Source organism: Xanthomonas sp. LF02-5, assembly GCF_034105325.1.
Lineage (GTDB): Bacteria > Pseudomonadota > Gammaproteobacteria > Xanthomonadales > Xanthomonadaceae > Xanthomonas_A > Xanthomonas_A sontii.
In genome coordinates this window covers 1-56,193 of the sequence record NZ_JAXGGF010000011.1, presented here as the reverse complement: position 1 = coordinate 56,193, position 56,193 = coordinate 1, and the positions used below count along the sequence as shown (strand labels likewise).

The following is a 56,193-nucleotide window of genomic DNA, read 5'->3' as shown; positions in this document are numbered from 1 at the left end:
CCCACAGGCAGCGGACTACTTTCGCCAGGTGCTGGCCCTGCCCGAGGCACAGCGCCGGGCGCGCAGCACGTGGGCCGCCTATTCGCTGGGACGCAGCCTGGCGCTGGCCGCCGACGGCGCGCTGGCCGGCGATGCCGTGGCGCAGCGGCAGGCGTACCGGCAGCAGGCGCGGCAGGCCTTCCAGCAGACCCGCGCGTTGCGCCTGGCCGGATTCGACGATCCGCTGGAGCTGGGCATCGCCAGCCTCGGCGAGGAGGCGCGTCTGCTGCTCGCCGGCGGCGACTGGAACGGCGCGATCGGCCTGTACGCGGTGCAGGCGGCACAGGGCTCGGACACTGGCCTGAGTTCGCTCAAGCAGGTGGCCGCCGATCTCGCCCGCCGCAGCGATGCCGAACTGGCGCCGCTGCTGCGACAGCAGGCGGTGCGGCGGCTGTTGATCGCCCGGCTGCTCAGCGACAGCCACGCCTTCGATGCCGACTCCGGCAGCGTGCTGACCTCGACGCGCTTCCTGAGCCTGTTGCAGGACGCCGCGGGCGATCCGATGGAAGACGCCGACCGCCTGGCCGCGCTGGCCTATCGCCAGGGCGATTACCCCGGCACCGCGCGCCTGCTCGCGCATGCCGGCGACAGCGGCCTGGCGTGGTGGCTGCGCGCCAAGATGGCACTGCGCGACGGCGACGCCGCGCGTGCCGCACAGGCCTACGCGCAGGCATCCCGGCGCTTTCCGCCGAACGAGGACTGGGGCACGCGCCGCAATGGCGACTGGAGCAACGAGACGCTCAAACCGCAGTGCCGCATCGAGGGCGAAGCGGCGATCCTGGCACTGCAACGCGGCAGCTACGTGGAGGCGTTCGCACAGCTGTACCGCAGCGGCGACCCCTACTGGGAAGACGCCGCCGCGGTCGCCGAGCGCGTCCTCACCGTGCCGGAACTGCAGGACTACGTGGATCGCCACGTTCCCGCCACGCCGCCGTCCACCGCGAACGCGGCGCCGGCGTATTGGGAACGGACGCCGGCCCTGAAACTGCGCGAACTGCTGGCACGCCGGCTGATGCGCGACGGCCGTTACGACGCGGCGCTGCCCTACTTCGCCCAGCCCGAATTGCGCGAGGCGGCGCGCCGCTATCGGGATGCGCGGCAGCAAGGCGCATCGGCCTGGACCGGCATCGGCCGCGCCGAGGGCAATTACCGGGCCGCCCTGATCGCGCGCCGCCAGGGCATGGAACTGCTGGGCTACGAACTGGGGCCGGACAACCGGGTCTACGCAGGCAACTATGCCGAAGCCACGGCGCATGCGCAGCTGCGCCCCGGCGGCCTGATCGCCGCCGCCGAAGCGCAGCGCTGGAACGCCACCGCCGCGCAGCCTTACCACCGCTACCACTACCGCTGGATCGCCGCCGCCCTGGCCGATCGCGCCGCCGACGACCTGCCCGCACGCAGCCAGGCCTACGCCGCCGTGCTGTGCCAGGCGACCGACTGGCTGATCACCCTCGACCCCGCACAGGCCCGTCGGTCCTACCAGCGCTATGTCGCGCACGGCGCGCTCAATCCGGTGCCCGGCAAGGCCTATGTGTTCGGCGTGGGCGCCTGCGAGACGCCGGATTTCGAGGGCGCGCGGCGGCGCCTGTGGATCGAGCGCAGCCAGGCCGTACGCCAGTTCGTGCACAGGCAACGGCTCGCCCTGGGCGCGGCCGGCCTGGCGCTGCTGGCCGCGGCAGCCTGGCTGGTGCGCCGGCGCATGCAGCGCAAGGCACGGACAGTCGCAGCGCAAATGCCGCAGGACTGAGCCCGCGGCGCGGGTCGGCCGCGATCCGCGCACGAGCGCATTGCTTGCCACCACCGGCGAAACCGTCAGGCCTGCACTGCGCCGCTCCGACCAATCCCCAATCCCGACTCCCCAACCCCGAAGGTAGGGATCGCCGCCCCCGCTCGTCTCTTCAACAGGACTTTCCTGTTTACCGCTGGAATCGCGTCGATGCACGCGGCGCCGGCCGCTCTGTCGTCCTGGACGACCGTTCTCCCGATGCAGCACCACACCACGCGCGACAAGAACGTCACCGCTCGCGGCATGCGCCGCGTGGCGTTCACGTGCCTGCGTCAGTCCCGCAGACACGCGGCCTGGAGACTGCGCTCAGTTCCAGCAGTAACAAGCCAGGCAGGCGATCGTCAGCGCAACCAGGCCGCACAGGCGCACGCTGCGGCGGCGGCTCAGCAGCGCGTGCACGCCCTGCAACAGCACCAGCACCGCCAGCACGCACAGGCCGACCAGCCGCCCGTTGCCGCTGTCCTGGAAATTGGCGGAGGACAACTGCGGATCGGCACCGTCTACCCATGCGTACGGGCGACCGGACACGGCGTACAGCAGCAGCATGCCCAACGCATAACCGCTCCAGGACAGCAACTGCGCGGCGATCGCCACGGCCTTGCGCGCAGCTGCCATCGCGCGGCCTCACTCGCACACGAACAAGGTGCCGGCGGCCGGATCGGCGCTGCCCGGACGCAGCGGCTTCGCTTCGCACCGCGCGACGTCGCCGACACGCCGCGAGACCTGCACCCTGCCGTCAGGCCCGTATCCACACACCAGATAGAGGCCATGCGGATCGGGCGCATCGAAGCGCCAGGCCGACACGCCTGCATCGCCGGGGCGGCGCGCGTCCTCGTTGCTCGGCACCAGTGCAGCCATCTCGCGCGGCGGCCCGGAATAGACGCCGCTGGAGAACAGCCGCAGCGGCGGCGCGGCGGCGAGATCGACGCGGGCACCGACCGGCACGTCGGGGCTCTGCAACTGTGCCTCGGCAATGCGCAGGCGCCCGGGGCACTGCAGCGTCTCCCTGGCCGCGGCGGGCGCAGCGGACACGGCGATGAGCAGCGGCAGCGCGCAGCGCGCCGTGGCGGACATTCCCTTCGACACCATCACACGCTCCCTGTCGGCTGCAGGATCGAGACCGGCAAAGACCTCGGCCTTCGCCTCGCACGCCCGGCGGCACAGCCAACCACTGCTGCAGGCCACATCGCCAGGCCGCGCATACGGTGCCTCCGACATCGCCAAAGGTCAACGCGACGACACGACGCGCAGCGGGCGTCATCGCGTGCGTTGGCGCCATTCCCTGCATTCCCCCGCCCCATCCATCCGCAGAAGAGAACCCGATGCAAAGCACGACCCACGACTACAGCCGGTACAGCCCGAGATGGCAGTTCCGCTTCAACTTCTACGACACCCACGGCGAACCCAAGTCGGCGACCTTCAAGGAAGCGATGAAAGCGCTGCCATTCAAGGAGAAGCTGCGTCTCAACGCTGCGACGCCCACGACGACTGCTACTACGGCGAGCAGCGACGCGTCATGGCCACGGCCACATATCGCTGGTGAGGCGGCGTGTGCGCGATGGCGAGAGGCGTCATCGCGCACACGCTTCGCGCAGGTCGTTCCCCACGCCATCGCGCAATGACGGCATATTCTCCGCGATTGCGGAAAGGTGCACGCACTGCACAACGCAAAAGGGCCGCAGAAAGCGGCCCTTTTGCATTACATCGAAATGGAGGCCTGGGTCGGAATTGAACCGGCGTACGCGGATTTGCAGTCCGCTGCATAACCACTCTGCCACCAGGCCGGTGGACTGACGTCTCGCCGCAACGCCTGTGGCGTCCGACAAAAACAAAGCCCCGCTGCCGGGGCCCTTGCGGCAGGAACCGGACGATGCCTTGCGGCTCTCGTCCAACGCATTGATTCAAAAGATGTTTTTGAATCATCCCGGCGCACAACGGACTGCATTGTGTACCAAGCTCCCCGGCTTGGCAACCCTGGGTTGCGCGCGCGCAGACGTTGCCGGGATCCGAATGCGCGCCTCGCGTGTGCAGATGGCGCCGCGTCGCGACTGGAATGCCGACCACAGCGCCACGCCAGCGGCGGTAGACAAGCGCCGCATCGCGCGGATCCGCGCACGATGGGCATGCTGCCGCGCTCTAGCATGGCGCCACACCCACACGAGACATCGCCATGAACCGATGGACACGCTGGAGCGGGACTGCGCTGTGCCTGGCCGCGAGCGCCACCGCCGCCGCGCAGACCTGCGCACTGCAGACGCAGACGGTGGACCTGCCGTTGGCCTCCAGGGCCACGCCCAAGTTCGCCTACCAGGTGCGGGTGCAACTGGGTAGCGATGCCGACGGCCGCAGCAAGGGCAGCCAGGTGCTGGAGGTGGATACCGGCTCCACCGGCGTGGTAGTGCCGCTGAGCGACGCGTTGCGCAGCGCCTGGGACGCGTCCAGCACGCCGGGTCACATCTTCTACTCGAGCGACAGCAAGTATCACCCCGGCAAGTACGTGGACGTGCCGATGCAACTCGGTGTCTCGCCCGACGGCAAACGCGCCGCCGCGCGGGTGGACCGCATCACCGTGCTGGCCGCGCAGTGCACCTGCGATGTCGCCAGCGTGGCCCAACAACCCAAGCCGCTGACACAGGTGCCCGCCACCTGCGCCGGTTACGACGGCAGCCCTGCGCTGAGCAGCAGCACGCAGGTGCTGCGCAACTGCAGCACCATCTCGCCGACCTTCGGCATGATGGGCGTGGGCTACGACCGCGGCGTCGATGCCGCGCGCAATCCGTTCCTCAACCTGGCGCAGATGCGCGCGCAGCGCATGAGCCCCGGCTACATCGTCAGTGCCAAGGGCATCACCCTGGGCGTCAGCCAGGCGGCGCTGAAGGGATTCGCACTGGTACCGCTGCAGCGCGGCGCCGCCACCGCCAATGCGCCGGGCGACTGGCAGGCGCCCAGTGCCTGCACCAACTTTCCCGGCAGCGGCAGCGACTACCGCGTCTGCGGCAAGTTGCTGCCCGATACCGGCGTGTCCTACATGATGCTCAACCCGGTGGTGCCGCCGGCCACGCCCGCGAGCCTGCAACAGACCGTGGAGATGTCAGGCCATCCGACGCGCGTGGTGCCGGATGCCACCCAACTGCGGCTCGACGTCGTCGACGCGAAGGGGCAATCGGTGTTCGGTTACAACTTTGCGGTCGGCGACGGCAAGGCGGCGACCCCGGACAGCGTGCAGTGGCGCGGGCCGCTGAAGACGCCGCCGGCCCACATCAACAGCGGCCGCCATTTGCTTGCCGCCGGCGACTACGCCTACGACGCGGCCTGCGGGCATGCCGGCTTCCGTGCGGCCATTCCAGGGCCCTGAAGCGGCACAAGAGCGCAGGGGCGCATCTATCGCGTCACGGTCGTGTCTGTATGACGCGCTCGCCGCTGGCGCGCGCCGCGGGCAGCGCACGGCGGCGAGTACATGCCGATGCAGCGCCCGCAGCATCCTCAACGCGGCCACGGTGCCTGCGTGTTGATCCAGCCGGGATTGCGCATGGCGAACGGCGCGTCCTTGTTCAACGCGGAGCAGCCGACAACCTGCATGCGCACCGCACCCCAAGGCGGGCGTGGCAGGCCAAGGCAGCGAGCTGGATCGCTTCCGGCAACAGCGGGTGGCACGGCCATCCGGCAACGCGATGCGATGGCCAACTGACGCATGCAGTTCGCCATCGCGTTGCTGGCGACCGCATGAAGCGAAACGGCCCTGCGCGACGGCTCGACGCGCATGCAGGCATCTGCCAGTGCAGCGCATCCGCCCAAAACGAAAACAGGACCCGAAGGTCCTGTTTTCATGATCTGGAGCGGGAAACGAGACTCGAACTCGCGACCTCAACCTTGGCAAGGTTGCGCTCTACCAACTGAGCTATTCCCGCTTGAGGCCGCGAATTCTACCGGGACCACGCAGCCTGTCAACCGTTGCCTTCGATTTTTTTCGCGTTCTTTTCCGCCACCGCCGCGCGCTCGTCGTCGCGCAGGCTCGGCCAGGCCGCATGCAGGTACTGGATACCCGACAACAGGGTCAGGATCGCGGCGATCGCCAGGGTCCAGTCGCCGACGTGGAAGACGAACAGGCCCATCCACACGCTCTCCGGCGGCGAGCCGTCGGGCATCACCGAGTACAGCAGGCACAGCAGCGCCACCATCTGCGCGGTGGTCTTGATCTTGCCGATCATCGCCACCCGCACCTTGGCGCGCTGGCCGATCTCGGCCATCCATTCGCGCAGCGCCGACACCGCGATCTCGCGGCCGACGATCACCGCCGCCCAGAACGCCATCCACGGCGTCGGATGGCCCTGCACGATCAGGAACAGCGCCACCGCCACCATCAGCTTGTCGGCCACCGGATCCAGGAACGCACCGAACGCGGAGTACTGGTGGTAGCGCCGCGCCACCCAGCCGTCCAGCCAGTCGGTGAACGCGGCCAGGCCGAAGATCGCCGCCGAGGCGAAGTTGGTCCAGGTGTACGGCAGATAGAACACCAGCACCAGCACGGGGATCATCACGATCCGCAGCAGCGTGAGCCAGGTGGGGATGGTCAACTTCATTGCGCTGCTCTACTCGCCTGCCGGATCGGGCACCGGCAGTCCGTGCAGGTTAGCGTAGATTCGTGCGGCCAGTGCGTCATTGATGCCTTCCACCCGCGCGATCTCGGCCTCGCCGGCGGCCTTGAGCCCGGCCAGCCCGCCGAAATGCTTGAGCAGGCTGGCGCGGCGGCGCGGGCCGATGCCGGGGATATCCTCCAGCTTGCTGGTCATGCGCGCCTTCTGGCGGCGCCCGCGGTGGCCGGTGATGGCGAAGCGGTGCGCCTCGTCGCGCACCTGCTGGATGAACTGCAGCGCCGGCGACGCGGCACCCGGGCGCAGTTCGCGCCCGTCCGGCATCACCAGGGTCTCGTGGCCGGCGCGGCGCTCGGCGCCCTTGGCCACGCCGATCAACAACACCCCGTCCACGCCCAGGTCGGCCAGCGCACCGGTGGCCTGCGCCAGCTGTCCGGCGCCGCCGTCGATCAGCAACACGTCCGGCAGCACCGCATCGCCCTTGCCCTCGCCTTCGGCGGCGCGGCGGAAGCGGCGCTCGATCGCCTGGCGCATCGCCGCGTAGTCGTCGCCCGGCTCGATGCCGCTGATGTTGTAGCGCCGGTACTGGCTGCGCACCGGGCCGCTGGCGTCGAACACCACGCACGAGGCCACCGTGGCCTCGCCCATGGTGTGGCTGATGTCGAAGCACTCCACCCGCTTGACCGGCTCGGCCAGGCCGAGCATCTCGCGCAGCGCCTCGCTGCGCGCGTGCTGGGCGTTGCGGCTGGTCAGTTCGGTGACCAGGGTGGCCTGGGCGTTGCGGCTGGCCAGCTCCAGGTAGCCGGCGCGCTCGCCGCGCACGTTCCACTTCAGTTGCACCTTGCGTTCGGCGGCCGAACTCAGCGCCGCCTCGATCAGCTCGGCGTCGGGAATCTCGCGGTCCAGCAGCACCTCGCGCGGCGGCGCGTGCTCGACGTAGTACTGCGACACGAACGCACCCAGCACCTCGGCGGCACTGTCCTCGCCGTTGGTCTTGGGGAAGAACGCGCGGGTGCCGAGATTGCGCCCGTCGCGGAACGCCAGCAGCAGCACGCAGGCGTTGGCGCCCTGGGTGGCGCAGGCCAGCACGTCGAGGTCGGCGGCGCGGCCGTCCACGTATTGCCGGCTCTGCATGCTGCGCAGCGAGCCCAGCAGATCGCGCAGGCGCGCGGCGCGTTCGAACTCCAGACGTTCGCTGGCGGCCTGCATCGCCTGCACCAATTCCTCACCGAGCTGATCGCTGCGCCCTTCCAGGAACAGCGTGGAGCGGCGCACCGCCTCGGCGTACTCGTCGGCCGCCACCAACGCCACGCATGGCGCGCTGCAACGGCCGATCTGGTACTGCAGGCACGGCCGCGAACGATTGCGGAACACGCTGTCCTCGCAGCTGCGCAGCTTGAACAGCTTATGCATCAGGTTCAGCGTCTCGCGCACCGCGGTGACGCCGGGATACGGCCCGAAATAGCGCCCGGGCACCGCGCGCGGGCCACGGTGCAGGGTGATCCGCGGCCACTCCTCGCGGGTCAGCAGCACGTAGGGATAGCTCTTGTCGTCGCGCAGCGACACGTTGTAGCGCGGCGACAGCGACTTGATCAGCTGGTTTTCCAGCAGCAGCGCCTCGCCCTCGCTGCGGGTGACGGTGACGTCCATGCGCGCCACCTGCGCCAGCATGGCCATGGTCCGCGCGTTCTTCGGCGAGCCGCTGAAGTAGCTGGACACGCGCTTGCGCAGCGCGCCGGCCTTGCCGACGTAGAGCAAGGTGTCGTCGGCGGCGTACATGCGGTAGACGCCGGGCGCGGTACTGAGGTTGGCGGCAAAGGCCTTGCCGTCGAACGCGGGCAATGCGGGGGTACTCATTCGCCGATCGCGAGGTCGCGCAGTTCGCCGCTGGCGATGTCGTAGCGCAGCACCGCATGCGCATCGGTCTCGGCGATCCACACCGTGCCGGCGCTGACCGCCAACCCGCCCGGGCCATGCAGGCGCCGCGGCAAGGCCGCGGTGGACAGTTCGCCGCCGCCCAGACGCAGGCTGCGCAGACTGCCGTTGCCGCTGTCGGCGATCCACAGCAGCGGCGCGTCCGGGCTCAGCGCGATCGCCTGCGGGAACTGCAGGCGGGCACGGCTGCGCGGCCCGTCCTCGTTGCCGAAATCCCACGGCCCCTGGCCGCCGAGCAGGGTCTGCACCAGGTCGCCGCGCAACTGCATCGAGCGCACCGCCGAGCCCAGCGCATCGCACACGTACAGCACCTGCTGCACCGCGGCCAGGCTGCACGGCTGCGCGAACGCGGCCAGGTGGCCGCTGCCGTCGCGCAGCTCCAGCGCGCCTGCACCGGCGCGCCAGCGCAGGCTGCGGCTGCCCAGGTCGTAGCTCCAGATGCGGTTGTCGCCGGCCATCGCCAGGTGCACCTGGTTGTCGGCGATCACCACGTCCTGCGGATGGTTCAGCGGCGCCAGCAGCGGTTGCTCGACCGGGCCTTCGACCGGCTCGCCGGCGCGACCGTTGCCGCACAGCGTGTCGACCTGGCCGGTGAGCAGGTTGATCCGGCGCAGCGCATGGTTGCCGGTATCGGCCACGTACAGCACGCCGCGCTCCAGCGCCAGCCCGCGCGGGCGGTGGAACGCCGCCTCGCCGATCGCGCCGTCGATGAAGTCCGCGGTGCCGATGCCGAACTGGCGCAGCACGCGGCCGCTGGTGCTGCATTCGAGGATGCGGTGATGGCCGCTGTCGGCGACGTACAGGCGATCCTCGGCCACCGCCAGGCCGGTCGGGAAGCGCAGCGGCAGGCGCGGCTCCGGCTGGGTCTCGCGCGCGTCGCGCAGGTCCTCGTCCAGCGGCAGCGGCTGCCCGGCGCAGAGCGCGTGCAGCGCCTTGTCCAGTTCCGCGCCGCCGATTCCGACCAGGCGCTCGCGCTCCACGCCGCCGGCGTCGATCAGCACCAGGGTCGGCCAGGCCTGGACGCCGAAGCGCTGCCAGGCGGCCCAATCGGCATCGAGCAGGACCGGCGCGGACACGCCCTGGCTGCGCAGCAGCTTCAGCGCCCGCTGCGGCTCGCGCTCGCTGTCGAAGCGCGGCACTTGCACCACGATCACCTGCAGGCGTCCGGGATTGCGCGCCTGCCACTGGCCGAGTTCGGCCAGACGCTGCGCGCACCACACCGAGGCGGCATTGACGAAGGCCAGCACCAGCGCCCGCCCCTGCAGATCTCGCAGGCGGATCGGCTCGGCGTTGAGCCAGGCGCCGGACGCGGGGAGTTCCAGGGCGGCGATGGAATTCATCGGCCGATTATGCCGGAGCCGAGGTCGACGGACAGTCGCGCCACGCTGCCGGCGGCGGCTTCGTCTACCAGTTGCCAGACCTGCTCGAACTGGGCGCTGCCGCCGGTGTACGGATCCGGGATCTCGCGATGGCCGTGCACCCCGGCCCACGGCAGCCACAGCGCCACGCGCTCGTGCGCCGCCGCCGGGGCGCGCTGGCGCACGTCGCGCAGGTTGGCCGCGTCGGCGCACAGGATCCAGTCGAACTCGGCAAAGTCGCGGTCGCGCAGTTGCCGGGCGCGCAGGCCGGCGATGTCCACGTCATGGGCGGCGGCGCAGGCGACCGCGCGCCGGTCCGGCGGCTCGCCGCGATGCCAGTCGCCGGTGCCGGCCGAGTCGACCTCCACCACACTCGCCAGCGGCGAGCGCTGCAGGTGGTGGCGCAGCGCGCCCTCGGCCATCGGCGAACGGCAGATGTTGCCCAGGCACACCAGCAGCAGCTTCATGCCTGCCCCTGCAGGTAGGCCTCGGCGCGCGCCAGATCCTCGGGCGTGTCCACGCCCGGCGGGAACGGCGCCGGCGACAACGCCACCGCGATGCGGAACCCGGCTTCCAGCACCCGCAACTGCTCCAGCGACTCGATCCGCTCCAGCGTGCCCGGCGGCATCGCCGCGAACCGGCGCAGGAAGCCGGCGCGATAGGCGTAGATGCCGATATGCCGCAGCCACGGGCCGGGCAGCGGCAACTGCGTCTGCGAGGCGGCGAAGGCGTCGCGGTGCCAGGGGATCGGTGCGCGGCTGAAGTACAGCGCATCGCCGGCGGCGCTGCGCACCAGTTTGACCACGTTGGGATCGAACAGGTGCTCGGCCGCGTCCACCGGCGTGCCCAGGGTCGCCATCTCGGCGCCGCTGTCGGCCAGGGTCCGGGCCACCGCGACGATGCCGGCCACCGGCGCGAACGGCTCGTCGCCCTGCAGATTGACCACCAGGGTCGCATCGTCCCAACCGGCGATGTCGGCGCACTCAGCCAGGCGGTCGGTGCCGGAGGCGTGGTCGGCAGAGGTATTGGCCACATGCACGCCGTCCAGGTCGGCCACGGCGGCGGCGATGCGGGCATCGTCGGCGGCCACCCACACCTGGGTGGCACCGGCGGCGAGGGCACGCTGCGCCACGTGGCGGACCAGCGGCTCGCCGCCGAGCGCACGCAAGGGCTTGCCCGGCAGCCGCGAGGCGGCGTAGCGGGCCGGGATGGCGACGACGAACGGCGGCACGGCGGCGCTCATGCGCGGGTGGCGCCGGCAGCGGCGCGCGTGCGCCGGGGATATCGCGAGAAGACCGTCATCGAAAGCTCTCCGCATGGTTGGCCGAAACGGCCTGGTGGACGCCGGGCAGCGGCCCGGTGGCCGCCGCACGCCGCAACGGCACTGAGGGTCATTGTATCGACCACGCCGGGATCGCCGGTGTGCAGGTGGTGGCGCCGGCCAGCGACCGCACGCGCGCCTTGCCCAGCGGCGCGGAAAGCGTCGGCTCGCTGCGGCTTGCGCTCACGTCGCGCGCGCGGCACGCGCGCCGTATTGGCGCCCATCTGTGGCGAGGAAGCGCGAGGAGGTGGTTCGCCCCTCCCCCCGTAGCGATGACACGGCGTCGTGCGCGCAGCACCAGTGCCCTGGGGGCTGAAGATGGCGGACGCACCGCTGGGGCCGCAGCTTGGATGCGACCAATGGCCAGGCTACGCCACGCGCGCCGATGGCGCTCCTGCAGGCCAACCGCGGCGCGGCATACTCGGGAATTGGTGACCCGCCTAGTCGCCGGTCCCGCCCGCGCGGCCGCGCAGCTTGTCCAGCCGATCCAGCAGGCCGATCCAGAACGCCGCCGGCAGCTCGGCGACCAGCGGCACGCTGAAGCACCAGTCGTTGACGAAGGCGGCGCACTTGACCGCGTCCTTCTCGGTCATCAGCACCGGCAGTTCGCTGCCGAAGGCCAGGTCCGCGGCGCGGTACTGGTGGTGGTCGGGAAAGGCATGCGGGACCACGCCGATGCCCTGCGCGCGCAGCATGTCGAAGAAGCGCTGCGGATGGGCGATGCCGGCCACGGCATGCACGCGCTGGCCGGCGAAACTGCGCAGCGGCCGCGCACGGCCGCCGCGCAGCGGTTGCGCGCTGTCGATGCGCAAGCGCATCGCCCATTCGCCGAAGCCGGCTTCGAGCGCACCGCTGTCGCTGGCCTGGCCCAGATTGATGACCCGGAAATCGCATTCGTTGCCGCGCGCCACCGGCTCGCGCAGCGGCCCGGCCGGCAGCAGGCGGCCGTTGCCGTAGCGGCGCTGGCCGTCCACCACCTCGATCTCGATGTCGCGCTGCAGCCGGTAATGCTGCAGGCCGTCGTCGCAGACCACGATGTCGCAGCCGGCCTGCAGCAGCGCGCGCGCCGCGGCCACGCGGTCGCGGTCCACCCGCACCGGCACGCCGGTCTTGCGCGCGATCAGCACCGGCTCGTCGCCGCCCTGCTCGGCCGAGGTGCCCGGCTCGATCCAGCGCGGCTCCTGCGGCTGGCTGCGGCCGTAACCGCGGCTGGCCACGCCCGGGCTCCAGCCGGCGTCGCGCAGGCGCTGCACCAGGGCGATGGTCAACGGCGTCTTGCCGGTGCCGCCGGCGGTGAGGTTGCCGACCACCACCACCGGCGCGGCGATGCTGTGGCGCTTGCGCCAGCCGCGCCGGTACAGCGCGCGGCGCAACGCGATCGCCGCCGCGTACAGCGGGGTCAGCACGCGCGCGTGCAGCGGCGGCGAACCCGTGCCGTACCAATAGGCGGGGGTGTGCGGCCCGCGCTCGCTCATCCGAACTGCCTTTCGCGGAACTGCATGCTGTGCAGGTGCGCATACACCCCGCCCAGCGCCAGCAGCTCGCGGTGGGTGCCGCGCTCGACGATGCGGCCGTGGTCCATCACCAGCACCTGGTCGGCGTGTTCGATGGTCGACAGGCGGTGGGCGATGACCAGCGTGGTGCGGTCGGGCATCAGCCGGTGCAAGGCGTCCTGCACCAGCCGCTCGGATTCGTTGTCCAGCGCGGCGGTGGCTTCGTCGAGGATCAGGATCGGCGCGTCCTTGAGCATGGCGCGGGCGATCGCCAGGCGCTGGCGCTGACCGCCGGACAGGCGTCCGCCCTTGGCCCCGACCTGCGCCTGCACGCCCTCGGGAAGGTGCTCGACGAACTCCATCGCGTTGGCATCGGCGATCGCCTGCTGCAATTGCGCCGGACCGGCCTCGCGCATCTCGCCGTAGGCGACGTTCTCGGCGATGCTGCCGTCGAACAGCATCACCTGCTGGCCGACCAGGGCGATCTGCCGGCGCAGATCCTCCAGGCGGTATTCCTGCAGCGGATGGCCGTCGAGCAGGATCTGCCCGGACTGCGGGTCGTAGAAGCGCGGGATCAGCTTGACCAGGCTCGACTTGCCGCTGCCGGAGCGGCCGACGATGGCGGTGACGGTGCCGGGCTCGGCGACGAAGCTGACCTCGGCCAGCGCCGGCCGCGCCTGCCCCGGATAGGCGGCGGTCACCTCGCGGAACTCGATCCGGCCCTGCGCGCGCTCGATGCGGCGGGTACCGCTGTCCTGTTCCTCCGGCGCATCCAGCACCACGAACAGCCGCTGCGCCGAGGCGACGCCCCGCTGCAGCATGTTCTGCACGTTGGTGAGGTTCTTCAGCGCCGGGATGATCGCCATCATCGCGGTCATCAGCGAGACGAACTCGCCAGCGGTCAGGCGTCCGGCCAGCGCCTCGTGGCCGGCGATCAGCAGCAGCGCGGCCAGGCCGATCGCGCCCAGCAACTGCACCGCGGCCGAGGAGATGCCGCGGGTGGATTCGACCTTCATCGCCAGATGCAGGTTGGTGTCGGCCAGGTGCTGGTAGCGTTCCATCTCGCTGGCGCGCGCGCCGTAGACCTTGACCTCCTGGTTGCCGGACAGGGCCTGCTCGGCGGACTGCATCAGCTCGGCGTTGCTCTCCTGGATGCGATGGCTGACCCGCCGGTAGCGCTTGGCCACGCGGTCCATCACCCAGGCCAGCGGCGGCGCCACCAGCAGGATGGTGACTGTCACGGTCCAGCTGTACCACAGCATCACCGCCAGCGCGCCGACGATCTGCAGGGTCTGCTGCACCATCACCTTCATCGCGTCGACCGCGGCCTGCGCCACCTGCTCGCTGTCCGAACCCAGCCGCACCAGCATCGACGCCACCGGCTCGGCATCGAAGCGGCTGCCCGGCAGGCGCAGGTACTTGTCCAGCACGTTGACCCGGAAATCGCGGGAAATGCTCCGCGCCGCGCGCCCCATCGACATGTCGGTGACGTAGCCGGCGATACCGCGCAGCACGAACAGGCCGACGATCTGCAACGGCAGCCACATCGCCACCTCGCGGTTGCGGGCGATGAAGGTCTCGTCGGTGATCGGCTTCATCAGCGCCAGGAAGCCCGAGCCGGCCAGCGCCTCCAGCAGCGCGCCGACGGCGGCGATCAGCAGCAGACCGCGGTAGCCGCCGGCATAGGACAACAGGCGGCGATAGGTCCGCCAGGGGGAATCCTGGACGGGCACGTCGGTGGGTACATTCACTTGGAGCTTCCGTCCCTGTTGACTTCGGGGGCAGTGGCGATGGCGATGCGGCGGAATCCGAGCTGGCCCAGCGCGTCCTGCGCGGTGACCACCGCCTGGTACGGCGTGCGCGCGTCGGCGCGCAGCAGCACCGGCTGTTCGCGGTCGTCGCCGGCGACCTGGGCGATGCTGCGCTTGACCGACTCCACGTCGGTGCGCAGCACTTCCTGGTCGTTGATGAAGTAATGCCCGTCGGCGTTGATCAGCACGCTCAGCGCGCGCGCCGGCGGCGGCGCGTTGCGGTCGCTGGCGTTGGGCAACTGCAATTGCAGCGTCGAACGCGCATCGAAGGTGGTGGTCACGACGAAGAAGATGATCAGCACCAGGATGACGTCGATCAACGGCACCAGGTCGATGTGCGGCTCGTCCTGGCCACGGTCGTCGCGGATCCGCACCGGCTCAGCCCTTGGCCGACGCGGCGTTCGACGCGGCGCCGCGTGCCGGCGCAACCGCACGGCCATGGCCGTCGAGCGCATCGGTCAGCGCGGTGGCTTCCTGCTCCATCTCGATCACGTAGCCGGCGATGCGGCCCTTGAAATGGCGATGGAAGATCAGCGCCGGCACCGCGATGATCATGCCGGTGGCGGTGCACACCAGCGCCTTGCCGATGCCGCCGGCGAGCTGGTTCACGTCGCCCAGGCCATGGTCGAGGATGCCGAGGAACATCTGGATCATGCCGACCACGGTGCCGAGCAGGCCGAGCAGCGGCCCGGCCGAGGCGATGGTGCCCAACGCGTTCAGGTAACGCTCCATGCGGTGCACGACGTGCCGGCCGGTGTCCTCGATGCGCTCGCGCACGATCTCGCGCGGACGGTTGCGCACGTCCAGGCCGGCCGCGAGCAGCGCGCCCAGCGGCGAATTGCGCCGCAGCGATTCGATATGGGTGGGGTCGAGCTTGCCGCGCGTGGCCCAGTTGCGCACTTCCTGTCCCAGTCCCGGCGGCAACACCTCGCTACGGCGCAGGCTCCAGAACCGCTCCAGGACGATCGCCAGCGCGACCACGCCCAACAGCAGCAATGGCACCATCGGCCAGCCACCGGCCTTGACCAGTTCCCACACGTCGCAACCCTCCGGCACGCTCGGCCGTTCGTTCACTGGCCGATAGGATAGCAGCCGCCCGCGCCCGCTCCGCCGCATCCCACAGCCGCGCCCGCCAGGGCCGCCGCTCACGCAATTGCAGGCCCGTGCGCCCCAGCCACACGCGCAGCGCACCGCCCTGTGGCGTGCCGGCGACCTCGGCGCCGGCCGCCTGCCAGCGCGCCACCACGCCCGGATGCGGATGACCGAAGCGGTTGCCGTAGGCCGCCGACACCAGCACCAAGCGTGCGCCGGTGGCGGCGACGAAGGCCGGCTGCGAGGAATGCGCGCTGCCATGGTGCGGCGCCACCACCACCTCGGCGCGCAGCGCCTGCGGCGCCTCGCGCAGCAGCGTGCGCTCGACCACGTCGCCAATGTCGCCGGCCAGCAGCAACGCGCCATGCGCGGTCTCCACGCGCAGCACGCAACTGGACTCGTTGCGCAAATAGGGAAAGTGCGGCGCCGGATGCAGGAACCGGAACCGCACGCCATCCCATTCCCAGGCATCGCCGGTCACGCAGGGGCGGTCCAGCGGCACCGGCGCGTCGGCCGGGGCCTGGACCAGGCCGATCGGCAGCGCCGCGCGCACCGCGCCCAGGCCGCCGGCGTGGTCGTTGTCGCCATGACTGATCACCGCGCGATCCAGCCGCGCCACGCCGAGCGCATGCAGCGCCGGCACCACCACCCGCTCGCCGGCGTCGTAGCCGTCCTCCACCGCCGGCCCGGTGTCGTACAGCAACTGGTGATGTGCGGTGCGCACCAGCAACGACAGCCCCTGCCCCACGTCGAACATCACCAGATCGACCTCGCCCGGTCGCGGTCGCTCCAGCGGCGGCCACAGCAAGGGCAACCACAGCATCGCCGCCAGCGGTTTGCCCGGCACCGCGCGCGGCAGCAGCAGCCAGAACGCGCCCAGCAGGGCCAGCGGCAGCGCCCAGTCGCGCGCCTCCGGCAACCAGCGCAGGGCGAAGCGGCTCTCGCCCAGGGCGACGAACAACGGCCAGGTCAGGTCGAAGCAGGCCGCGGCCAGGCGCCACAGCCAGGCACCGGCGCCGGCATGCAACGCCTCCAGCGCGGTACCGAGCAAGGCCAGCGGGACCACCACCAGGCTCCACCACGGGATCGCCAGCAGGTTGGCCAGCGGCCCGACCAGGGAGGCCTGCCCGAACAGCATCGTGCTCACCGGCAGCAGGCCGACCGTGGCCACGCCCTGCGCGGTCAGGAAGCTGCGCAGCGTCTCGCGCCAGCCGCGGCCGGCGTCGGGCATGCACCAGGCCAGCCAGGCGACGCCGAGGAAGCTCAGCCAGAAGCCGGCCGAGAGCACTGCCAGCGGGTCGCAGAGCAGCATGGCGATCGCCGCCAGCGCCAATGCGTCGACCACCCGCACCGGCCGCCGCCACAGCCGTGCCGCCACCACCACCGCGATCATCAGCGCGGTGCGCACGGTCGGCAGGGCCATGCCCGACACCAGGGTGTAGCCGCCGGCGCCGAGCAGCGCCAGCGCCGCCGCGGCCTGGCGGCGCGGCCAGTAGCGGCCCAGCTGCGGCCACAGCCGCCACAGGCCGCCGCCGAGCAGTGCGAAGGCGCCGGCGACCAGGCCGACATGGAAGCCGGAAATGGCGATGAGATGGGTCAGGCCGGCGGCACGCAGGATGCGCCAGTCGCGATCGTCCAGGCGCCGCGTGTCGCCCAGCGCCAGTGCCTGCACGTAGCGCGCCGAGGCCTGCGGCACGGCCGCGGCGATGCGTGCGGACATATCCGCACGCCACGCGTCGATGCCCTGCCCCGGCGTCAGTTGCGCTGCCGCATGCGGCGCCACCACGTAGCCGCTGGCGCTGATCCGCTGCGCCAGCGCATAGGCCTCGGCATCGAAGCCGCCCGGATTGCTCAAGCCGCGCGGCGCGCGCAGGCGCACCTGCAACTGCCAACGCGCGCCGGCGCGCAGGACGCTGCGCGGCCCGGCCTGGTGCGTGCCGAAGTCGTCGTACCACGCCAATTGCAGCAGGCGCCCGCGCAACGGCGCCGGCTGCGCCGCGTCGCTGTCCACCCGGAACAGGAAGCGGGTGCGGCGGGTCTCCGCCTGCGGCAGTTCCACCACCTGGCCGCGGACGTCGACCACGCGTTTTTCCCAGTCGGCCGGCAACTGCCGCGCCAGCACCATGCCGGCGATCAGCGCCAGCCAGCCGGCGCCGATCGCGAACGCGCCCAGCCAGCGCCAGCGCGGCGCCGCCACGTACAGCGACGCCCCGGCGAGCAGGATCGCCACGGCCAGCGGCCAGGGCAGCAGGCGCGGCAGCCACAGCGCGGCCAGCACGCCGGCGGCGAGGCTGGCCGCGACCGCAGCGCCGAACGGCGCCGGTGCCGGCCAGCGGGCAGCGCGAGTCGCGACGGGGCCCTGGCACGGCACGGCGTCTGCCGACGGTTGCATGTGCTTGCCCTCCTTGGCATCGATGGATCGGAAGCAGCGAGACGAAGCGGCGCGACGTGCGCATCGCGCGACACCGTCTTTATCGCGATGCCAGCGTCGCATCCCGCCTGGACGCGAGCCATCGGTCCATGCCGCGACACCGCGTCAGAATTCGCCTAACGCGCGAGCGCGCGCCGCGTCACAGTCCCGACGCAGTTCTTCGCAGCTTCATCGCCCCGCGCCTAAGGTGCGATACCCCACGTCGTAAGGAGTTCGCGCATGCGCAAGGGTATCGCATTGATCGTCGGAGTCACTGGCATCTCCGGCTACAACCTCGCCAACGTGCTGGTCGCCGAGGGCTGGACCGTCTATGGGCTGGCACGCCGTCCGATGCCGCAGGAAGGCGTGATTCCGATGGCGGCCGATCTGCTCGACCGCGACGCCACCATCGCGGCGCTGCGCGGGCTGCCGATCACCCACGTGTTCTTCTGCACCTGGACGCGGCGCGACACCGAGAAGGAGAACGTCGCCGCCAACGGCGCGATGTTGCGGCACCTGTGCGAGGGCCTGGACGGCGCGACGCTGCAGCACATGGCGCTGGTCACCGGCACCAAGCATTACCTGGGCTCGTTCGAGCACTACGGCAGCGGCAAGGCGGAGACGCCGTTCCGCGAGAGCGAACCGCGGCAGCCGGGCGAGAATTTCTACTACACGCTGGAAGACCTGCTGTTCGACGCCGCCGCGCGCCATGGCTTCGGCTGGAGCGTGCACCGCTCGCACACCATGATCGGCCAGGCCAACGGCAGCAATGCGATGAACATGGGCGTGACCCTGGCGGTGTACGCGACGCTGTGCAAGCACACCGGGCAGCCCTTCGTGTTCCCCGGTTCGCGCGCGCAGTGGGACAGCCTCACCGACCTCACTGACGCCGGCCTGCTCGGCCGCCAACTGGCCTGGGCCGCGACCAATCCGGCCGCACGCAACCAGGCCTTCAACACGGTCAACGGCGACGTGTTCCGCTGGCGCTGGATGTGGGGCGAGATCGCCGCGTTCTTCGGCCTGGAGCCTGCCCCTTATCCGGAGGCGCCGATGCCGCTGCAGCCGCGCCTGCAGGACACTGCGCCTGCGCTGTGGCGCGAGATCGCCGAGCAGCATGGGCTGGTGCAGGCGGATGTGAACCAACTGGCGTCGTGGTGGCATACCGATGCCGATCTGGGCCGCGAGATCGAGTGCGTCAACGACATGACCAAGAGCCGCGATCTCGGCTTTCTCGGCTACTACGACAGCCGCGCTTCGTTCCTGGAGCTGTTCACGCGGCTGCGCGCGCAGCGGGTGATTCCCTGAGGGACGCGGCTGGGTGAAGAGTCGCCGATGCAATGGGAAAGCGGCAATCCGGAAGGTTGCCGCCTATGGGGCACGCGGTGCGCTCCAGGACGGCCGCCGTGGTAGGGACATACACTGCACTGCCGCGGCGACGTGTTTGCTGGGCATGCTGTACGAAGTTTTTCGGCGCCGACAGCAACCAACGCCGGCGACTTGCCCGGCTTCGTTCGTCGCGGCTGAAGCCGCTTCTACGGCGCGCTTGCGCTAGAAGTGCTTTCGCCTGTCCGAGGATCTCCGGCGTCGGCAAATGCACTGAAGCCACTGCGCCTCGCTGCCTCGTTCGTCGCGCCTGACGTCGCTCCACCGCGCGGCGAAGCGGCGATGTGCATTGTGGGAGGGACTTCAGTCCCGACGCGCACCGCATCAGTGAGCAGGACACTGCTTTTGTCGTGACCGCGGGCGCTGCACAGCAAGCGAGGCTGTCACGCCCGACCCCGCACGCAGCAGGATTCAGTGGCGCGCCTTCAGGCCGCGATTACGTCCCCACACCGTGATACGCCAGCACATCGCGTCCGCCACCACGCTCGCTCAAACGTCCGCAGGCGCCAATTCGCGCAGCTTGCCCTGGTGCAGTTCCAGCACGCGATCCAGCTTGCGCGCCAGGCTGCGGTCGTGGGTGACCAGGGCCAGGCTGGTGCCCTGCGCGCGGTTGAGTTCGAGCATCAGCGCGAACACGTTGGCCGCGGTCTTGTCGTCGAGGTTGCCGGTCGGCTCGTCGCCGAGCACGCAGGCCGGGCGATTGACCAGCGCACGCGCCACCGCGGCGCGCTGGCGCTCGCCGCCGGACAGTTCGCCCGGCTTGTGCTCTAGGCGATGGCCCAGGCCCACCGATTCCAGCAGCGCGCGGGCGCGGGCATCGGCGTCCTGGATCGGCGCGCCGCCCAGCAGCACCGGCATCATCACATTCTCCAGCGCAGTGAACTCTGGCAGCAGGTGATGGAACTGGTAGACGAAGCCCAGCGAACGGTTGCGCAACTGCCCGCGCGCCGCGTCGGTCAGCGCCGACATGCGCTGCCCGGCCACGTAGACCTCACCGGAGGTCGGCACGTCGAGGCCGCCGAGCAGGTGCAGCAAGGTGCTCTTGCCGGCACCGGAGGCGCCGACGATGGCCACGGTCTCGCCCGCCGCCACGCTCAGCTCCAGGCCGTCGAACACCGGCGTGCGCATCTTGCCTTCGGCATAGGTCTTGGCCAGGCCTTCGGCGCGGATCGCCGCGTCCGCTTGTCGCTTCTGCATTCCCGATTCCCGATTCCCCATTCCCGATTCCCGGCTCTCATTCATAGCGCAGCGCCTCCGCCGGCTGCGTGCGCGACGCGCGCCAGGCCGGGTACAGCGTGGCCAGGAAGCTCATCAGCAGGGCCACGACGGTGATCACCATGACGTCGTGCGGCTGCATGTCGGTGGGCAGGCCGGTGATGTAGTAGACGTCCTCGGGCAGCAGCTTGATGTTGAACACCGCCTCGATGCCGGCCAGGATCCGCTCCAGGTTGAGCGTCAGCACGATGCCGCCGATCACGCCGGCGACGGTGCCGATCACGCCGATCAGCGTGCCCTGCACCATGAACACCTGCATCACCCCGCCCGGGCTCAGCCCCAGCGTGCGCAGGATGGCGATGTCGGCCTGCTTGTCGGTCACCAGCATGACCTGCGAGGACACCAGGTTGAACGCGCCCATCGCGATGATCAGCGACAGCAGGATGCCCATCACCGTCTTTTCCATCTTCAGCGACTGGTAGAGGTTGGCGTTCTCGCGGGTCCAGTCGCTGACCATGTACGGGCCGTGCAGGTTCAGCGCCAGGTCGCGCGCCACGTTCCAGGCCTGGTCCATGTCGTACAGCTTCAGGCGCACGCCGGTGACGCCGTCGCCCATGCGCAGCACCCGCTGCAGGTCGGGCATGCTGGTCACCGCCAGGCCGCGGTCGATCTCGTTGTAGCCGGCCTCGAAGATGCCGCTGACGGTGAAGCGCTTGTAGCGCGGCACCATGCCCATCGGGCTGGCCTGCGGCTCGCCCAGCATCACCACGACCTTGTCGCCGACGCCCACGCCCAGCCACAGCGCCAGTTCCTGGCCGAGCAGGATGTTGTACGACCCCGGGATCAGGCTGTCGACCGAGCCCTGCTTCATCTTCTGCGCCAGCACCGAGACCTTGGCCTCTTCCTTGGGCAGGATGCCGCGGACGATCGCCGGCTGGTTGCGCTGGCCGGTGAGCAGGGCCTCTTCCTCGACGTAGGGCGCGGCGCCGGCGACGCGCTTGTCGCGCATGGCCACGTCCACCGCGTGCTGCCAGTCCTCCATCGGCGCGCCCTGCGCGCTGACCGTGGCGTGCGCGGCCATCTGCAGCAGGCGGTCGCGGATCTCCTTCTGGAACCCGCTCATCACCGCCAGGGTGGTGATCAGCACGGTCACGCCCAGGGCGATGCCGAGGATCGAGGCCATGGAGATGAAGGAGATGAAATTGTTGCGGCGCTTGGCGCGCAGATAGCGCAGGCCGATGGCCACGGGTAAGGGTTTGAACATGCGCAGCCACCATCCAGGGAGCGCTATGGTGCCATTTGCGGCGGCGCAGACGAAGCGGCATGGGCGGCAGCGGCCAGACGCAGTTCACGTCGTGCCGCCGGCGGCAGCGTGTCCGGCCACCACGCCAGGCGCTGGGTGCGCCCCTGCGCATCGCGCCAGCGCACGAACGCCAGCGGTCCGCGCCAGTCGACCTGCAGCGCGCTCACCGCCACGCCATCGATGCTGGGCGTACCGGCGCCAGAGGGAACCAGCAGCTTGCGCGGCGCCCGCCCGGCCTCACGGCGCAGCAGCCACCCCGCATACAGCAGCGCCAGCGCGGCCGCCGGCCAGGCCAGGTGTGGCGGCAGGTCGGAGCCGAGCAGCGACAGCGGCGCCAGCGCGCCGAGCAGGGTCAGCGCGGCCAGCAGCCAGCGCGAGGGGCGCCAGTCAAGCCGGCATGGCGCGGATGGAAGCGATGAGATCGGCGGCGCGTGCATCGGGACAGGCCTCGTAGCCCATGAACCAGCGCCACAACTTATCGTCCTCGCAATCGAGCAGGTATAGGAAAACCCCGCGCTCGTCCTCGGAAGCTTCCCCCCAGCGCCGGTCCAGGTAACGGCCGAACAGCTGATCCAGTTCGCGCATGCCGCGCCGGCAGCGCCAGCGCAGCTTCTTCAGTTCGGTGGTCTCGTCCATCGCATGCGCCCTTGCCTGGAGGCGGCGCCGCACGGCAGCCGCCGAAAACGAACGCGGCACCGAACCCGAAAGCCGGTGCCGCGCGGTCGGCGGGCAGGCCCGCCGCGTGGAACGTCCGCCGCTGCGATCAGGCGCGGCGCGCCATCATCAGCTTCTTGATCTCGGCGATCGCCAGCGCCGGGTTCAGGCCCTTCGGGCAGGTCCGCGCGCAGTTCATGATGGTGTGGCAGCGGTACAGCTTGAACGGATCTTCCAGATCGTCCAGGCGCGCACCGGTGTCCTCGTCGCGCGAGTCGATGATCCAGCGGTAGGCCTGCAGCAGGATCGCCGGGCCCAGGTAACGCTCGCCGTTCCACCAGTAGCTCGGGCAGCTGGTCGAGCAGCAGGCGCACAGGATGCACTCGTACAGGCCGTCGAGCTTCTTGCGGTCCTCCGGCGACTGCAGCCGCTCGCGATCCGGCGGCGGCGGGGTCTGGGTACGGATCCACGGCTTGATCGAGGCGTACTGCGCGTAGAAGTGGGTCAGGTCCGGCACCAGATCCTTGACCACGCTCATGTGCGGCAGCGGGTAGATCGGCACTTCCTTCTTGCCGCAGTCGGCGATCGCCTTGGTGCAGGCCAGCGTATTGGTGCCGTCGATGTTCATCGCGCACGACCCGCAGATGCCTTCGCGGCACGAGCGGCGGAAGGTCAGGGTCGGGTCGATCTCGTTCTTGATCTTGATCAGTGCGTCCAGAACCATCGGGCCGCACGCGTCCAGGTCCACCTCGTAGGTGTCGGTCCGCGGGTTGCTGTCGTCGTCCGGATTCCACCGGTAGACCTTGAAGGTCCGCACGTTCTTCGCGCCCTTGGCGGGAAAGTGCTTGCCCTTGCGGATCTTGGAATTCTTGGGGAGGGTGAACTCTGCCATGGCTTTTAAATCCGGGATTGGGGATTAGGGATTGGGGAGGCGTTGAAAGCAGGAAGCGAAGTGTTCGAATCCCGAATCACCAATCCCCAATCCCGGCTTTGGTCAGTAAACGCGCGGCTTCGGCGGCACCACGTCCACGTCCTTGCTGAGCGTGTACATGTGCACCGGGCGGTAGTCGAAGCTGCACTGGCCCTTGTCGTCGACGGTGACCAGCGTGTGCTTCTGCCAGTTGACGTCGTCGCGGTCGGGGAAATCCTCGTGGGCGTGCGCGCCGCGGCTTTCCTTGCGCTGTTCGGCCGAGTTGATCGTCGCCACTGCGTTGAGCAGCAGGTTGTTTAGCTCGTAGGTCTCGATCAGGTCGGAATTCCACACCAGCGAGCGGTCGGACACCTTGACGTCCTCGAAGCTGGCGAAGATGTCGGCCATCTTGTCCACGCCTTCCTTCAGCGTCTTGCTGGTACGGAACACCGCCGCGTCGGACTGCATGGTGCGCTGCATCTTGTCGCGGATCACCGAGGTCGGGGTGCTGCCGTTGGCGTTGCGCAGCTTGTCCAGCAGGCCCAGCGCCTTGTCGCAGGCGTCGCCCGGCAGGCCCTTGTGCGGGGCGCCGGTCTTGATCGTCTCGGCGCAGCGGTTGGCCACCGCGCGGCCGAACACCACCAGGTCGAGCAGCGAGTTGGAGCCCAGGCGGTTGGCGCCGTGCACCGACACGCAGGCGGCCTCGCCGATGGCGTACAGGCCCGGCACCACCGCATCGGGGTTGTCGCCGTCCTTGCGCACCACTTCGCCGTGGTAGTTGGTCGGGATGCCGCCCATGTTGTAGTGGACGGTCGGGATCACCGGGATCGGCTGCTTGTGCACGTCGACACCGGCGAAGATGCGCGCGCTCTCGGCGATGCCGGGCAGCTTGTCGTCGATCACGCCCGGGCCGAGGTGGGTCAGGTCGAGCAGGATGTGGTCCTTGTGCTCGCCGACGCCGCGGCCTTCGCGGATCTCGATGGTCATCGAGCGCGACACCACGTCGCGCGAGGCCAGATCCTTGTAGTGCGGCGCGTAGCGCTCCATGAAGCGCTCGCCGCTGCTGTTGCGCAGGATGCCGCCTTCGCCGCGCACGCCTTCGGTGATCAGGCAGCCGGCGCCGTAGATGCCGGTCGGGTGGAACTGCACGAACTCCATGTCCTGCATCGGCAGGCCGGCGCGCATCACCAGGCCGCCGCCGTCGCCGGTGCAGGTGTGCGCCGAGGTGGCGCTGAAGTAGGCGCGGCCGTAGCCGCCGGTGGCCAGCACCACGCCGTGGGCGCGGAACAGATGCAGCGAGCCTTCGGCCATGTCCAGGGCGAGCACGCCGCGGCAGGCGCCTTCCTCGTCGAAGATCAGGTCGAGCGCGAAGTACTCGATCATGAAGCGCGCGTTGTGCGCCAGCGACTGCTGGTACAGCGTGTGCAACATGGCGTGGCCGGTGCGGTCGGCGGCGGCGCAGGTGCGCTGCGCGGACGGGCCTTCGCCGTACTTGGTGGTCATGCCGCCGAACGGACGCTGGTAGATCTTGCCGTCCTCGGTGCGGCTGAACGGCACGCCGTAGTGCTCCAGCTCGATGATCGCTGGGATCGCCTCGCGGCACATGTACTCGATGGCGTCCTGGTCGCCCAGCCAGTCCGAGCCCTTGATGGTGTCGTAGAAGTGGTAGCGCCAGTCGTCCTCGCCCATGTTGCCGAGCGCGGCGGAGATGCCGCCCTGCGCGGCCACGGTATGCGAACGGGTCGGGAAGACCTTGGTGAGGCAGACCGTCTGCAGGCCCTTCTGGGCCAGGCCGAAGGTGGCGCGCAGGCCGGCGCCGCCGGCGCCGACCACGACCATGTCGTACTTGTGTTCGGTGATCTTGTAAGCGGACATCGAATCTGAGTTCCTGTTCCGGGCGCCGATCAGGCGCTGCCCAGCGCGATGCGGGCGACCGCGAATACACCGACGATCGCGCCGAGCACGGCGACGAACTTCACCGTGGTCTGCAGCGCCAGGGCCAGCAGCGAGTTGTGTACGTAATCTTCGAGAATGACCTGCAGGCCGATCTGCGCATGCCAGAACATCGCGATCAGGAAGCCGACCAGCAGCACCGCGTTCCACGGCTTGGCCACCGCTTCGGTGGCGGTGACGTAGTCGGCGCCGAGCAGGCTCAATACGAACACCAGGAACCACACGGTCAGGCCGACCAGCGCAGTGGCGGTCAGCCGCTGCAGCACGAAATGCTCGGTGCCGGACTTGGCCGCGCCCAGGCCGCGGACGTTCTTCAGGGGGGTGCGATAGCGGCTCATGCGGCGGCTCCGTGGAGGACGTAGGCCCAGATCAGCGCCACGATCACCAGGCTGCCGACCACCGACATCCAGCTGCTGCGCACGAACGCGGGAATGCTGTAGCCATGGCCGAAGTCCTGCACGATGTGGCGCAGGCCGTTGCACAGGTGGTAGGCGAAGGCCCAGCTCCAGGCGAACAGGAATACCTGGCCGTACCAGGCGCCGGCCATGCCGCGGAAGCAGTTCCAGGACGCCGGGCCGAGCATCAGCACCAGCAGCGCGGCGGCGATGATCAGGGCACCGACCGACAGCACGATGCCGGTGGCACGGTGCAGGATGGAGGTGACCATCTGGATCTGCCAGCGATAGACCTGCAGATGCGGGGAAAGGGGACGTTCGCGCGTAGCCATTCGCTGGGCTCGTTGTCTCGGCTGGGCGGCGTGCTTAAGGCCGCGTTGGCTCAAAGCTGCTCAAAAATCGATGCAGCGTCCGTTTTTCTCCCAGTCGCCGTAGCGCGTCGGCTCGAGGCCGCCGCGCCCGCCGATCTCCCGCGGCGCAGGCTCGGTCTGCGGAGGGGTGTCCTCGGCGGGCCGCTGCGTTTCGGGATCGGACTCGGGTGTGGGGGTTGGTTGGCCTATCATGCGGGTCTCACAACTCGTCAATTTTAGTCCTCCCCTCTCGTGCCTGACAACCTGAATCTGGAATCCGGCGGTTTTTCCGCCTTGCCACACCTGCAATACGTCGCATTGCGCGGTCCGGATGCAGCGGCCTTCGCCCATGCGCAATTCGCCAACGACGTGCAGGCGCTGGCCGTGGGCCAGTGGCAGTGGAACGCCTGGCTCACCGCCAAGGGCCGGGTGATCGCGGTGTTCGCGCTGCTGCGCCAGGCCGACGACGCCTTGCTGATGCTGCTGGCCGACGGCGGCGCCGAGGAACTGGCAACGGCACTGAGCCGCTTCGTGTTCCGGCGCAAACTGCGCGTGACGGTCGAGGACACGCTGCATGCCTTCGGTCGTTTGAGCCTACCCGAGCAGGCCCGCGGCGCGACGTCAGCGCACGATGAGGCCGGCGTGATCGAACTGGACATGGGCGGCGACGGCCTGCCGCGCACCCTGCGCCTGGTGCCGACGCCGGCCGCGGATGCGCCGGCCGCCGACCCGGCGCTGGCTGAGGCCTGGCGCGCGGCCGACCTGCGCCTGGGCCTGGCCCGGCTTGCGCCGAGCCAGCGCGAACAGTGGACGCCGCAGCAGTTGGGCCTGGACCGGCTGCACGCCTTCAGCGTCAAGAAGGGCTGCTACCCCGGCCAGGAAATCGTCGCCCGCACCCACTTCCTGGGCAAGGCCAAGCGCACCGCGCAATTGCTGGAAGTGGATGCGCCCGTCACCATCGATGCACCGGTGCAGCGCGACGGCCAGCCATTCGGCAGCGTGGTCAGCGTCGCCGGCACCCTGGCCTTGGCGGTGCTGCCGCTCGAGGAGGCGCCGCCGGCGGGACTGGACGTCGACGGCCACCCCGCACGTTGGCAGCCCCTGATCGACGGCCTGGCGCGCTGAGCGCGCCGGCGCTTTCGCTGTTGCTATTGCGATTCCCGATTCCCGATTCCCGACTCCCCGCTCTCCAGGCGCCCCCCACTCTCGGCATCGAAGAAGTGCAGCGCATCGCCGCGCACCGCCACCCGCAGGCGCTCGCCCAGGCCCGGCAGCGCGCGCGGCGCCACCCGCATCACCAGCGGCTGCGCGCCGTGGCTGAGATTGACGAAGATCTCGTTGCCGACCGGCTCGATCACCTCGATGGTGGCCTCGAAGCCGCCCTGTGCGTCGTCGCTGGGCTGCAGGTGCTCCGGCCGCACGCCGATCGCCAGTTCCCGGCCCAGCCACTGCGGCGCGACCTGCGCGCCTGGCAGCGGCACCCGCCCGCCGTCCTGCAACTGCAGCTGCAGGCCGCCCTCGTCGACCAGCCGCCCGCGCAGCACGTTCATCGCCGGGCTGCCGAGGAAACCGGCCACGAACAGGTTGGCCGGGCGGTCGTACAGCGCCATCGGCGTGTCGATCTGCTGGATCACCCCGTCCTTGAGCACGACGATGCGCTGGCCCAGGGTCATCGCTTCGACCTGGTCGTGGGTGACGTAGATCATGGTGGTGCCGAGCTTGCGGTGCAGTTGCGCGATCTCGGTGCGCACCGAATGGCGCAGCTTGGCGTCCAGGTTGGACAGCGGCTCGTCGAGCAGGAACACCGCCGGCTCGCGCACCAGCGCGCGGCCCAGCGCCACGCGCTGGCGCTGGCCGCCGGACATGGCGCGCGGCAGCTTGTCCAGCATCGGGGTCAGGCCCAGAGTGTCGGCGGCGGCGGCCACGCGCTGGCGGATGACCTCCTTGCTCTCGCCGCGCAGCTTGAGCCCGAACGCCAGGTTCTCGGCCACGGTCATGTGCGGGTACAGCGCATAGCTCTGGAACACCATGGCGATGTCGCGGTCCTTCGGCGCCACCTCGTTGACCACACGCTCGCCGATGCGCAGCTCGCCGCCGCTGATCTCTTCCAGGCCGGCGATCATGCGCAGCAGCGTGGACTTGCCGCAGCCCGAGGGCCCGACCAGCACCATCAGTTCGCCGTCGGCCACTTCGAAGCTGGCCCCGTGCACGGCGACCTGGCCGTTGTCGTAGACCTTGCGGATGTTGTCCAGTTGTACTTTCGCCATGTATCCGGTTTCCGGCAGTGAGGAACGGGCTGCCGCCGGTCCCTCCCGAGGGCAGTGCATACGAATTCGGGTCGCATCATGCCCGCGCGCAGGCAACAATGGATCGCGATGCGGTATTCTGCCATGTAACCGTTTTCACGGGGCAACATCGAGCCTGGGAGGGCATGCAATGCGATCCGCCAGCCGCCGATCCGGCGCGCGCCCGTCATCCTGCGGGATGACAGCCGACCTGCAGCATGAGGCATTGGAGAGGTATGCTCAGAGGTCTGGCAGTCGTATTCATCTCCTGGATCGTGCGTTCCCGCCTGGCGGCCCTCCCGCGTCACGCCCTCGCCCGAACCGGCCGGATACAGGCCGTCGCCGCCGTTCGCTTTCCCACGCCACGTCACTCCTAGCCCCCAGGTGATCGACACCATGTCACCCGAAACCGAAACCCGGTCGATGCACGATACCTTCCTGTTGTTCGGCGCCACCGGCGATCTGGCCCAGCGCTACCTGTTCCCCTCGCTGCTGCGCATGCTGGACGACGGCTTCCTGCCGGAAGACTTCCGCATCCGCGCACTGGCGCTGTCGCCGCACGACACCGCCAAGTTCCACGAGATCCTCAAGCCGCGCCTGCAGGCGGCGATGCCGCAGATCGGCGAATCGATCGTGCAGGCGCTGCTGGCGCGCATCGACTACCGCTCGGTGGACCTGCGCGATGCCGAATCGGTGGCCGCCGCGGTGCGCGACCTGACCGCACGCCGCTGCGTGAGCTACCTGGCGATCCCGCCGGGGCTGTACATCAGCACCTGCCAGGGCCTGGCCCTGGGCGGCGCCCTGGCCGCACCGCACCGGCTGATGCTGGAGAAGCCGATCGGGCACGACTCGGACAGCGCCCGCGAGATCGTGCAGGCGATCGGCGCGCTGATCGACGAGGACCGCGTGTTCCGCCTGGACCACTACCTGGGCAAGGCCGCGGTGCAGAACCTGATCGCGCTGCGCTTCGGCAACACGCTGCTGGAAGCGGTGTGGAACCGCAACTACATCGAGTCGGTGGACATCCTGGTCGCCGAGAGCGAGGGCGTGGACGGCCGCGACGCCTACTACGCGCGTTCCGGTGCGCTGCGCGACATGGTGCAGAGCCATATCCTGCAGTTGCTGTGCCTGGTGGCGATGGAGCCGCCGGCGTCGCTGGAAGCCGACCGCATCCGCGACGAGAAGGTCAAGGTGCTGCGCGCGCTGCGTCCGCTCAGCGCCGAGCATGCCGCCCGCGACAGCGTGCGCGGGCGCTACACCGCCGGCACCATCAACGGCCAGCCGGCGCAGGCCTACCAGCCGCCGGAAGGCAGCGACGTGGAGACCTTCGCCGCGGTCACCGCCTACATCGACAACTGGCGCTGGGCCGGGGTGCCGTTCCGGCTGTGCACCGGCAAGCGCCTGGCCGAGCGCTCCACCCGCGTGGTGGTCACGCTCAAGCCGGTCACCCACTGGCTGTTCGAGCGCCCGGCCGCGCAGCAGGTGGCGCCGAACCGGCTGACCTTCCAGCTGCAGCCGCAGGAAAACATCGAACTGGGGCTGATGAGCAGCCTGGCCGGCCCGGAATGGGGCGCGCTGGAACTGCAGCCGCTGGAGCTGGAACTGTCGGTGCCCACCGGCCTGCACCGGCGCATCGCCTACGAGCGGCTGATGCTCGACGCGCTCAACGGCAACCATGCGCTGTTCGTGCGCGACGACGAAGTCCGCGCCGCCTGGGCCTGGATCGACAGCGTCAGCGCCGCCTGGGCGCAGGCGCACCTGCCGCTGCTGCCCTACCCGGCCGGCAGTTGGGGGCCGGAGGAAGCGCAGGCCTACGTCTCCTGCGACCAGTCCGGCGCCGCGCCGAAGGTCGCGCAATGAGCGCGCCGCAGCGCCCGGTGCTGGTCGCCGACATCGGCGGCACCAATGCCCGTTTCGCCCTCGCCGATCTCGACGCCTCGGTGCCGCTGCTCGACGACAGCACCCAGACCTATTCGGTGGTGGAATTCCCGTCGCTGGGCGACGCCGCCCGCCACTACCTGGAACAGACCGGGGTGGACGCGCGCAGCGGCACCTTCGCGGTCGCCGGCCGCGTCGATGGCGACGAAGCGCGCATCACCAACCATCCATGGGTGATCTCGCGGGCGCGCACCCGCGCCATGCTCGGCTTCGACGAACTGCACCTGATCAACGACTTCGCCGCGCAGGCGATGGCGATCAGCCTGCTGCGGCCGCAGGACGTGGTCCAGGTCGGCGGCGCCAGCTGGACGCCGTCGTCGATCGAGGTGCCGCGCAACTACGGGGTGATCGGCCCCGGCACCGGCCTGGGCGTGGGCGGCCTGCTGATGCGCGGCGGGCGCTGCTTCCCGCTGGAGACCGAGGGCGGCCATGTCAGCTTCCCGCCGGGCACGCCGGAGGAGATCCGCATCCTGGAACTGCTCTCGCAGCAGTTCGGCCGCGTCTCCAACGAGCGCCTGATCTGCGGCCCCGGCCTGGTCAACATCCACCGCGCGCTCAGTGAGATCGCCGGCGACGACCCGGGCCCGCTGCAGCCGGAGGACATCACCGCGCGCGCCGCGCAGGGCGACTACCGGGCGATGCGCACGGTGGACGTGTTCTGCGCCGTGTTCGGCGCCATCGCCGGCGACCTGGTGCTGATGCAGGGCGCCTGGGACGGCGTGTTCCTGACCGGCGGGCTGGTGCCGAAGATGCTCGACGCGATCCAGCATTCCGGATTCCGCCAGCGCTTCGAGCACAAGGGCCGGTTTTCGTCGATCATGGCGCGGGTGCCGTCGCTGGCGGTGATCCACCCCCGTCCCGGCCTGCTCGGCGCCGCCGCCTACGCGGTGGACGCCGCGCGGCAATCCCCAGGAGCCATCGCATGAGCCCCACGCTGTCCGACCGCATCACGCTGATCCGCTACGACGATCCGGACGAATGGATCGACGCGGCGGCGGCCGAGATCGGCACCGCGCTGCGCGAGGAGATCCAGCGCCGCGGCGGCGCGCGCCTGCTGCTGTCCGGCGGCACCACCCCGGCGCCGGTGTACCAGGCGCTGGCCGAGTTGCCGCTGGACTGGTCGAAACTGGAGGTCGGCCTGGTCGACGAGCGCTGGCTGTCGCCGCAGGACAGCGACAGCAACGCCTACCTGGTCCGGCACAGTCTGCTGGACCGCGCCGAAGAGGCGCGCTTCGAACCGCTGGTGCGGGTCGGCAAGCCGCTGCAGGACTGCGTGCACGCGGCCAACCTGCACGCGCAGCACGCCCCGGCCCCGTGCATGGCGGTGCTGGGCATGGGCGGCGACGGCCACACCGCCTCGCTGTTCCCGGGCGCCACCGACCTGAACAAGGCCCTGGCCAATCCACTGCCCTACGCCGCGCTCGACGCCACCGGCTGCCCCGGCGCCAACACCTGGCCGCTGCGCATCACCCTGACCCCGGCCGGCCTGGCGCCGATCGGCCAGCGCATGCTGCTGTTGCGCGGCAAGCAGAAGCTGGAGGTACTGGAGCGCGCGCTGGCCGGCACCGATCCGCACGAGTACCCGATCCGCGTCGCCTTCGATACGCCGGGTGCGCGCCTGCGCGTGCATTGGTGCGAGTGAGGCCGGGATTGGGGATTGGGGATTGGGGATTCGCAACGGCTGCGCGCTGACGCTTTTCCGCTCTTCCGATTCCCGCTTCCCGCTCTTCCGATTCCCGATTCCCGTTTCCCGACTCCCCCTTCATAGCCACTTCCGCCAATGAGCCTGCATCCGACCCTCCACGCGATCACCGAACGCATCCGCCAGCGCAGTGCGCCGTCGCGGCGCGCCTACCTGGCCGGCATCGACGCCGCGCTGCGCGACGGTCCGTTCCGTAGCCGCCTGAGCTGCGGCAACCTCGCCCACGGCTTCGCCGCCTGCGGCCCCACCGACAAGAGCCGGCTGGAAGGCGGGATCACCCCCAACCTCGGCATCATCACCGCGTACAACGACATGCTCTCGGCGCACCAGCCGTTCGAGCACTACCCGGAGATCATCCGCAGCACCGCGCGCGCGCTCGGCGCCACCGCGCAGGTCGCCGGCGGCGTGCCGGCGATGTGCGACGGCGTGACCCAGGGCCGGCCGGGCATGGAGCTGTCGCTGTTCTCGCGCGACGTGATCGCCCAGGCCACCGCGATCGGCCTCAGCCACGACATGTTCGACACCAGCCTGTACCTGGGCGTGTGCGACAAGATCGTGCCGGGCCTGCTGATCGGCGCGCTGGCCTTCGGCCACCTGCCGGCAGTGTTCGTGCCGGCCGGGCCGATGACCCCGGGCATCCCCAACAAGCAGAAGGCCGAGGTGCGCGAGCGCTACGCCGCCGGCCAGGCCACCCGCGAGGAGCTGCTGGCCGCCGAATCGGCGTCCTACCACGCCCCCGGCACCTGCACGTTCTACGGCACCGCCAACTCCAACCAGGTGCTGCTGGAAGCGATGGGCGTGCAGTTGCCCGGCGCCTCCTTCGTCAATCCCGGCACCCCGCTGCGCGAGGCGCTGACCCAGCAGGCGACCGAGCGCGCGCTGCGCATCACCGCCCTGGGCAACGACTTCCGCCCGCTGGGCCGCTTGATCGACGAGCGCGCCATCGTCAACGCGGTGGTCGCGCTGATGGCCACCGGCGGTTCCACCAACCACACCATCCACTGGCTGGCGGTGGCGCGCGCGGCCGGCATCGTGCTGACCTGGGACGACCTGGACGCGCTGTCGCAGCTGGTGCCGCTGCTGGCGCGGGTGTATCCGAACGGCGAGGCCGACGTGAACCACTTCGCCGCCGCCGGCGGCATCGGCTTCGTGTTCCGCGAGCTGATGGACGCCGGGCTGATGCACGACGACCTGGCCACCATCGTGCCAGGCGGCATGCGCGCCTACGGCGACGAGCCCTGCGTGCAGGACGGCAAGCTGGCCTACGTGCCGAGCCCGGCCAAGAGCGCCGACGAGGCCGTGGTACGCCCGGCGTCCAACCCGTTCGAGGCGCAGGGCGGCCTGCGCCTGCTGCGCGGCAACCTCGGCCGCTCGCTGATCAAGCTGTCGGCGGTGAAGCCGCAGTTCCGCACCATCGAAGCGCCGGCCGTGGTGATCGACGCGCCGCAGGCGCTGAACAAGCTGCACGCCGCCGGCGCGCTGCCGCACGACTTCGTGGTGGTGCTGCGCTACCAGGGCCCGCAGGCCAACGGCATGCCGGAACTGCATTCGCTGGCGCCGCTGCTGGGCCTGCTGCAGAACCAGGGCCGGCGCGTGGCGCTGGTCACCGACGGACGCCTGTCCGGCGCCTCCGGCAAGTTCCCCGCGGCCATCCACGTGACCCCGGAAGCGGCGCGCGGCGGCCCCCTGGCGCGGGTGCGCGAAGGCGACATCGTGCGCCTGGACGGCGAGGCCGGCACCCTGGAAGTGCTGGTGGACGCCGCCGAGTGGGCCGCACGCCCGCTGGCGCCGAACACCGCGCCGGCCGCGCACGACCTGGGCCGCAACCTGTTCGGGCTCAACCGCCGCATGGTCGGCCCGGCCGACCAGGGTGCGCTGTCGATCTCCTGCGGCCCGCCGGCCGCCGACGGCGACCTGTGGAACTACGACGCCGAGTACGACCTGGGCCGCGATGCCGAGGCCGCCGCCGCGCCGCACGAAGCCAAGGACGCCTGACCGGCGCCGCCGTTCGCCCTACCCCGCCCTGGCCGTGCGCGGCCAGGGCCTCGCCCCCTTCGCAACCGAGACGCCCATGACCATCGCCGAACACCAGACCAAGGCCGAACAGCTGCTGCGCGCGGCCGGCATCCTGCCCGTCGTCACCGTCCACACCCTGGAAGAAGCGCGCCGCGTCTCGGCCGCACTGCTCGAAGGCGGCCTGCCGGCGATCGAACTGACCCTGCGCACGCCGGTGGCGATGGAGGCGCTGGCGATGCTCAAGCGCGAGCTGCCGGACATCGTGATCGGCGCCGGCACCGTGCTCAACGCCACCCAGCTGCAGCAATCGATCGACGCCGGTGCCGATTTCATCGTCACCCCGGGCACCACCCCGACCCTGGCCGACGCCCTGGCGCAGGCGCCGCTGCCGGTGGTGCCGGGCGCGGCCACCCCGAGCGAACTGCTGGCGCTGATGGAGCGCGGCTTCCGCGTGTGCAAGCTGTTCCCCGCCTCCGCCGTCGGCGGCCTGGCGATGCTCAAGGGCCTGGCCGGCCCCCTGGCCGAACTCAAGCTGTGCCCCACCGGCGGCATCGGCGAGAGCACCGCCGCCGAATACCTGGCCCAGCCGAACGTGGTCTGCATCGGCGGCTCGTGGATGGTGCCCAAGGACTGGCTGGCCGACGGCGCCTGGGACAAGGTGCGCGAGAGCTCGGCGAAGGCGGCCGCGATCGTGGCGGCGGCGCGGTAGCCGCGGCGGCCGCAGTCGCGGCCGCCGGGATTGGGCATTCGGGATTGGGGATTCGCAAAAGCAGCTCCATCCAGCACCTCAAAAAAAAGCGCCGGCATGCCGGCGCTTTTTTGCTTTTGCTTTTGCTGTTACGAATCCCGAATCCCCACTCCCGAATCCCCGCCTCACCGCACCTCGATCTGCACATCCGCCGGCAACGCGTGGATGCGCAGTTCGCCGTGCTCCCACTGCGCCGCTTCGCCGTTGACCAGGGTGCGGCCCGGTTCGCCCGGGTACGGCCACGGCAGCACCAGGCCGCCGCTGGGCATGCGCAGGCCCTCGGGGATGTTCAGCAGCAGGCGGTTCTTCTGCCGGCGCAGCTGGTAGCTCAGCGGGCCCTGCGGGGTGCGCAACTGCTCGATCGCCACGCCCTTGCCGTCGAACCAGTCGGCGGGGATGCCGGCGGCCAGCACCAGGCTGTCGTCGACGTCGCGGGCGTAGGCGAACATGTCCAGCACCGAGCGCACGAAGTCCGAGGCCACCCAGGCATGCGGCAGGTCGCCGAGGAAGAACGGCTTGCGCGGCGTGCGCGAGACCACTTCGGCCCACTGGTTCCATGGCTGCGGCGTGCGGTCCTTGAAGAAGAACTGCGTCGCCTCCCACGCGCGCTCGCGCCAGCCCAGGCGCACAAACGCCGACACGTTACGCCACTCGTACGGCGTGTAGTCCTTCCACTCGCGGGTGCCGTCGCGGCGGCCGACGAATTCGCTCCAGTAACGCTCGAAGGTGTTGTCGAGCAGCGCCTGCGGCAGCCGGCCCTGCTCGCCGCCCGGGGCCAGCGCGATGGTGCTCGAGGTCGGATCGAAATCGCCCAGTTCCGCCGAGCCCGGCAGGAAGTCGATGTGGTGCTGCTGGGTGGCCGCGTCCAGCGAGGCATACAGGTCCTGGCGGAACTGGTCGCGCGAGGCGGCGAAGTGCGCGGCATCGTCGATGCGGCCGAGTTCGGCGGCGATGCTCACCGCGTCCTTGTAGCCGCGCAGCGCCCAGAAGTTGTCCCAGTACGAGTGCATCGGCTTGGCCGAATAGCCCTCGTGGCTGATCGACACAGGCATCATCCCGTAGAAGGCGGCGTTGCGCGCGCGGTTCTCGTCGGTGCGCTCGCTCAGCCGCAGCTGTTCCATGTAGGTGTACGCGCCGAGCACGTGCGGCCACATCTGTTCCAGGAAGGCGCGGTCGCCGCTGTAGCGGTAGTAGTCGGCGACGCTGTAGATCAGTTCGCCGTGGCTGTCGTTCTCCGGCACCGGATCGCTGCCGCGGTCGTCCACGCAGCACGGCACCATGCCGTTGGCGAACTGGTACGGCGCATACCACTCCACGTACTCGCGCACCACGTCGGCGCGGCCCAGCCGCAGCAGGCCTTCGGAGATCATCGCGCCGTCGCGGATCCAGCTGCGCGAGTACGAACGCGTGCCCGGCTGCAGACGCGGCCCGATCCGCGAGATCAGCATGTGCGCCAGCGCGGTGCGCAGCGTGTCGGTCACCGCCTTGCCCTGCGCCGGCACGTGCAATTGCACGCGGTCCAGCTTCTCGTGCCACTGCGCGGCGACCTGCTGCTGCGCGCGCGCCGCGTCGAAGCCTGCCGGCACGCCGGCGTTGCCGGTCTGCGGGATCACCAGCGCCACCTCGCGCACCTCGCCCGGGGCCAGGCGCCCGCGGTACAGCAACGCGCCGGAGGCCAGTCCGTCCGGATCCTGCGCCTGCTGCGGCAGGCCGCTGGCGTCGGTGCTCAGCCGTTCGACGTCCATGCCGGCGTCGAACGCGCTTGCGTAGGCGGCGTCCGGCTTCTGCACCGCGAACACCCGCGGCTGGCCGTTGACCTGCACCTGCGTGCCGGCGAAGGCCAGCGAGCGGATCGGGCTGACCCCGCCGACCGTGTTGAGGAACTGGCTGGGCGGATTGACCTGGAACGGACGCACCGCCAGCGCCAGGGTGTAATCGTGCGGCTGCTTGCCCGGGTTGCTGAGCCGGTAGCGCGCCACCAGTTGCGCCTGCTCCGGCTCGCCCTGCACGAAGGCGGTCACGCGCAGCGCGGCGTTGTCGTGGGTCCAGTCCACGCTGGGAATCGGCAGGTAGTCGTCCTGCAGGCTCTGCGCCGTCTTGACGTCGGCCCAACTCAGACGCTTGCCGTCCAGCAGCAGGAACGGCTCGATGCTGAAGCCGCCCTTGCCCACCTCGATCGCGCCATCCTCGCCGACCAGGCCCTGCTCGCGGCCGCCATCCAGGCCGACGATGGTCCAGTACGGCTGCTCGCCGCTGAAGCCGCGCGGGAACCAGCCGCGGGTCGATTGCGCCGCCACCGACTTGATGAAGTCGTTCTGGGTGGCGGCGAAGGCCAGCGGCTGCAGCGTGATGTCGGCGATGCCGTAACGGAAGCTGGGGCCGTCCTGCAGGTCGAAGCGCACGTAGCGCGCCTCGGTTTCCGGCAGCGCCAGCCAGTCGGTGCCGCCGTTGCCGGCGGTCACGCTGCGCAACTCGCGCCAGCTGCGCCCGTCGGCCGAGCCTTGCACGGTGTAGCGCGAGGCATAGACGCCCGGCGCCCACTGCACCTTGGCACCGCCGAACTCGCGCACCTTGCCCAGGTCCAGCATCACCGTCTGGGTCTTGGCGTTGCCGCTGTACCAGACGGTGTCGGGCTTGCCGTCGGCGATGCGCTGCTCCAGCGCCGGCGCGGTATCGGTGTTGACCTTGACCGTCAGCGGCGAGGTGTCCTGCGGCGGCAACGGGGTCAGGGTCAGCTGATCGAAGCACACCGTGCCGGCGCCGCCGACCTGGTTGTAGATGGTGAACTCGATCTGTGCGCTGCGGGTCAGTTCCTTCTCCGGGCTCGGTCCCCAGGCCTTGTCGATCTGCCGCTTCTTGTAGGTGACCGTGCTCCACTGCGTGGGGAAGTCGTAGCGCGGCCGGTTGACCCACCACACGTTGTCGCCGCTGGCGTCGACCAGCTTGAACTGCAGGTCGTTGCTCGGCGACTCGCCGCGCAGCTGGAACGAAAACTGGTAGTTGTCCGGGTACTCGATCGGCACGCTGCGGCGGATCCCGGCATAGCCGGACACGCCGTTGAAGTCGTAGTCCAGGCACAGCGCCTTGGCGCGGCCGCCGCTGGGCGCCTGCACCAGCCGGGTCGAGGCGGTGACCTGGTTGGAGACGACGATCTGCCACTTGTCCAGATCGTTGAAGCTGTCCAGCGTCACCGTGGAGGTCGGCGGCGCGGCGACGGCATGGGTGGCCGCCAGTCCCAGCATCGCCAGCATCGCGCGTGCGCACGTCATCGCCATCCCGTCCCTCATCGCCTTCCCCGTCGCTGTCGTTTCGTTGCGTGTCTGCTTGTATGTGTCTGTGCATCCCAGCGGGCATCGCACCCATCGGCGCGCCACGGCATCGCCTTGCATGTTGTCGCGGCTGAAGCCGCTCCTACACGTCAGGCCTGGCCATCCATGGCCGGGCGTTCGGCGCAACGCGCGCCAGTGGCGCTCGATGTTCCGCTTCACCGCTGCCATCCATGGCGTGACAATCCCACACCAGATCGTCCGGCCTGGCCATCCATGGCCAGGCGTTCACGAACGCGCGAGCCAATGGCTCGCAAGCGCGTTCGCTCACCCCTTCACGCTGCCGAGCAGCAGGCCCTGGATGTAGTAGCGCTGCAGCGCCAGGAACAGCGCCAGCACCGGGACCACCGTGACCACCGCGCCGGCCATCATCATCTCCACGTCCATGATGTGCTCGCGCGACAGAGCCGCCAGCGCCACCGGCAAGGTGTAGTGCTCCTGGTCGGTCAGCACGATCAGCGGCCACATGAAGTCGTTCCACGCCGCCATGAAGGTGAAGATGGTCAGCGTCACCAGCACCGGCTTGAGCATCGGCAGCACGATCTGGAAGAAGATCCGCAGCTCGCCGGCACCGTCGATACGGGCGGCCTCCAGCAGCTCGTCCGGGATCGAACGCGCGTACTGGCGCACCAGGAAGATGCCGAACACCGTCGCCAGCGCCGGCACGACCACGCCGCCGAAGTTGTTGACCAGGTGCAGCTGCTTCATCAGCAGGAACAGCGGCAGCATCGCCACCTGCGCCGGAATCACCAGCGCCGCCAGCAGGATCTGGAAGATCCGTTCCTTGCCGACGAAGCGCAGCTTGGCGAAGGCATAGCCGGCCATGGTGTTGATCAGCAGCGAACCGAAGGTGATCGCACACGACACCAGCAGGCTGTTGGCGAAGTTGCGGGCCATGCCGGTGCGCGAGAACAGCTCGCCGTAGTTGGCCAGGGTGGCGCCGGTGGGCAGCATCGGCGGCGGGAAGCGGCTGGCCTGCCCCGCCGGCATGAACGACACCGACACCATCCACAACAGCGGCGCCAGGCTGATCACGGCGAGCAGCAGCAGCCCGCCGTTGACCAGCAGCGTGTTCCAGCGCGAGGCGCCGATCTCCCGGCTCATACCAGGTCCCTCTTGCGGCCGAAGCGCAGCATCACCGTCGTCACTCCCAGGATGATCAGGAACAGCAGGAACGCCACCGCCGACGCGCGGCCGAGGTTCCACCACTTGAAGCCTTCCTCGAACATGTAATACAGCACGCTGACCGTGCTCTGCAGGGGATCGCCGCGGGTCATCACGTAGGGTTCGGCGAACAGCTGGAAGTAGCCGGACACGGTGATCACCCCGACCACCAGCAGCACCGGCCCCAGCATCGGCAGGGTGATGTGCAGGAACTGCCGCCACTTCGAGGCACCGTCGATGCGCGCGGCCTCGTACAGGTCCTGCGGGATCGCCTGCAGGCCGGCGAGGAAGATCACCATGTTGTAGCCGAAGTTCTTCCACACCGCGAACAGCATGATGGTCGGCATCGCCCAGTGCGGGTCGCCGAGCCAGTCGATCGGGCCGATGCCCAGATGCGCCAGGCCGTAGTTGACCAGGCCGTAGCTGGTGTGGAACAGGTAGCGCCAGATCACCGCCACCGCCACCAGCGTGGTCACCACCGGCGCGAACAGCGCGGTGCGGAACAGCGCCTTGAAGCGCGCCACCGGCGCGTTCAGCAGCAGCGCCGCGCCCAGCGAGGCGCCGATGGACAGCGGCACGCCGACGATCACGAAGTACGTGGTGTTCCACAGCGACTTCCAGAACATCGGCGTCTGCAGCAACTCGATGTAGTTGCCGAAGCCGACGAAGCGCAGGTTGTGGCGGTCGGCCAGCGAATACAGGTCGAAGTCGGTGACGCTCAGCGCCAGCGCCGACAGCACCGGCAGGCCGAAGAACACGCCGATCACGATCAGCGCCGGGCCGGCGAACAGCCAGCCGATCAGGGAACCGCGCTTCATGGCGCCGCTCCCGCGGCCGGCGCCGCCGTGCCTTCGCGGTGCTGCTGGTGGATCCAGCGGCGTTTCTCCAGGATCTCGTCGACCCGCTTGTCCAGTTCCCGCATCGCCTTCTCCTGCGGTTCGCCGCCGCGCACCACCCGCTCGGTGGCCAGCCGCATCTCCTGCACGATGCGCTCCCACTCCAGCACCTTCGGTGCCGGCTTGACCCGCTCCAGCTGATCGCGGAAGGCGTGCGCCAGCGGATCGTCGGCCAGCGACGGATACGCCCAGGTGCTGCGCCGCGGCGGCATGTCGCCGATCAGCGCGTGGAAGCGCGCCTGGATCTGCGGCCGCGACAGGAACTCGATCAGCTTCCACGCCGCGTCCTTGTGCTCGGACTTGCGGAAGATCACCAGGCTGGTGCCGCCGGCGATGCCGGCGCCGGGGCCGTCCGGGCCCGGCAGCGGCATGGTGCCCCACTGGTCCTTGAGCGCAGCCGGCTGCACCTTGCGGAACTCGCGGATGTTCCACGGGCCGGAGATGTAGAACGCGTAGAAACCGTTGAAGAATTCGTCCCAGACGTTGGAGATCTGCGTCTCCGACATCTTCGGCGCCCAGCCCTGGTCGAACATGTTGGCGTAGAACGCCAGCGCCTTGCGGAAGCCGGGGCTTTCGAAGTTGCCGTAGTTGTTGTGGTCGCGCAGCAGCGGATCGGGCAGTTGCAGGCCCAGCGACAGTTGCTGCTCGAACTCGTTGAGCGGCATCAGGATGGCGTAGCGCTTCGGCCCGACATGCTTCTTCACCGCCGCCATCGCCTGCTCCCACTCGGCCCAGGTCTGCGGCAGCTTGGTCACCCCGGCGTCGCGCAGCATGTCCTTGCGATAGAACAGCAGGCGCGTGTCCACGTACCAGGGGATGCCGTAGAGCTGGCCATCGATGACGCTGGTGTCCCAGATGCCGGGGAAGTAGTCCTTCGGGTCGACCACCTTGGAGCGCTCGACATAGGGCTGCAGCGGTTGCAGCGTACCCAGTTCGGCGAATTCCGGGATCCAGGTGTTGCCCAGCTGGCACACGTCCGGCAGGCCGTCGGCGGCGAAGGCGGTCAGCAGCTTCTCGTGCGCGGCGGTCCACGGGATGTTCTGGATGTCCACGTGGATGCCGGGATTCTCCTTCTCGAACTCCGGGATCAGCTCGGCCACCACCTCGGCCTCGCGGCCCATCGCCCAGAACCGCACCACCTCGCCCTGCGGCGCGCGCGCGCACCCGCACACGGCCACCATCAGCAAGCCCAGCGACACCCAACGACCGATCATGCGTGCTGCGCTCATTCGGGCTTCTGCGGCTGGCGCTGGTCGGGGTTCTGTTGCGCCTGCGCGGCGGCGGCGCGCGATTCGGCGATGCCGATCGCCCGCGCCGCGGCGGCCTGCTCGTCCTTCTTCGGCACCGGCTGCGCCTCGCCCTCCGGAGTCAGCCAGCCGCCGCTGAAGCCGGCGCGCTCCAGTCCGGTGCGGATGTACTTGTTCTTCTTCATCACGTTCCAGACGAACTCGTTGCGGTAGTTGGCGATCATGGTCAGGATCGGGCCCTGGTCGATGCCGATGTAGTCGCTGGAGACCCAGCCGCGTCCGGGCACGACGCGCCCGGTCTTGAGCGGGATATCGTAGTTGAAGCTGGGGTTGAACGAATCCAGGAAGCCGTAGCTGGAGTAGATGAAGTCGCCGTAGCGCTTGTGCATCTCCTCGGTGGCCGGAATCACGACTTCCGGCGCGAACACCAGCGAGGCCACCGCCGCGGTCGGCGCGATGGTGCCGTCGTCGAAGTTCTCGCGCAGGCCGGCGCCGCGCGAGGAATAGTGGCGGAACTGGCGTTGTTCGCCGCGATACTCCTGCTCGGTGTTCTGCGGCCCGTCGCTGGCGGTCAGGCCCCACACGTTCTCGCCGTAGTCCTTCCACTTCATCGGATTGGCGATGGCGTACTCACGCTGCGCGAGCACCGCGCGGCGGCTGTTGAGGAAGTAGTCGATGCCGCGCTCGCGCATGTACTGGTCCTGGATGTCGCGGAAGTCGATCCAGACATGGCTGTACTGGTGCGCGAACATCGGCCCGAACGACAGGTATTCCTGGCCGTAGTACACGCCCCAGTCGTTGTTGTAGGTGCGGGTCCACACCGTCCACGCATCCGGGCTCACCGCATGGGTGGGCGATCCCAAGGCCAGCACGTACAGCATCATCGCTTCGTTGTAGCCCATCCAGTCGTGGCTGATGAAGCCGCTTTCGGGGAACCAGCCCATCGAGATCAGCGGATCGCGCTGCTGCAGCCAGGTCCAGTCCACGCGCCGGTACAGCGTGTCGGCGATCTCGCGGATCTCCTTCTCGCGCGGGTCGTCGCCGTCGTAGTACGACTGCGCGAACAGCACGCCCATCATCAGCAGCGCGGTATCCACGCTCGACAGCTCCACCCAGCTGTCGTAACGGTGGCCGTTCTGCATGTCCAGAAAGTGGTAATAGAAGCCCTTGTAGCCGGCCTTGCCGGTGCGCTGCGGGCCGACCGGAGCATCGCGGAAGAACTTCAGCGTGGTCAGGGTGCGATCCACCGCCTGGGTCCGGCTGATCCAGCCGTTCTCGATGCCGATGGGATACGCCGTCAGCGAGAACCCCACCGACGCGATGCTGGCGAACGGACGCGACGGGAAGCGGTCGGGGGTCAGGCCATTGGTGTCGTTGGTGGTGTCCCAGAAGAACTGGAAAGTGCGCCGCTCGATGTCGCTGAACAGCTGCGGCAGCTCGGGCTTCAGCGGTTTGGGCGGCAGTTCCGCCTCGACCAGGATCACCTGCACCGGCTTCTTCTCCACCGCCTTCGGCTCCTCGACCTTCTTACACGCCGTCAGCAGCACCCCTGCTGCCATCACCATCAGCGAAAACCTGATGAACCTGCGTTGCTTCTTCATCGTGCCCCCCGTGAAATCGTTTACATGCACGCAAAAAATACCCCACTTCCGCATCGCCGCGGCCCCCGGTGCACGGGAGCCGCGGCGACCTTGCTTACCAGTTCAAGCCGAACGACAGCTTGAACGTCCGCATCGGCGAGGCGAGCACGCCGTTCGGCGTACCGAACGCCGTATTCAGATCGGCGTACGTTCCGGTTGCGGTGTTGTAGTCCGCGTAGTTGGTCCAGTTGAACAGATTGATGACATCGGCGCGCACGTTGAACTTGATGCCCGACCCGGTATCCCATTCCTTGTTCGCCGCCAGGCTGAATTCCTTGTAGCCCAGCGTGGCGTCCGGCTTGTACTGAATGATATAGCACTGGTCGTTGCCCGCCAGGCAGTTGGTGCCGTAGCGCGGGGTCTGGCTGGCCAACGACAGCTTGGCCGACAGGGTGACGTCGTACGGCAGATCGTAGATGCCGGTGACCACCAGGCGGTTCTTCGGGATGCCGCCGGCCTCACGCCAGCCGTAGCCGGCCATCGACGGCTGGTCCAGCGCATAGTGCTCGCCGTACTGGCGGTTTTCCTTCGCGTCGGAGAAGGTGTAGGCCACGGTCAGGCCCCAGCCGGACTCCTTGTCGTAGGGCTTGTCCAGCTTCAGCGCCAGCTGGTTGTTGCGCGTCTTCAGGCCGTTGGTGCCGAGCACGATCGCGCTGTAGCCGTTGGGCGAATCGGTGGGCACGCCGGAGGTGGTGCCGGGCAGGAAGAACGAGCCGTCGGCACGGCGGTTGCCACGCAGGAACACGAAGCCGTCCTCGCTGACGATGCGGCTCAGGGTCACGTCCGTGTACCAGTCGTTGCCCCAGAAATGCAGCATGTTGCGCATGCCCAGGCTGAACTGGTCGGAGTACGGCACCTTGATGTTGTTGTCGATCAGGTACACCTCGCGGCCGCCGCCGGTGCCGGCGGTGGTGGAGGCCGCCAACCCGTTCAGGCCGGCCTGGGTCGCATAGCTCGGGTCCCATGCCACGCACGGCTGGCCGAGGCACGGCGTGTTGGCGCTGCTGAAGTAGTAGCTGTAGGAGCGGAAGTTGTTGTTGAGCTGCTCCAGCGCCAGGTAGTCGAACAGGTTGCGGTCGTACGCACGGCCGGCACCGCCGTAGATGACGTGCGCCTGGTCGCCGAACAGGTCGTAGGAGAAGCCCAGGCGCGGCTGCCAGGCATCCTTGAACGCCTTGCGGTTGTTGCCGGTGCTGATGTAGTTGGCGATGTCGTAGTTGGCGTTGTCCAGGTTGCGCCAGTTCAGCAGCGCGCTGGCGACGTCGGCCGGGGTGACGAAGTCGAGGAACGACGGGGTCTTCTCGTAGTCGTAGCGCACGCCCAGGTTCAGGGTCAGGTGCTCGTTGACCTCCCAGTCGTCCTGCAGGTAGATGCCGTACTGCTTGTTCTGCGACTGCACCGAACCGCCGTCGCCGGTGTCGCCGAAGCGCACCCGGTACGGGGTGCCGACATCGCTGAGGATGTTGTAGTAGTACTGCGGATTGGCCGGATTGATCTGGGTCGAATCTAGCTGGATGTCCTTGTACTTCAGGCCCATCTTGATGGTGTGGCTGCCGTGCCAGTCGAGGCTGTTGAGGGTCAGGTCGTCCTGCAGGGTCCAGCCCTTCTGGCCCTTGTTCTGGAAGCTGCTGCCGGCGCCGGCGCTGAGGATGGTGGTCTCGTTGCCGGCCTGCGGCACATAGGACAGCACGTAGCCGCTGCCGTCGGTGAGCGGGGTCTGGGTCCAGAACGCGCTCTCGTAGCTCAGGTTCAGATCGTTGAGGAAGGCCTCGCCGCTGTACTGCCAGCGCAGGTTGGCGCGCTTTTCCTTCTGCCCGTTGCTGCTGCCGTGCTGGTAGGTGGTGGTGTTGCCGATGTCCGACAGCTCGTCTTCCTTGCGGTACTTGCCGGTCAGCTCGAACAGGTTGTTGTCGCCCAGGGTCCAGTCGATCTTGCCGAAGTACAGGTCTTCCTTGAACGGGGTGCTGTAGGTGGCGACCAGCGGCTGCAGTTGCGCAGGCAACTGGTCGACGCGGTCGGCGTAGATGCCGCCCGGGATCACCGTGTTCGGCGTGGTGTATTCCTTGGCCTCGTAGGCCACGAAGAAGTGCGCGCGGTCCTTGAGGATCGGGCCGCTGAAGGTGGCGCCGTACTGGGTCTCGGAGAAGTCGTCGCGCTGGCCGGCCTTGCGCTCCAGCGGGCTTTCGGCGCGCCAGTCGTCGTTGGTCGTATCCCAGAAGAAGCTGCCGTGGAAATCGTTGGTGCCGGACTTGGTCGAGGCGACGATCGCCGCGCTGCTGACCTGGTCGAACTCGGCCTTGTAGTTGGAGGTGATGACCTTGTACTCGCCGATCGCCGACTGCGGGAACGGGTTGCCGCGGCTGGAATCCTGGCCGCTGACGCCGCCGGTCAGCACGTAGTTCTTCTGGCTGATGCCGTCGATGTAGACGTTGGTGCCGTTGGCCGAGGTCGCGCCGGAGCGCACCGTGGTGTTGCCCTTGGCATCGCGCTGGAACTGCACGCTCGGCACGCTGTCGGCCAGCTCAAGGAAGTTGCGCGTGGCCTGCGGCAGCTTCTCGATCTGCACGTTGGAAATGTAGGTGGCGTTCTCCGAGGTACGGGTTTCCACCAGCACCGGCGGCGCCTGCACCTGCACCGCGTCGAGCGTGGTCGCGCCCTGCCCGTTGGCGGTGGCCGCTTCGCCGCCCACGCCCAGATCCAGGGTGGCGGTCTGGCCGACCTGCACGGTGACGTTCTGCGAGGTGGTCTTGCCGTCGGCGGTGACGTCGATGCGGTAGGAGCCCGGCGGCAGACCGCCGACCGAGTAGACGCCGTTGTTGGCCTGCACGCTGCGGCTCAGACCGGTGGCCAGGTTGGTGGCGGTGACCTGCGCGGACGCGGCCGGCGCCGAATCGACCTTGACCTGGCCGCGGATGGTGGCGCCGGTGCTTTGCGCGAACGCCGGCGCGGCGCCCAGCAGCAGGCAACTGGCGAGGGCGCAGCTCAACAGCTTGCGCGTGGGCCGGGCGGAGTGCGGGGTGTGTTGCATGTGGGGTTTTCCCTCCAGGAAGACGTGATGCTCGTTATGGGTGGTGCGTGGTGCTTCGATGGAACGAAGTGGAACAAGCGATGCGGCGCAGAAGAGTGCGTCGCATCAGGAACGGGCCGTGCTGGAATCGCGCACGACCAACGTAGGAACCAGGGTCTGCCGCTGCCGGTCGTCCGCGTCGGGCCGATCGATCAATTGCAGGAGGCGGTGCATCGCCTGCTCACCAAGCCCGGCGATGCTGACGCGCATGGTGGTGAGGGATGGGTGAACGAAACGCGCCAGCGGAATGTCGTCGAAGCCGGCCAACGCGATGTCGTTGGGCACGCGCACGCCGCTCTGGGTGAAGGCGTAGAGGCAGCCGAGCGCGGTCATGTCGTTGGCGGCGAACACCGCATCGGGCAGCGTGCCCGCCTGCAGCATCGCCTGTCCGGCGCGATAGCCGGAGGCTTCGTCGAAGTCGCCCGGGAACTCCTGGCCATGCGCTTCGCCGGAATGGCGTGCCACGGCGTCGCGGAAGCCGCGCAGGCGTTCGCGCGCGTCGAAGTTCAGTTCCGGACCGCCGATGAAGGCGATGCGGCGATGCCCCATCGCCAATAGGTGCTCCGTCATCGCCACCGCGCCGGCGTGGTCGTCGATGCTCAGCACCGGATATTCGGTGCCCGGCAGATGGGTGTTGATCAACACCGTCGGCAACGCCTGCGGCAGGTTGTCGGTGAGAAAGCCCGGGCGCTCGGCATACGGCGACAGCACCAGCAGGCCGTCGACGCGGCCGCGCATCGCCCGCAGCGCCCGCCCCTGCTCTTCCGGGTCGCCGTGGTAGCTGGACACCAGCAGGTGCTGGCGGCGCGCGCGGGCGGCACCGTCGATGCCGCGGATCAGTTCGGAGAAGAATTCGCCGTACAGGTCGGGCAGCACCACGCCCAGGGTCTGGGTGCGGCGGCTGCTGAGGCTGCGCGCCGCCGCATGCGGGCTGTAGCGCAGGCGCTCGGCCACTTCCAGCACCAGGGTCCGCACCGGCGCCGCCACGTTCTCGTGGCCGTTGAGCGCACGCGACACGGTGGCCACGGAGACCCGGGCCTCGCGTGCGACGTCTTTGATGGTAACCGCGCTCTTCGCCATCGTGCCGCCCTCCGCGGCAGAGACCTTGAGAAACTGGCGCGGACTGTAATCGTTTTCAGCGCGAGGCAGAAGCCCTTTGTTATTTTTACAATAAACACCTTATTTTTCAGTCACTTGAATAATGAGAAACCGGTCGGAATCGTGCCGCAATGCAGCATAATCCAGGTGCAGATTCCGCTTTTTCCCGGGGTGCACACCCCTGTTTGGACCGATAGCAGCCGTCGCCAGCGGGTGTCAGCCGCCCGTGCCCGGCACCTCGGCGCGGATCGACAGCGCATGGATATCGGTCTGCATCATCTCGCCCAGCGCCGCGTAGACGGCGCGGTGGCGGGCCAGTGGCCCCATGCCGGCAAAGGCCGCACTGACCACGCGGACATTGAAATGCCCGCGGCCGTCGCGCGCGCCGGCATGGCCGGCATGGCGATGGCTATCGTCCTCCACCTCCAGCGCCTGCGGCGCGAACGCCGCCTCCAGCGCGGCGCGGATCCGCGCCACCCGCTCGGCGCCGACCTGGCTCATGGCAGCACCTTGCGGAACGGCCGCACCTCGACCCGGGCGTAGACGCCGGCATCGACATACGGATCGGCCTCGGCCCAGGCCCGCGCCTCGGCCAGCGAGTCGAACGCGGCCACCACCAGGCTGCCGCTGAAGCCGGCCGGACCCGGATCCTCGGCGTCGATCGCCGGGCACGGCCCGGCCAACAACAGCCGCCCGGCTTCCTGCAATGCGGTCAGCCGCTGCAGATGCGCCGGCCGCGCCGCCGCCCGCCGCGGCAGCGCATCGGCCACGTCGTACCCCTCGATCACGTACCACATCGCGTCTCCGCCCTCGTTGCCTATCCAAAGACCTGTCATTGTAGAACCTGCCCCGGCACGGCGGCGCTGGACACCGACCCCGCCGGGGCATTACCCTTGGTCGTATTGCACGCGGCCGGATGCAGCGGCCCGTCGGTGATCGGCGACCCCAAGCCCCTTCCGACGACCGATTCGCTGCCTGACACCGCCCGCGCAGACGTCCTCCTCTGCAGTTCCCGCCGCCACGACACGCGTGGCGTGCGTCGTGTGTCTTGTTGAAGTACCGAGCGCGTTGCGGGGACGACGCGCCATTGAACCGCAGCACTGCCGGCAAGGAGCCGCGCCGGGTCGCGCCTGCCCGGCCCTTCGCTACCGCAACACCGATGTCCAACCGATGACTTCCGAACTCGCGCTCGACGCGAACCCGCCAACCCAGACGACCCCGCCACAGCAGCAGGAAATGCCGCTGGCGGTCGTGCATGGGCAGCCGGTACTGCAGATCCCGCAGGATCTGTACATCCCGCCGGATGCGCTGGAAGTGATCCTGGATGCGTTCGAAGGCCCGCTGGACCTGCTGCTGTACCTGATCCGCCGGCAGAACCTGGACATCCTGGACATCCCCGTCGCCGAGATCACCCGGCAGTACGTGGACTACATCAACGTGATGCAGGAGCTGCGCTTCGAACTGGCGGCCGAATACCTGGTGATGGCCGCGATCCTGGCCGAGATCAAGTCGCGGATGCTGCTGCCGCGGCCGCCGGCCGAGGACGGCGAGGAAACGGACCCGCGCGCCGAACTGGTCCGCCGCTTGCAGGAGTACGAACGCTTCAAGCAGGCGGCCGAGGACATCGACGCGCTGCCGCGGCAGGACCGCGACACCACCCCGGTGCACGCCCATGTGCCGGACCGTGCCGCGGTCAAGCTGCCGCCGCCGGTGGAGTTGAAGGAAATGCTGCTGGCGCTGTACGACGTGCTCAAGCGCGCCGAACTGTTCAGCGGCCACGCCATCAAGCGCGAGGCGCTGAGCGTGCGCCAGCGCATGGGCGATGTGCTGGGCCGTCTGGACGACGGCAAGTTCCACCGTTTCGAATCGCTGTTCAGTGCCGAGGAAGGCAAGCTGGGCGTGCTGGTCACCTTCCTGGCGCTGCTGGAACTGGCCAAGGAGCAGTTGCTGGACATCGTCCAGGAACCGCTGGCGCACGTCCCCGCCGAGGCCGCCGAGCGGCCGCCGATGCCGCCGATCTACGTCAAGTCGCTGGCACTGGGCAACACCAACGCGCCGCTGCAGTTCAACAGCGAGTTCGACGACAGCGACGCCGCCGACGCCACCACCTGAGCCACCGAGAACCCGCCCCCGCATGGATCAAGCGCTGATCAACCGCATCGTCGAGGCCGCCCTGCTCGCCGCCAACCAGCCGTTGCCGCTGGCGCAGTTGCACGGCCTGTTCCCGGAGGAGGAACCCGCGCCGCCAGGCAGCATCGAGCGCGCGCTGGAACTGCTGCGCGAGGCCTGCGAGGGCCGCGGTGTGGAACTGGTCGAAGTGGCCTCCGGGTTCCGCTACCAGGTGCGCAGCGACGTGCACGCCTGGGTGGCGCGGCTGTGGACCGAGCGCAAGACCCGCTACACCCGCGCCACGCTGGAGACCCTGGCGCTGATCGCCTACCGGCAGCCGATCACCCGCGGCGAGATCGAGCAGGTGCGTGGCGTGGCGGTCAGCAGCAACATCATCCAGGCGCTGGAAGAGCGCGAGTGGATCCGCGTGGTCGGGCACCGCGACGTGCCGGGCAAGCCGGCGCTGTTCGGCACCACCAAGACCTTCCTGGACTATTTCGGGCTCAAGCGCCTGGACGAACTGCCGCCGCTGTCCGAACTCAAGGACATCGGCGAACTGGAGCCGCAGTTGCCGCTGGACCGCGACGCGCTGCCGGTCGGCGACATGGCCCAGGCCGACGCCGCACCGGGCGACGCCGCCGATCAGGGCAACCAGGGCGACACCACGGCGCAGGCCGCAGCCGCCGGCGAACCCGCCGAGCCTGCCGCGACGGCGCAGGCAGACGCGGCCGATGCCGACGCTGCCGCCGACGCAGAAGCACGCGACACCGCAGCACCGCACACCCCCGTGACCGACGACGCCCACGCGCCGGCGGCCACGGATTCCACGACCGCCCCGACGGGCGAACCCGAAGCCGCGCCGGGAGAGCGCGCGGCGGATGCGAACGAAGCCGAAGACAACGCCGTCGCGACGACGACCGTGGCTGTTGACGATGCCGATTCCGAACCACAGGCCGACGCGCAACGCGCCGGCCGGAGCCAAGTAAATGAGTGACACCTCCCGCAAGCTGTCGTTGAACAAGCTCTCGCTCAAGCGCGACGCCGCTGCCGCCGAGCAGCCGAAACTGGAAGAACGCCTGCACAAGGTCCTGGCCCAGGCCGGACTGGGCTCGCGCCGGGCGCTGGAACAGCGCATCGCCGACGGCCTGGTCAAGGTCAACGGCGAGGTCGCGCAGACCGGCATGTCGATCCGCAGCGGCGACAAGATCGAGCTGGACGGCCGCAGCTTCGTCGCCAGCGCGCTGACCGAGCCCTCGCGCGTGCTGATCTACAACAAGCCCGAAGGCGAAGTGACCACGCGCGAAGATCCCGAAGGCCGCCCGACCATCTTCGAGGCGCTGCCGGCGCTGAAGGGCGCGCGCTGGATCGCGATCGGCCGCCTGGACATCAACACCACCGGCCTGCTGCTGCTCACCACCGACGGCGAGCTGGCCAACGCGATGATGCACCCCTCCTACGAGATCGAGCGCGAGTACGTGGTGCGCGTGCGCGCCCCGGAAGGCGAAGAGACCGTGCCCGACAGCATGATCGAGCGGCTCTCGCGCGGCGTGCTGCTGGAGGACGGCGGCGCCAAGTTCGACGAGATCGAACGCATCGGCGGCACCGACTCGCACGACTGGTTCCGGGTGGTGGTCAAGGAAGGCCGCAACCGCGAAGTACGGCGCCTGTGGGAATCGCAGGGCTGCCAGGTCAGCCGGCTCAAGCGCACCCGCTACGGCAAGATCGCGCTGCCGCGCGAACTGCTGCGCGGGCATTCGATGGAACTGGCGCAGGACAAGGTCGAGGCGCTGCGCGCCGAGCTGAAGCTGGAGGAAGGCACCCCGTCGGCGCTGACCCTGCAGCCGGTGATCGGCCAGCGCAAGGCGGCCAAGGCCACCGTGCAGGTCGGCCGCGGCGGCAACGCCTACGTCAACGGCCACAACACCGCCGACGAAGGCCGCGAGCTGCGCCGCTTCGACACCTTCCGCGAAGACCGCGGCCGCGGCCGCGGCGGCAAGAAGCCGCACGGCGGCCTGACCGTGAGCGGCGAAATGGCCGCCAAGCAATCGCAGAAGCCGTACAAGCAGCGCACGCCGAAGGGCCCCAAGCCGCTGCCGGACGGCAACCCGGCCGCGTTCCGCACCTGGTACGTGCCCGATGGCGTCAGCACCGGGCCGACCGGCCACCGCAATGCCGGTCCCGGCGGTCGTGGCCAGGGTCAGGGCCAGGGGCGTCCCTACGCCAAGCCGCGTCCGGCCGGTGCCGGCGCTGGTGCGGGCGCCGGCCAGGGCCGCGGTCCGGGCCAGGGCCAGCAGCGCAAGGCGCACCCCTACGGGCATCCGGGCAACGCGCCGAGCTTCCCGTCCGACCACGCCACCCCCGGCTTCAACCCCTACGGCGCCGCGCCGCGCGCAGCGCGCCCGGCCGGCGGCCAGAAGCGCGGCCCGGGTCCGGGCGGACGTCCTGGCGGCGGCAACCGCCCGGCCGGTGGACGTCCTCCGGGTGGTGGCGGCCGTCCCGGCGGCGGCGGCAACCGCGGTCCGCGCGGCGGCTGAGGACGACGCCGGCGCCGTGCGCGCCGGCCCGCTCCGCACCCGACAGGGCGCCTGCGCAAGCGGCGCCCTGTTTTTTATGGGGACGCTATCGACCACGGGGACGCGCGCGCCGTCAGGCCGCGGCAGCCCCCTCACTCTGGCGATGCGACGGCCCGCAGCGCGGCCGCCCCGCGTGCACTCACGCGCCGGCAGGCGCGTTCTCGCAGTCCGCAAACCCCGCCGGGATCTGCCTGGCGGTCCACTTGCCCTGAGACGCTGTCGAAACGAGCAACGCCGAGGTTGCGTCGTAGCTGGGGGCCTGTGTCGCGCCGGGCCTGGCCAATCCCGTGTCATGGAAGCACAGACGTACGGACGTGGCATCGGCCGACAGCACCTCGAAGCGCATCATCCAGCCCTTGTCGGCCTCGAGCAGGCGCGCGCCATGGGCGGTTTTGGTGACATCCACGAAACCATAGTCCGCGAACGTCGTCTTCCCCGGCAGTCGGCGGGGGCCGACCGAGTTGGGGAACGATGTGAGATCAAGCTGCTGGATGACCGCGTCGACGACGCCCGTCTGCTGCGATACGGCCGGAGACGACGCGCCGACGCCAAGCGCGAGAAGGCCAACAAGCATTCCGGAGGTCATGCGGACGATCTCGCGCGCGGAGGGAGGCGTGGATGATAAGCACCGGGGACGCCGGCGCCCAATGGAGATTGCCGCATGCGGTGGCCGCCGACCAGGCGGCACCCGACCGCGTCTCGCAGGCTCGAACGACAGGGACGTGGCGACACCAGCCCACCCGCTGTTGCGCCGTTCGCCCTGCGCGGACGAAGCCGATATCCTGGCGCATCTGGCGGCCGCCGCGGGTGGCCGCCCTCACCGACCAGGAATTCCCGATGACACGGAAGATGAAGATCGCCCTGCCGCTGCTGATCGCCGGCGTACTGAGCCTCGGCGCCTGCCAGAAGGCGCAGCAGAAGGCCCAGGAAGAGATCGCCGCAGCGCAGAACCCCTACCCGGCCAGTTCGCCGCTGCACGCGCCGTTCGACCGCATGCTGCGCAAGCTGGCCAACGACCCGCGCTACGTGGCGTTGCTCAAGCAGAGCGGCCCGCAGGCGCAGCAGGCCGGCTTCCAACTGGCGCAGAACGGCATCGCGCGACTGGACCACGCCACGCTGGAACAGCGCCTGCAGATCCTGTCGCAGGTCAGCGACAAGGTCGACGTACCGCAGTGCGCCGTGCTGGCGCGCGGCGGCAACCCCAACGATGCGCAGGCGCTGAGCGCGGCGATGCTGTCGGGCCTGGAAAAGCTGCCGCAGGCGCAGATCGACCGCTGGTTCGACGTCTCGCTGAAGGCCACCGACGCGGAGTTGAACAAGACCCCGGCGCAGCCGGTGAGCCAGGAGCAGATCCAGGCGGCGATGGGCACCCTGGTCAAGTCGCTGCCCGCCGACCAGCAGCAGCGCCTGATGCGGGTGCTGCCGGAGATCGCCAAGGCCAGCGACGAGGACGCCTGCTGGACGGCGCGGACCCTGTACCGCCAGGCCCTGGCGACGCCCGAGCCGGTACGCGGCCAGTTGGCCTGGGTGTTCGCGCAGCAGTGATGGGCTTGCTGCACGGCGCAGCGGCCGCGCTGGCCGCTGCCTGTGCGGCAACACGTACATGCCGCGCAACCGAACGGCGACCGCGCTGCTATCTCTCGCCTGCCAGCTCCACACGAGCATGACCGCCTGGCCGCATCACGTTCGAGTACCAGGATGCGGGAAAACTGCGCGTACCTGCGGTCGCGCAATCGTCGTCCTGCAGCACGCGCGCCGCTCCCAGGTTCGCGCCCCGGCCCAGCAAGGTGCGCGGCAGCGCCAGCAACACGAACCGGCCGTCCTGCAGCACGGTCAGGGCCAGCCCGTAGCGTTCCAGGTTGCCGCTGGCACCGGGCAACTCCTCGGCCACGCGCAGGAACGGGCTGCGCATTGCCAGTTCCGCCTCGCTCAGCGTCCGCAGGTAGTAGCGACGGCCCTTTAGCCAATATCCGTTCCAGTGTGCATCCCAATACGGGCCTGCCACCGCCAACTGCTCACGGATGTCCGCGCGCAGACAGGCGATGTGCAGGTGCAACTGGTTCTGCGAAGGCAGCGTCTGCGCATCCACCACGACGGCCACCGCAGTATCCGGAACCGGCGCACCCAGCAAATCCGACAGCACGCCACGGGCCCGCCACGCCAGCCAGAAGTAGTTCGGCGTGTCCTGGCGCTGCAACGCGAGATTGGCGGCTCCGATGATGCGGCGGGTCGGCACCAGCCAGGCATGCGCTCGGCCGCGCTCGTCCTGCAGGAGAGCATAGCCCTGCGCAGGGTCCAGAGTCCGGCACGGCACCGGCACCCCGGAGCCCCGCGCACTGACCTCGCAGCGCCGGTGGACGAGATGCCACAAGGCATTGGCATGATGGCGATATATCGCCAGTGCGGTCCCTAGCCACATCAAAGCGAGCGCCACGATGCCGAAGGCGCGATATCCGGATCTGCTCATCTACGACTTCTCTTCCACAGCCGCGTACGCAGCCGACAAAAAGAAACGCGTCCTCGGACGCGCTTGTGACCAGGAAAATGAAAGGAAGCGCCGGCCGACACAGAGGCGTCCGGCCGGCGCCAGCGGTGCTTGTTACCAGACCACACCCGCGCCGACGGCCACGCCGGCATCGCCGCGCGTGGTGGCGCTGGCGTTGACCTTGAACAGGTAGCGGCCGCTTCCGCTGATCGTGGAAACGCCGAACGCGATCGCCTGTTCGCCACGGAACGAGCTCAACGAGACGCCCGCCGCGCTCTGGTCCGGTTGATACGCCTGGGGCAGGCTGGCCATCGCCATCGCCGCGGCCACGCCGGCGCTGGCGCGCCGATCCACCTGATCCACGCGGGAGTCGGTGTAGGCGCGCGACCAGTCCTCTACGCTGTCCAAGCCATCCTGCAACTGTCCCAGGTTGACCGCATCGGTGCGTTCGGTGCCGGCGGCGACGTTGGTGATCTGGCGCTGATTGCTCGCCGAACCGACCGAGACGGTGTCGGCACGGTCGGCGACCGAGCCCTGCCCCATGGCAACACTGTTGGACTCCGTGGCAGTGGCGCCTTTGCCTACGGCAACGCTACCCGCACCTGATGCGACCGCATCCGCCCCCACCGCCGTCGCGTTCGTGCCACTGGCCGTGGTGTTGCTGCCCATCGCCGTGGTGCTGGCGCTCTTGGCCGACGCAGTAGGCCCAACCGCGACCGAGGTGCCGTCATTGCCCACGACGACCAACCCATCGTTCGTCGCCGATGAGGCGCTCGAACCGTTGCTGCCATTGCTGCCATCGCTGGCAGGGCTGACGCTGCCGCTGCCGCTTTTGCTGGGATTTCCGGAGATGCCGCCAATGGACTGCTCGAGCGTGGTCAGCGAACTCTGTAGCGTGGAGAGCGAATTGGAGTTGTCCTGCACCTTCTGATTCGTGGCATACAGCTGCGAACCGTTCACCGCATCGGTGCTGCTGGCGCTCAGACGGCCTGCGGCCACATTCTGAATCTGCCGCTCCGCCCCCACCGCGCCGACACTGAACGCACCGACCGGCGCGCTGCCGGCGAAGTTGTAGCTGGAGCCACCGAGCGTTGTGGAACTCACCGCCGTGGTCTCCACGGTACGAGTACCCGAGCCGATCGCCACGTCCTTCGCATTGCTGGCGACCGCATCGGGGCCGATCGCGACGCTGTCGGTGCCGGTCGCGACGCTATCGCTGCCCGTCGAATTGACCCGCAGGTACTTCACACCGTCGCCGCCCTGGATACCCTTGACTGCACCGTCGAGCTTGCTTAGCTCGGTGTTGGTGGCATACAGCTGCGAGCCGTTGACCGCATCGGTGCTGGTCTCGGACACGCGGCCGGCGGCCACGTTGGTCACCGTCCGCTCGTGGCCGGCGCTGCCCACGCTCACCGTGCTGGTCGGCGCGGCGCCGGCGTAGGTGTAGGCGGTGCCGTTGAGGGTCCCGCCGGTGGTCGCCACCGCCGCGGCCGTGCTGCTGCCGCTGCCCAGCGCCACGGCGCCGGCCTGCGCCGCCGCTGCGCCTGCGCCCAGCGCCAGGCTGTCGCCGCCGCTGGCCGTGGCCGCCTTGCCCAGCGCCACGGCGTTGGCCACGGCCGGATCGTTCGCATCGCCCGCCACCGCGCCATCGCCCAGTGCCACCGCGCTGTCGCCGTACGCGTTCGCCGCCGCTCCCACCGCGGTGCTGTCGGCACCAGTGGCGGTGCTGTCCGCACCGGTGGAATTGGTATGGACGTATCTCACCGTGTTGCCGTTCTGGAACTGCTGCACCGTGTTGTCGAGCTCGTCCACCTTGGTGCCGACCTTGCCCAGTTCGGTGTTGGTGGCATACAGCTGCGAGCCGTTGACCGCATCGGTGCTGCTCCCGGACACGCGGCC

The 56,193-nt window shown here is 69.5% G+C and carries 49 protein-coding genes and 2 tRNA genes (1 of these 51 only partly in view); 14 read left to right on the top strand and 37 right to left on the bottom strand.

What is annotated here, in order from left to right:
- Positions 1–1,786: the 3' portion of a hypothetical protein gene (locus tag SLW52_RS20430; RefSeq protein WP_320741141.1), read on the top strand. It extends 428 nt beyond the left edge of the window; 1,786 of the gene's 2,214 nt are visible here — the last part of the coding sequence; its start codon lies beyond the left edge, outside the window; it ends in the stop codon at positions 1,784–1,786.
- A 345-nt stretch (positions 1,787–2,131) separates the two neighbouring features.
- On the opposite strand, the gene SLW52_RS20425 is transcribed toward SLW52_RS20430, so the two are convergent.
- Positions 2,132–2,440, bottom strand: coding sequence for a hypothetical protein (locus tag SLW52_RS20425; protein WP_295973616.1), 309 nt, complete (start codon positions 2,438–2,440; stop codon positions 2,132–2,134).
- A 9-nt stretch (positions 2,441–2,449) separates the two neighbouring features.
- On the bottom strand, positions 2,450–3,043 hold the full coding sequence (locus tag SLW52_RS20420; RefSeq protein ID WP_295973618.1) for an STY0301 family protein: 594 nt from the start codon (positions 3,041–3,043) through the stop codon (positions 2,450–2,452).
- A gap of 104 nt (positions 3,044–3,147) precedes the next feature.
- On the opposite strand from SLW52_RS20420, the gene SLW52_RS20415 reads away from it, so the two are divergent.
- The gene (locus SLW52_RS20415) at positions 3,148–3,447 is read left to right on the top strand and encodes a hypothetical protein (RefSeq protein ID WP_267123685.1); all 300 of its coding nucleotides are present in this window, start codon (positions 3,148–3,150) and stop codon (positions 3,445–3,447) included.
- An 88-nt stretch (positions 3,448–3,535) separates the two neighbouring features.
- Here the strand turns inward: SLW52_RS20415 and SLW52_RS20410 are convergent.
- A tRNA-Cys gene (locus SLW52_RS20410) sits at positions 3,536–3,609 on the bottom strand.
- A gap of 386 nt (positions 3,610–3,995) precedes the next feature.
- On the opposite strand from SLW52_RS20410, the gene SLW52_RS20405 reads away from it, so the two are divergent.
- Positions 3,996–5,180 carry a hypothetical protein gene (locus tag SLW52_RS20405; RefSeq protein ID WP_320741136.1) on the top strand — a complete coding sequence of 395 codons (1,185 nt, stop codon included), beginning with the start codon at positions 3,996–3,998 and terminating at the stop codon, positions 5,178–5,180.
- 128 nt (positions 5,181–5,308) lie between these two features.
- Here SLW52_RS20405 and SLW52_RS20400 read toward each other — a convergent pair whose 3' ends face one another.
- The 12 genes from SLW52_RS20400 to SLW52_RS20345 form a co-directional block, all read right to left on the bottom strand.
- Positions 5,309–5,587, bottom strand: coding sequence for a hypothetical protein (locus SLW52_RS20400; protein ID WP_320741134.1), 279 nt, complete (start codon positions 5,585–5,587; stop codon positions 5,309–5,311).
- Positions 5,588–5,657: 70 nt separating this feature from the next.
- Positions 5,658–5,733 (bottom strand) — tRNA-Gly (locus tag SLW52_RS20395).
- A gap of 36 nt (positions 5,734–5,769) precedes the next feature.
- Positions 5,770–6,405, bottom strand: a complete 636-nt coding sequence (gene pgsA / locus SLW52_RS20390) for a CDP-diacylglycerol--glycerol-3-phosphate 3-phosphatidyltransferase (protein WP_010342633.1) — start codon at positions 6,403–6,405, stop codon at positions 5,770–5,772.
- 9 nt (positions 6,406–6,414) lie between these two features.
- Positions 6,415–8,274: an excinuclease ABC subunit UvrC gene (uvrC, locus tag SLW52_RS20385; RefSeq protein WP_295927981.1), complete on the bottom strand. Its 1,860-nt coding sequence runs from the start codon at positions 8,272–8,274 to the stop codon at positions 6,415–6,417.
- Positions 8,271–9,692, bottom strand: a complete 1,422-nt coding sequence (locus SLW52_RS20380; protein ID WP_152237407.1) for a redoxin domain-containing protein — start codon at positions 9,690–9,692, stop codon at positions 8,271–8,273. The genes uvrC and SLW52_RS20380 overlap by 4 nt, the downstream gene beginning before the upstream one ends.
- On the bottom strand, positions 9,689–10,177 hold the full coding sequence (locus SLW52_RS20375; protein ID WP_017917314.1) for a low molecular weight protein-tyrosine-phosphatase: 489 nt from the start codon (positions 10,175–10,177) through the stop codon (positions 9,689–9,691). The genes SLW52_RS20380 and SLW52_RS20375 overlap by 4 nt, the downstream gene beginning before the upstream one ends.
- Positions 10,174–10,953: a 3-deoxy-manno-octulosonate cytidylyltransferase gene (gene kdsB, locus SLW52_RS20370; RefSeq protein ID WP_267084246.1), complete on the bottom strand. Its 780-nt coding sequence runs from the start codon at positions 10,951–10,953 to the stop codon at positions 10,174–10,176. Before kdsB ends, SLW52_RS20375 begins: the two co-directional genes overlap by 4 nt.
- Positions 10,954–11,471: 518 nt before the next feature.
- A complete protein-coding gene (lpxK, locus tag SLW52_RS20365; protein ID WP_152237410.1) occupies positions 11,472–12,506 on the bottom strand; it encodes a tetraacyldisaccharide 4'-kinase in 1,035 nt (344 codons plus the stop codon).
- Positions 12,503–14,275 carry a lipid A export permease/ATP-binding protein MsbA gene (gene msbA / locus SLW52_RS20360; RefSeq protein ID WP_320741129.1) on the bottom strand — a complete coding sequence of 591 codons (1,773 nt, stop codon included), beginning with the start codon at positions 14,273–14,275 and terminating at the stop codon, positions 12,503–12,505. Before msbA ends, lpxK begins: the two co-directional genes overlap by 4 nt.
- On the bottom strand, positions 14,272–14,709 hold the full coding sequence (locus SLW52_RS20355) for a biopolymer transporter ExbD (RefSeq protein WP_010342642.1): 438 nt from the start codon (positions 14,707–14,709) through the stop codon (positions 14,272–14,274). Before SLW52_RS20355 ends, msbA begins: the two co-directional genes overlap by 4 nt.
- 4 nt (positions 14,710–14,713) lie before the next feature.
- A complete protein-coding gene (locus SLW52_RS20350) occupies positions 14,714–15,373 on the bottom strand; it encodes a MotA/TolQ/ExbB proton channel family protein (RefSeq protein ID WP_026143405.1) in 660 nt (219 codons plus the stop codon).
- On the bottom strand, positions 15,267–17,819 hold the full coding sequence (locus tag SLW52_RS20345) for a DNA internalization-related competence protein ComEC/Rec2 (protein ID WP_320741126.1): 2,553 nt from the start codon (positions 17,817–17,819) through the stop codon (positions 15,267–15,269). The genes SLW52_RS20350 and SLW52_RS20345 overlap by 107 nt, the downstream gene beginning before the upstream one ends.
- 258 nt (positions 17,820–18,077) lie before the next feature.
- Between SLW52_RS20345 and SLW52_RS20340 the strand changes: the two genes are divergently transcribed.
- Positions 18,078–19,142 (top strand): SDR family oxidoreductase, encoded by a 1,065-nt coding sequence (locus SLW52_RS20340; RefSeq protein ID WP_295909406.1) that lies wholly within the window; start codon positions 18,078–18,080, stop codon positions 19,140–19,142.
- Between the two features lie 567 nt (positions 19,143–19,709).
- Here the strand turns inward: SLW52_RS20340 and lolD are convergent.
- The 9 genes from lolD to SLW52_RS20295 form a co-directional block, all read right to left on the bottom strand.
- Positions 19,710–20,417: a lipoprotein-releasing ABC transporter ATP-binding protein LolD gene (lolD, locus tag SLW52_RS20335; protein WP_017909302.1), complete on the bottom strand. Its 708-nt coding sequence runs from the start codon at positions 20,415–20,417 to the stop codon at positions 19,710–19,712.
- Between the two features lie 37 nt (positions 20,418–20,454).
- A complete protein-coding gene (locus SLW52_RS20330) occupies positions 20,455–21,699 on the bottom strand; it encodes a lipoprotein-releasing ABC transporter permease subunit (protein ID WP_320741124.1) in 1,245 nt (414 codons plus the stop codon).
- A 23-nt stretch (positions 21,700–21,722) separates the two neighbouring features.
- A complete protein-coding gene (locus tag SLW52_RS20325) occupies positions 21,723–22,175 on the bottom strand; it encodes a hypothetical protein (RefSeq protein ID WP_320741123.1) in 453 nt (150 codons plus the stop codon).
- A complete protein-coding gene (locus SLW52_RS20320; RefSeq protein WP_017908443.1) occupies positions 22,126–22,374 on the bottom strand; it encodes a succinate dehydrogenase assembly factor 2 in 249 nt (82 codons plus the stop codon). Before SLW52_RS20320 ends, SLW52_RS20325 begins: the two co-directional genes overlap by 50 nt.
- Positions 22,375–22,501: 127 nt before the next feature.
- Positions 22,502–23,284 carry a succinate dehydrogenase iron-sulfur subunit gene (locus SLW52_RS20315; RefSeq protein WP_320741121.1) on the bottom strand — a complete coding sequence of 261 codons (783 nt, stop codon included), beginning with the start codon at positions 23,282–23,284 and terminating at the stop codon, positions 22,502–22,504.
- Between the two features lie 102 nt (positions 23,285–23,386).
- On the bottom strand, positions 23,387–25,177 hold the full coding sequence (gene sdhA / locus SLW52_RS20310; protein ID WP_010342654.1) for a succinate dehydrogenase flavoprotein subunit: 1,791 nt from the start codon (positions 25,175–25,177) through the stop codon (positions 23,387–23,389).
- A gap of 29 nt (positions 25,178–25,206) precedes the next feature.
- On the bottom strand, positions 25,207–25,593 hold the full coding sequence (sdhD, locus tag SLW52_RS20305; RefSeq protein WP_017908440.1) for a succinate dehydrogenase, hydrophobic membrane anchor protein: 387 nt from the start codon (positions 25,591–25,593) through the stop codon (positions 25,207–25,209).
- Complete coding sequence (sdhC, locus tag SLW52_RS20300; RefSeq protein WP_026144277.1) at positions 25,590–25,982, bottom strand: succinate dehydrogenase, cytochrome b556 subunit; 393 nt, start codon at positions 25,980–25,982, stop codon at positions 25,590–25,592. Before sdhC ends, sdhD begins: the two co-directional genes overlap by 4 nt.
- Positions 25,983–26,042: 60 nt before the next feature.
- Positions 26,043–26,213, bottom strand: coding sequence for a DUF1674 domain-containing protein (locus SLW52_RS20295; protein WP_081481960.1), 171 nt, complete (start codon positions 26,211–26,213; stop codon positions 26,043–26,045).
- Positions 26,214–26,252: 39 nt separating this feature from the next.
- Here SLW52_RS20295 and SLW52_RS20290 point away from each other — a divergent pair, with 39 nt between their 5' ends.
- On the top strand, positions 26,253–27,125 hold the full coding sequence (locus SLW52_RS20290; RefSeq protein ID WP_295961728.1) for a folate-binding protein: 873 nt from the start codon (positions 26,253–26,255) through the stop codon (positions 27,123–27,125).
- A gap of 23 nt (positions 27,126–27,148) precedes the next feature.
- Here SLW52_RS20290 and ugpC read toward each other — a convergent pair whose 3' ends face one another.
- Positions 27,149–28,267, bottom strand: a complete 1,119-nt coding sequence (gene ugpC / locus SLW52_RS20285) for a sn-glycerol-3-phosphate ABC transporter ATP-binding protein UgpC (protein WP_320741118.1) — start codon at positions 28,265–28,267, stop codon at positions 27,149–27,151.
- Between the two features lie 441 nt (positions 28,268–28,708).
- Here ugpC and zwf point away from each other — a divergent pair, with 441 nt between their 5' ends.
- From zwf to SLW52_RS20260, 5 genes are all read left to right on the top strand, one after another.
- The gene (gene zwf / locus SLW52_RS20280) at positions 28,709–30,145 is read left to right on the top strand and encodes a glucose-6-phosphate dehydrogenase (RefSeq protein WP_026144039.1); all 1,437 of its coding nucleotides are present in this window, start codon (positions 28,709–28,711) and stop codon (positions 30,143–30,145) included.
- Positions 30,142–31,149 (top strand): glucokinase, encoded by a 1,008-nt coding sequence (gene glk, locus SLW52_RS20275; RefSeq protein ID WP_267084239.1) that lies wholly within the window; start codon positions 30,142–30,144, stop codon positions 31,147–31,149. The genes zwf and glk overlap by 4 nt, the downstream gene beginning before the upstream one ends.
- The gene (gene pgl / locus SLW52_RS20270; protein WP_295961733.1) at positions 31,146–31,865 is read left to right on the top strand and encodes a 6-phosphogluconolactonase; all 720 of its coding nucleotides are present in this window, start codon (positions 31,146–31,148) and stop codon (positions 31,863–31,865) included. Before glk ends, pgl begins: the two co-directional genes overlap by 4 nt.
- Before the next feature lie 138 nt (positions 31,866–32,003).
- Positions 32,004–33,920 carry a phosphogluconate dehydratase gene (gene edd, locus SLW52_RS20265; protein WP_017917732.1) on the top strand — a complete coding sequence of 639 codons (1,917 nt, stop codon included), beginning with the start codon at positions 32,004–32,006 and terminating at the stop codon, positions 33,918–33,920.
- A 76-nt stretch (positions 33,921–33,996) separates the two neighbouring features.
- Complete coding sequence (locus tag SLW52_RS20260; protein WP_153752562.1) at positions 33,997–34,650, top strand: bifunctional 4-hydroxy-2-oxoglutarate aldolase/2-dehydro-3-deoxy-phosphogluconate aldolase; 654 nt, start codon at positions 33,997–33,999, stop codon at positions 34,648–34,650.
- Between the two features lie 164 nt (positions 34,651–34,814).
- Here SLW52_RS20260 and SLW52_RS20255 read toward each other — a convergent pair whose 3' ends face one another.
- The 9 genes from SLW52_RS20255 to SLW52_RS20215 all read right to left on the bottom strand — a co-directional run bounded on the left by SLW52_RS20255 (position 34,815) and on the right by SLW52_RS20215 (position 47,924).
- Positions 34,815–37,931: a discoidin domain-containing protein gene (locus tag SLW52_RS20255; protein ID WP_320741183.1), complete on the bottom strand. Its 3,117-nt coding sequence runs from the start codon at positions 37,929–37,931 to the stop codon at positions 34,815–34,817.
- Between the two features lie 351 nt (positions 37,932–38,282).
- The gene (locus SLW52_RS20250) at positions 38,283–39,119 is read right to left on the bottom strand and encodes a carbohydrate ABC transporter permease (RefSeq protein WP_017909683.1); all 837 of its coding nucleotides are present in this window, start codon (positions 39,117–39,119) and stop codon (positions 38,283–38,285) included.
- Entirely contained in the window at positions 39,116–39,997 is an 882-nt protein-coding gene (locus tag SLW52_RS20245; protein ID WP_010342668.1) for a sugar ABC transporter permease, read from the bottom strand. Before SLW52_RS20245 ends, SLW52_RS20250 begins: the two co-directional genes overlap by 4 nt.
- Complete coding sequence (locus SLW52_RS20240; protein ID WP_223875798.1) at positions 39,994–41,256, bottom strand: sugar ABC transporter substrate-binding protein; 1,263 nt, start codon at positions 41,254–41,256, stop codon at positions 39,994–39,996. Before SLW52_RS20240 ends, SLW52_RS20245 begins: the two co-directional genes overlap by 4 nt.
- Positions 41,257–41,300: 44 nt before the next feature.
- Positions 41,301–42,881, bottom strand: a complete 1,581-nt coding sequence (locus tag SLW52_RS20235) for a glucoamylase family protein (protein WP_173003417.1) — start codon at positions 42,879–42,881, stop codon at positions 41,301–41,303.
- Positions 42,882–43,017: 136 nt separating this feature from the next.
- Complete coding sequence (locus tag SLW52_RS20230) at positions 43,018–45,990, bottom strand: TonB-dependent receptor (protein ID WP_320741112.1); 2,973 nt, start codon at positions 45,988–45,990, stop codon at positions 43,018–43,020.
- Between the two features lie 105 nt (positions 45,991–46,095).
- Positions 46,096–47,109 (bottom strand): LacI family DNA-binding transcriptional regulator, encoded by a 1,014-nt coding sequence (locus SLW52_RS20225; protein ID WP_152182033.1) that lies wholly within the window; start codon positions 47,107–47,109, stop codon positions 46,096–46,098.
- A gap of 234 nt (positions 47,110–47,343) precedes the next feature.
- Positions 47,344–47,628 carry a BolA family protein gene (locus SLW52_RS20220; RefSeq protein WP_010342674.1) on the bottom strand — a complete coding sequence of 95 codons (285 nt, stop codon included), beginning with the start codon at positions 47,626–47,628 and terminating at the stop codon, positions 47,344–47,346.
- Complete coding sequence (locus tag SLW52_RS20215; protein WP_017909689.1) at positions 47,625–47,924, bottom strand: YciI family protein; 300 nt, start codon at positions 47,922–47,924, stop codon at positions 47,625–47,627. The genes SLW52_RS20220 and SLW52_RS20215 overlap by 4 nt, the downstream gene beginning before the upstream one ends.
- Before the next feature lie 373 nt (positions 47,925–48,297).
- Between SLW52_RS20215 and SLW52_RS20210 the strand changes: the two genes are divergently transcribed.
- Genes SLW52_RS20210 through SLW52_RS20200 form a run of 3 tightly spaced genes read left to right on the top strand, consistent with a single transcriptional unit; the run spans position 48,298 to position 51,770 of the window.
- A complete protein-coding gene (locus tag SLW52_RS20210) occupies positions 48,298–49,239 on the top strand; it encodes a ScpA family protein (RefSeq protein ID WP_017909690.1) in 942 nt (313 codons plus the stop codon).
- A 22-nt stretch (positions 49,240–49,261) separates the two neighbouring features.
- Complete coding sequence (gene scpB / locus SLW52_RS20205; RefSeq protein ID WP_152237425.1) at positions 49,262–50,230, top strand: SMC-Scp complex subunit ScpB; 969 nt, start codon at positions 49,262–49,264, stop codon at positions 50,228–50,230.
- Positions 50,223–51,770: a pseudouridine synthase gene (locus tag SLW52_RS20200; RefSeq protein WP_320741109.1), complete on the top strand. Its 1,548-nt coding sequence runs from the start codon at positions 50,223–50,225 to the stop codon at positions 51,768–51,770. Before scpB ends, SLW52_RS20200 begins: the two co-directional genes overlap by 8 nt.
- 178 nt (positions 51,771–51,948) lie before the next feature.
- On the opposite strand, the gene SLW52_RS20195 is transcribed toward SLW52_RS20200, so the two are convergent.
- Entirely contained in the window at positions 51,949–52,395 is a 447-nt protein-coding gene (locus SLW52_RS20195) for a pesticin immunity protein (protein WP_152237427.1), read from the bottom strand.
- 263 nt (positions 52,396–52,658) lie between these two features.
- Between SLW52_RS20195 and SLW52_RS20190 the strand changes: the two genes are divergently transcribed.
- On the top strand, positions 52,659–53,354 hold the full coding sequence (locus SLW52_RS20190) for a hypothetical protein (protein WP_043095602.1): 696 nt from the start codon (positions 52,659–52,661) through the stop codon (positions 53,352–53,354).
- An 88-nt stretch (positions 53,355–53,442) separates the two neighbouring features.
- On the opposite strand, the gene SLW52_RS20185 is transcribed toward SLW52_RS20190, so the two are convergent.
- Both SLW52_RS20185 and SLW52_RS20180 read right to left on the bottom strand, forming a co-directional pair.
- A complete protein-coding gene (locus SLW52_RS20185) occupies positions 53,443–54,276 on the bottom strand; it encodes a CDP-diacylglycerol diphosphatase (protein WP_267124737.1) in 834 nt (277 codons plus the stop codon).
- Between the two features lie 132 nt (positions 54,277–54,408).
- A partial coding sequence (locus SLW52_RS20180; protein WP_320744260.1) for a YadA-like family protein occupies positions 54,409–56,193 on the bottom strand: 1,785 nt, incomplete at its 5' end.

What these genes read in the sequence shown, in the direction of transcription:
- zwf (WP_026144039.1), top strand. Translation starts at nt 28,709, where the DNA reads ATGCACGATACCTTCCTGTTGTTCGGCGCCACCGGCGATCTGGCCCAG.
- scpB (WP_152237425.1), top strand. Translation starts at nt 49,262, where the DNA reads ATGGATCAAGCGCTGATCAACCGCATCGTCGAGGCCGCCCTGCTCGCC.
- SLW52_RS20225 (WP_152182033.1), bottom strand. Translation starts at nt 47,109, where the DNA reads ATGGCGAAGAGCGCGGTTACCATCAAAGACGTCGCACGCGAGGCCCGG.
- SLW52_RS20255 (WP_320741183.1), bottom strand. Translation starts at nt 37,931, where the DNA reads ATGCTGGGACTGGCGGCCACCCATGCCGTCGCCGCGCCGCCGACCTCC.
- SLW52_RS20200 (WP_320741109.1), top strand. Translation starts at nt 50,223, where the DNA reads ATGAGTGACACCTCCCGCAAGCTGTCGTTGAACAAGCTCTCGCTCAAG.
- SLW52_RS20340 (WP_295909406.1), top strand. Translation starts at nt 18,078, where the DNA reads ATGCGCAAGGGTATCGCATTGATCGTCGGAGTCACTGGCATCTCCGGC.
- SLW52_RS20380 (WP_152237407.1), bottom strand. Translation starts at nt 9,692, where the DNA reads ATGAATTCCATCGCCGCCCTGGAACTCCCCGCGTCCGGCGCCTGGCTC.
- sdhA (WP_010342654.1), bottom strand. Translation starts at nt 25,177, where the DNA reads ATGTCCGCTTACAAGATCACCGAACACAAGTACGACATGGTCGTGGTC.
- SLW52_RS20215 (WP_017909689.1), bottom strand. Translation starts at nt 47,924, where the DNA reads ATGTGGTACGTGATCGAGGGGTACGACGTGGCCGATGCGCTGCCGCGG.
- SLW52_RS20190 (WP_043095602.1), top strand. Translation starts at nt 52,659, where the DNA reads ATGAAGATCGCCCTGCCGCTGCTGATCGCCGGCGTACTGAGCCTCGGC.
- SLW52_RS20400 (WP_320741134.1), bottom strand. Translation starts at nt 5,587, where the DNA reads ATGCGCGTCGAGCCGTCGCGCAGGGCCGTTTCGCTTCATGCGGTCGCC.
- SLW52_RS20330 (WP_320741124.1), bottom strand. Translation starts at nt 21,699, where the DNA reads ATGTTCAAACCCTTACCCGTGGCCATCGGCCTGCGCTATCTGCGCGCC.
- lolD (WP_017909302.1), bottom strand. Translation starts at nt 20,417, where the DNA reads ATGCAGAAGCGACAAGCGGACGCGGCGATCCGCGCCGAAGGCCTGGCC.
- sdhC (WP_026144277.1), bottom strand. Translation starts at nt 25,982, where the DNA reads ATGGCTACGCGCGAACGTCCCCTTTCCCCGCATCTGCAGGTCTATCGC.
- lpxK (WP_152237410.1), bottom strand. Translation starts at nt 12,506, where the DNA reads ATGAGCGAGCGCGGGCCGCACACCCCCGCCTATTGGTACGGCACGGGT.
- glk (WP_267084239.1), top strand. Translation starts at nt 30,142, where the DNA reads ATGAGCGCGCCGCAGCGCCCGGTGCTGGTCGCCGACATCGGCGGCACC.
- ugpC (WP_320741118.1), bottom strand. Translation starts at nt 28,267, where the DNA reads ATGGCGAAAGTACAACTGGACAACATCCGCAAGGTCTACGACAACGGC.
- SLW52_RS20425 (WP_295973616.1), bottom strand. Translation starts at nt 2,440, where the DNA reads ATGGCAGCTGCGCGCAAGGCCGTGGCGATCGCCGCGCAGTTGCTGTCC.
- SLW52_RS20415 (WP_267123685.1), top strand. Translation starts at nt 3,148, where the DNA reads ATGCAAAGCACGACCCACGACTACAGCCGGTACAGCCCGAGATGGCAG.
- SLW52_RS20240 (WP_223875798.1), bottom strand. Translation starts at nt 41,256, where the DNA reads ATGGTGGCCGTGTGCGGGTGCGCGCGCGCGCCGCAGGGCGAGGTGGTG.
- uvrC (WP_295927981.1), bottom strand. Translation starts at nt 8,274, where the DNA reads ATGAGTACCCCCGCATTGCCCGCGTTCGACGGCAAGGCCTTTGCCGCC.
- SLW52_RS20420 (WP_295973618.1), bottom strand. Translation starts at nt 3,043, where the DNA reads ATGTCGGAGGCACCGTATGCGCGGCCTGGCGATGTGGCCTGCAGCAGT.
- SLW52_RS20345 (WP_320741126.1), bottom strand. Translation starts at nt 17,819, where the DNA reads ATGCAACCGTCGGCAGACGCCGTGCCGTGCCAGGGCCCCGTCGCGACT.
- SLW52_RS20210 (WP_017909690.1), top strand. Translation starts at nt 48,298, where the DNA reads ATGACTTCCGAACTCGCGCTCGACGCGAACCCGCCAACCCAGACGACC.
- SLW52_RS20185 (WP_267124737.1), bottom strand. Translation starts at nt 54,276, where the DNA reads ATGAGCAGATCCGGATATCGCGCCTTCGGCATCGTGGCGCTCGCTTTG.
- SLW52_RS20245 (WP_010342668.1), bottom strand. Translation starts at nt 39,997, where the DNA reads ATGAAGCGCGGTTCCCTGATCGGCTGGCTGTTCGCCGGCCCGGCGCTG.
- sdhD (WP_017908440.1), bottom strand. Translation starts at nt 25,593, where the DNA reads ATGAGCCGCTATCGCACCCCCCTGAAGAACGTCCGCGGCCTGGGCGCG.
- SLW52_RS20220 (WP_010342674.1), bottom strand. Translation starts at nt 47,628, where the DNA reads ATGAGCCAGGTCGGCGCCGAGCGGGTGGCGCGGATCCGCGCCGCGCTG.
- pgsA (WP_010342633.1), bottom strand. Translation starts at nt 6,405, where the DNA reads ATGAAGTTGACCATCCCCACCTGGCTCACGCTGCTGCGGATCGTGATG.
- pgl (WP_295961733.1), top strand. Translation starts at nt 31,146, where the DNA reads ATGAGCCCCACGCTGTCCGACCGCATCACGCTGATCCGCTACGACGAT.
- SLW52_RS20295 (WP_081481960.1), bottom strand. Translation starts at nt 26,213, where the DNA reads ATGATAGGCCAACCAACCCCCACACCCGAGTCCGATCCCGAAACGCAG.
- SLW52_RS20320 (WP_017908443.1), bottom strand. Translation starts at nt 22,374, where the DNA reads ATGGACGAGACCACCGAACTGAAGAAGCTGCGCTGGCGCTGCCGGCGC.
- SLW52_RS20235 (WP_173003417.1), bottom strand. Translation starts at nt 42,881, where the DNA reads ATGGCAGCAGGGGTGCTGCTGACGGCGTGTAAGAAGGTCGAGGAGCCG.
- SLW52_RS20260 (WP_153752562.1), top strand. Translation starts at nt 33,997, where the DNA reads ATGACCATCGCCGAACACCAGACCAAGGCCGAACAGCTGCTGCGCGCG.
- SLW52_RS20250 (WP_017909683.1), bottom strand. Translation starts at nt 39,119, where the DNA reads ATGAGCCGGGAGATCGGCGCCTCGCGCTGGAACACGCTGCTGGTCAAC.
- SLW52_RS20315 (WP_320741121.1), bottom strand. Translation starts at nt 23,284, where the DNA reads ATGGCAGAGTTCACCCTCCCCAAGAATTCCAAGATCCGCAAGGGCAAG.
- kdsB (WP_267084246.1), bottom strand. Translation starts at nt 10,953, where the DNA reads ATGAGCGCCGCCGTGCCGCCGTTCGTCGTCGCCATCCCGGCCCGCTAC.
- SLW52_RS20405 (WP_320741136.1), top strand. Translation starts at nt 3,996, where the DNA reads ATGAACCGATGGACACGCTGGAGCGGGACTGCGCTGTGCCTGGCCGCG.
- SLW52_RS20375 (WP_017917314.1), bottom strand. Translation starts at nt 10,177, where the DNA reads ATGAAGCTGCTGCTGGTGTGCCTGGGCAACATCTGCCGTTCGCCGATG.
- edd (WP_017917732.1), top strand. Translation starts at nt 32,004, where the DNA reads ATGAGCCTGCATCCGACCCTCCACGCGATCACCGAACGCATCCGCCAG.
- SLW52_RS20195 (WP_152237427.1), bottom strand. Translation starts at nt 52,395, where the DNA reads ATGACCTCCGGAATGCTTGTTGGCCTTCTCGCGCTTGGCGTCGGCGCG.
- SLW52_RS20230 (WP_320741112.1), bottom strand. Translation starts at nt 45,990, where the DNA reads ATGCAACACACCCCGCACTCCGCCCGGCCCACGCGCAAGCTGTTGAGC.
- SLW52_RS20325 (WP_320741123.1), bottom strand. Translation starts at nt 22,175, where the DNA reads ATGCACGCGCCGCCGATCTCATCGCTTCCATCCGCGCCATGCCGGCTT.